We start from the raw sequence: 56,271 nt of genomic DNA on the forward strand, positions 1-56,271 counted from the left end.
TTTGCAGAATCAGGACATTCTAACTTTGCGGCTACATACAAAGATCGCATAAGATAGATTATGGAACACAAGCCTTCGTCAACCAGGCCAAAGGCTTGCGCCGCTCCGCCTTTGCGCTGCCCAGTCCGGCTCACCTCCGATCGCGTTGCGGGTCCAGCGCGATATTCAGGCCTACCTTCACTCTGTCCATCGCTACAAAACTGCGGAACCGCTTGACGTTCCTGTTGGCGAAGAACAGACGCCGGGTCATGGCTTCGTAGTCTCCCATGGTTCGGACGACGACGAGAAGAATGAAATCCACCTCGCCCGTCACGTAGTAGCACTGCTGGACTTCAGGAGCCTCGGCGAAGGATTTCTTCGTCGCGTCGTGCGTGGCGCCGGACTCGCTGTGCATCTCGACTTCGACAAAGACCGTGATCTCGTGCCGCACATGGGAAGGCTCGATCACCGCGACGTTGGCGGCGATCGTACCCGTCTCCTCCATCCGCTTGATCCGGCGCTGCACGGCTGGCGCCGACAGGCCGATGACGTCTGCGATCGAGCGCTGCGGTGTCTTGTTGTCCCGCTGAAGAATCTCGAGAATCGCCAGGTCGAAGCGGTCCAGCTCCACCATCTCCGCGGAAATCTTGTCGATCATGCATCGATCCCTTTTTGGCGACAAAGTGAGAAAACGCTCCGTTTTGGCGGCAGAAATGAGCGAATGTTGCATAATCGGCATCAAAATACAGCGCTTATTTCGATCGGAATGAAGTAATTATCAGGCATACGCATTTTCGAAAGGATGTCCGGATGCTCCTCCTGAACGAACACGCCGACTACCGCAAACCCCTTGAGGCCGTCGACGCCGAAATTCTGGGTGTCGAGGCCGCCAAGACCGTCGAACGTTTCCTGTATCGTCGCGAGGGCCACGGGCCCACTCCCTTGCTCTCGCTCGTAAATCTTGCGCGTGAGATCGGGATCGGTTCGATCCTGGTAAAGGATGAGGGCCATCGCCTCGGCCTCGGCAGCTTCAAGGCGCTCGGCGGTTCCTATGCCGTGATCCGGCTCGTTCTGGAGGAGGCGTCGAAGCGCCTTGGCCGCGAAGTGGACGTGGCAGAACTGCAGAACAACGATGTGAGAGCCATCGCCTCGAAAATGACGGTCGCCTGCGCAACCGACGGCAACCACGGACGCTCCGTCGCCATGGGCGCCCAGCTCGTCGGCGCCAAATGCTCGATCTTCGTTCATTCGGGCGTCAGCAAGGAGCGCATCGACGCAATTGCCCGCTATGGCGCAGATATGATCCGGGTCGACGGCAATTATGACGACTCCGTTCGCGAAGCGGCGCGCGTTGCCGAGGAGAAGAACTGGATCACGGTCTCCGACACGTCGTGGCCCGGCTACGAACGCATCCCAGGCTTCGTCATGCAGGGCTACACCGCATTGCTGACCGAGGCGCTCCGCCAGATGCCGGAGCCGCCAACCCATGTTTTCGTACAGGCGGGTGTGGGCGGCATCGCCGCTACGGTTGCGGGTCACTTCTCCGTCCTTTTTGGCGACGGGCGCCCCTTCTTCGTGGTCGTCGATCCCTCCCGTGCAGCCTGCATCGTCGAGACAGCGCGCGCCGGACGCCCGGTGAAAGTCGATCATGGTGAGGCCACCGTGATGGCGATGCTGGAGTGCTATGAGCCATCGCTGGTGGCGTGGCGGATCCTGTCGCATGCCGCGGACGCATTCATGACGGTCGACGACCCCGACGCGATCGACGCGATGAAACTGCTTGCGAGCCCTCGTGGGGCCGACCCGGCGGTCGTTGCCGGCGAAAGCGGCGGCGTAGGTCTCGCGGCCCTTCTGAAGGTTGCCGCCGATCCGGGACTGCGGACGAAGATCGGCCTTGATACGCAATCCCGCGTCTTCCTCATCAACACCGAGGGCGCGACCGACCCCGTTCTTTACGAGAAGTTTGTCGGCGCAACGCCGGCAGACATAGCAGCGAAAAACTCCGGCCAAGGCGGAGTTAAGGAAAAGGTGGCGTAATGAGCGAAATCTCCATCAATTCCGAACGGCTGCTCGGCCGAATCCTTGAACTCGGCGACATCGGTCGTGACGAAGACGGCCGGCTGATCCGTCTCGCGGCTTCGGATACGGAGAAGCTCGGACGTGACAAGTTCGTCTCGTGGATCGAGCAGGCCGGGTTGGAAGTTGCCGTCGACCGCATCGGCAACATATTCGGAATCTGGAGGCCCGCAGCCGTTTCCAACCAAGCACCGCTCATGCTCGGATCGCACATCGATACCGTGATCAACGCGGGCATTTATGACGGATGTTATGGCGTTCTGTCAGGCCTCGAGGTCATCGAGACGCTTGTCGCGGCGGGTTTCCAGCCGTCGCGTCCGATCGTGGTCGCCGCCTTCACCAACGAGGAAGGCGTGCGCTACGCCCCCGACATGATGGGATCGCTCGTCTATGCGGGCGGCCTCGATGTCGGCACCGCTCTTGCGACTGTGGGAACAGATGGCACGAAACTTGGCGAGGAACTGCGGCGCATCGGCTACGATGGAGAACATCAGCCGGGCTTCATCCGGCCGCATGCCTATATCGAGCTGCATATCGAACAGGGCCCGGTTCTCGAGCGCGAAGGCATCCAGATCGGCGCCGTGGAAAACCTGCAGGGCATCTCCTGGCAGCGGGTGACGATCAGCGGCGACGCCAACCATGCGGGAACCACACCCATCTCGATGCGTCGCGACGCCGGACATGCCGCCGCGCTCGTCATCACCTTCCTGCGCGAGCGCGCCAGGAACTCGAACACCGCGACAGTGGCGACGGTTGGCTGCATGAATTTCGAGCCGAACGCGATCAACGTCATCCCTTCCCGTGCAACCTTCACGGTGGATCTTCGCGATCCGGACGAGGATCGGCTGAGCCAAGAGGAGGCCGCTCTCGAAGCCTACCTTGCGCAGGTGGCGAAAGAGGAAGGCGTGTCCTTCGAGGTCGCACGCCTCGCCCGTTTTCAGCCGGTGGCGTTCGACGGCAAGATCGTCGAGCTGATCGAGAAAGCAGCGGCCAGGCGCGGACACACGGTCCGTCGCATGACCTCGGGTGCGGGCCATGACGCGCAAATGATCGCGCGGATCGCTCCTTCGGCGATGATCTTCGTGCCGAGCCTTGGCGGCATCAGCCATAATCCCAAGGAAAAGACCCCGGACGAGGATCTGCTCGCCGGTGCGAACATGCTTCTCGACGTTGTAAAGCAGATTGCGGGCGGAGGAGTTTGAAATGACGATCGATATCGATGCTCTGAAGAACGAAATGACAGCATGGCGGCGCGACCTGCACGCCCACCCCGAGTTCGGATTCGAGGAGAAGCGCACCTCAGCCTTCGTCGCGGCCAAGCTGCGCGAGTTCGGCCTCGACGACGTGGCGGAGGGTGTTGGAGGAACCGGTGTCGTCGGCACGCTCAAACGCGGATCCGGCAACCGCTCGATCGCGCTGCGCGCCGACATGGACGCGCTTCGCATTTCCGAGCAGGGAAATCTTCCCTACAGATCGTCGAACTCGGGCGTCATGCACGCCTGCGGCCACGACGGGCACACCACCATGCTTCTCGGAGCCGCCAAACTGCTCGCCGAGGAAGGTGGTTTCGACGGAACCGTCCGTTTCATTTTTCAGCCGGCGGAGGAATGGGGACGCGGCGCGCTTGCCATGCTCGCAGACGGATTGATGGAGCGCTATCCGTTCGAGGAGATCTACGGCATTCACAACATGCCCGGCCTCCCCGTCGGTACATTCGAAACCCGGCCGGGCGCGATCATGTCGGCCGAAGACAATTTCGAAATCAAGGTTACAGGTGTCGGCGGCCATGCTGCGCGCCCCCACTGGGGCAACGAGGTTCTCGTCGCCGCCTGCGCCCTTGTGACCAACCTGCAGACGATCGTCTCACGCCGCCTAAGTCCTGCCGACACCTCCGTTGTTTCGGTCACCGAACTCATCACCGACGGAACTCGAAACGCGCTGCCGGGAGAGGCAAGGATCCTGGGCGACGCACGAAGCTTCCGTTCGGAGGTCAGCGCCGAAATCGAGAAGCAGATGCGCATCATCGCGCAGGGAACTGCTCTCGCCTACAATGTCGCGGCCGAGGTGACCTACAGCAGAGAATTCGTTCCGCTCCTCAACGATCCCGATCTGGTCGAGGAGACTTTCGCCGCCGCCCACAGCATTCTCCCAGAGGAAAATGTTCTGGTGGCGCGGGAGCCGATGACGGGAAGCGAGGACTTCGCACACTTTCTGAAGCATGCGCCCGGCGTGTTCGTGTTCCTCGGCAACGGTGACTCGGCACCTCTGCACAATCCTCGCTATGACTTTTGCGACGACGGCCTGATCCATGGGACGAATTACCACACCGCGATCGTCCGCCGCCGGCTTCCCCTGCCCTGATCTGGTAGGCGCCCGCCATCCCCCAGCCCCTGAGAACGGCCAGGCCTGCAGGCGCACGCGCCTCGTTCGATCCGGAAGCATGCCGGATCGTTCACCACCGTCTGGTCTGCGAGACATGACCGGCAAATCCGGCCAGCAATACGCCGAACGGCAAGCCTCTGATCGCCCTCGCCGCGACGAAGGCTGCGCCGGTGGCGATGGCGAGTTTCAGCCACGGATAGTCGCCGAGCTGCACATGGGCACTCGCATCGACGGATGTTGCCTTGGCTTTCAGCGCTGCTTCCGCATCGTCACGCAGCAGGCCGATGCGGGCCTGAAGCAGCCGCAATTCCCGCTGCAGGTGGTGCAGACTTTGGTCGGCCTTGTCACGCGCGGACTCGGCGGCCGCATCGGCAAAAGGCAGTTCGCCTTCCGCGACCAGTTCATCGGGATCGGGCGGAAGAAAGCCGTCGCGGTTGATGGATGATTGCATCGACTTGTCCTCGAATAAGTGAGTGCAGCGAGGCTCGGCATTGCCGCCGGCCTCGCTGCACATCAATGATCGCGCCGGAAACTCTGGCTCTGCTGCGATCCGCCTTGCGTCTGCGACTGCGGTTGCGAATCGTTCGATGATGCGGAAGCGCCGGTGAATTTATAAGCACGAACCTTGGCGCTTCCATGCGCGGTGTCGCGCACTGCGACCGGCGCCTCGTCGGAAGCCGGCCCCTCGAATGCGCTTTCGGATACTGCCAGGTCGTCCGCGGCCTTGCCGCCATGGGCCGAGCCCGCAAAACCGGTATTCGACCCGCCTTGGCGTCCGCTTTCCGATAACCAGAGATCCGCCCGCTCGTCGATGTCGATGCTGCCCTCGTCGTCCAGGATATCATGAACGGTTTCGTAGAGCGCGTCATCGATATCGTTGACCTGAACGAGGAAGCCGCCTCGCCGCAGCCCTTCCGCGTACATCGCACGGTCCTCGTCCGGGAAGAAGAAGTCGGCCAGCGCGTCGAAGAAGCCGCTGCGGTCGTCTCTCATGACGCCGGCATTTTTTTCATCCGCCTCATATCCCGGCATCAATCTTATTCTCGCCACGGGGACGCCGGCGTCCTCGAGACGGGAAACCGCGGATTCGGCCTCCGACCGGCTGTCGAAAAATGCGGTAAGGCTGCCGCCGCCCACGGGGCCCGAAAACCCCGGATTGGTATCGTTGTGAATGTTGCTCACGGGAACTCTCCTCTCGATGTCGCGTTCCAGCCGCCGACCCGACGCCTGGTCCTGACTCGGAGAACCGGCAGCCGAGACGAATGTTCCACGGCAATGGCGACGGCTCGGAGGGGCTTGACCGTCAGTTCCATAATGCTGCCGCTTGTCGTTTCGGATGCATCGCGCGGTGAATTGCACCGGCTGTTGCATCCCTCAGCGGTTGACGTCAAACCGTGGAGACGCTAGCACGGCTTTTGACGCATTGGGGACATTTCATATGGACATCTTCACGGCAGCCGGTCTGACGGCTTTGCTGCAGGTCATTGCTATCGACCTTGTTCTCGCTGGCGACAACGCCGTGGTTATTGGTCTTGCCGCGGCCGGCCTTGAGGCCACGCAACGGCGCAAGGCGATCATCGTCGGCATTCTGGCCGCAACCATTCTGCGTATTCTCTTTGCCAGCGTCGCGGTCTATCTGCTGGCCATTGTCGGCCTGCTCCTGGCCGGCGGCCTGCTGTTGCTCTGGGTCTGCTGGAAGATGTGGCGCGAGCTTCGCAATGGCCATCGCGAGGAACACCTGGCGGAGACCGGCGAAGGCGCGCCGAGAAAGACCTTCTTCCAGGCGGCGACCCAGATCGTCATCGCCGACGTTTCGATGTCGCTCGATAACGTGCTCGCCGTTGCGGGAGCTGCGCGCGAACATCCGAGCGTGCTGGTCATCGGCCTCGGTCTGTCGATCGCGCTGATGGGCATCGCCGCACATCTGATCGCCCGGTTGCTCGGCCGCCATCGCTGGATCGCCTATGTCGGTCTGCTGATCATCCTCTACGTCTCGCTCGATATGATCTATCGCGGCGCCGTCGAGGTTCTGCCCTATATGCCGTGATCCTGCATCAGGGTCGGGGTTTTCGCCTCGACCCGCAGCGTCTTTTCAGACACGGAGCAGGCGGCTGCGGCGCCCAGAATTATGTGCTGACCTCAATCTCGAAGCTCATCTGGTCAAACGCCGGCACCACATGCTCGGGCGTTTCAGCCATCACCGCATCGTAATCCAGCGGCGTATGCATATGGGTTAGAATCGCCCGTTTCGGCTTGAGCCGGCTGATCCAGTCGAGCGACTGTTCCAGCGACAGATGGCTCGGATGATAGGTATACTGCAGGGCGTCGATGATCAGAACGTCGAGATTTTGCAGCTTATCGACGGTCTGCGGCGGGAAATCGCTGATATCGCTGCAATAAGCCACATCGCCGATGCGGAAGCCGAGCGAATGGATATCGCCATGCTGCTGGATATGCGGGTAAAAGTCGATCTTGCCGCCGGGACCGCGGATTTCGACGGGTTCGTCGATATTTTCGATGACAACAGGCAGCACGATCGGTGGATAATTGCTGCCGGGCGGCGTTTCCAGGCAATAGCGGAAGGCTTCACGCAGCCTGTCCATCGTATATTGGTCGGCAAAGATCGGCACCCGGCGGCGCGTATTGTGGAAATAGCCGCGCAGATCGTCGATACCGTGAATGTGGTCGGCATGCGGGTGGCTGTAGAGCACGGCATCGACATGGTCGGCCCCTGCCCTGATCATCTGCTCGCGAAAATCCGGCCCGGTGTCGACGACAACCGTCGTGACGCCCCCAGGGCCGAATTGCTGCACCATGAACGAGGCGCGCGTGCGCCGGTTTTTCGGATTGTCGGGATTGCAGGCACCCCAGTCGCCAGAAATGCGCGGCACGCCCGGTGACGACGAACAGCCGAGAATGGTGAAACGCCGCCGGTAGAGCACGCCGCTAGATCCTCGGCATTTTCGAGAGCAGGCGGAAAGCGTTCTCCGTCGTGATCCGTGCGATCTCCGCGTAGGAAAGGCCGATCGTCTCGGCGAGCACTTCGGCCGTGTTGACGACATAGGACGGCTCGTTGCGCTTGCCGCGCCAGCGCTTCGGCGCCAGATATGGCGCGTCCGTTTCCACCAGCAGCCGCTCATGCGGGATCGTCTTGGCGATCTCGCGCAGCTCTTCCGACTTCGGGAAGGTCAGGATGCCGGAAAAGGAGACATAGCCGCCGAGTTCGACGCCGGTTCGCGCCAGTTCCGGACCCGCCGAAAAGCAGTGCAGGATGAAGGGGAAAGCCCCCTTCCCCGTTTCCTCGGTCAGGATTGCTGCCATGTCCTCATCGGCGCTGCGGCTGTGGATGACGAGCGGAAGCTGCGTTTCCCGCGCGGCGGCAATATGCCGGCGAAAGCCGGTCTGCTGGTCCTCAGGCTTCTGCGTGTCGTAGAAATAATCGAGACCCGCCTCGCCGATCGCCACCACCTTCTCATGGGCGTTGGCCAGGCGCACCAACTCTTCCGTCTGGATATCCAGCTCTTCGTCGGCATTGTTCGGATGCGTACCGACCGAGCAGAACACCGAAGGATATTTCTCGGTGATCGCGAGCAGCCCGTCGAGCTTGCGCACGCGCGTCGAGATCGTCACCATCTGCTTGACACCAGCCCGATGCGCGCGCGCGACAATCTCGTCGCGCTCGGCCTCGAAGTCGGCGAAATCCAGATGGCAATGCGTATCGATCAGCACGGCCTCAAGCCTCCGGAGCCACGTAACGCGGGAAGACCGGCGTCGGCGCCTCGAGCGGCGTTCCGGCGATCAGGCGGCCGGCCTCGCCGAGGGCGGCAAAATCGCGCTTGTCGGCAGGCGCAGCCACGAGATCGAGCAGCTTGCCCGATGATTCCGGCATGAACGGCTGCAGCAGGATGGCGATCTGGCGCACGACTTCGGCGGTGACGTAAAGCACCGTACCCATGCGCGCCGGATCGGTCTTTTTCAGCGCCCACGGCGCCTGGCCGGCGAAATAGCGGTCGGTCTCGGAAACGACGGCTATGATCGAGGCAAGCGCTCGGTGGATCTGCTGCTTACCCATGTCTTCGCGCGTCGACGCGTGCAGCGCGTCGGCCTGCGCCAGCATCGCCTTGTCCTCGTCGGTCAGCGCACCGCATTCCGGGATTTTGCCGTCACAATTCTTGACGATCATCGACAGCGAGCGGCTGGCGAGATTGCCGATGCCGTTGGCGAGGTCGGAATTGATGCGCGTGCCGATCGCCTCTTCGCTGTAGCTGCCGTCCTGGCCGAAGGAAACTTCACGCAGGAAGAAGTAGCGCACCTGATCGAGACCGAAATGGTTCACCAGATTGACGGGATCGACGACATTGCCGAGCGACTTCGACATCTTCTCGCCCTTGTTGAGCAGGAAGCCATGGGCAAAGACCCGCTTCGGCAGCGGCAGTTTTGCCGACATCAGGAAGGCCGGCCAGTAGACGGCATGGAAGCGGATGATGTCCTTGCCGATGATGTGGACATCCGCCGGCCAGTATTTCGCCCTCGGGCCGTCCCTGTCCTCGATATAGCCGGTCGCGGTGATGTAGTTGGTCAGTGCGTCGACCCAGACATACATGACGTGGGATGGATCGTTCGGCACCTTGATGCCCCAGTCGAAGGTCGTGCGCGAGACCGACAGGTCCTTGAGCCCCGATTTGACGAAGGAGATCACCTCGTTGCGGCGCTCGGCCGGACCGATGAAATCGGGATTGGCCTCGTAATGCGCCAGCAGCTTCTCCTGGTATTCGGAGAGCTTGAAGAAATAGCTTGCCTCTTCCACCCATTCGACGGGCGTGCCCTGAGGGCCGTAGCGCACGCCGTCGGCGCGCAGCTCCGTCTCGTTTTCCTGGTAGTAGGCCTCGTCGCGCACCGAATACCAGCCGGCATAGCTGTCCTTGTAGATGTCGCCATTGTCGGCCATCAGCTTCCAGATGTTGCGCGACGTCTCGTGATGGCGCTCCTGCGTGGTGCGGATGAAATCATCGTTCGAGGCGTTGAGCAGCTTCGCCATCGCCTGGAATTCGCCGGAGTTGCGGTCAGCGAGCTCCTGGGCGGTAATCCCCTCGGCGCGCGCCGTCTGCTGCATCTTCTGGCCGTGTTCGTCGGTGCCGGTCAGGAAGAAGACATCCCTGCCGTCCAGGCGCTGGTAGCGCGCCATCGCATCCGTCGCGATCAGCTCATAGGCATGGCCGATATGCGGCTTGCCGTTGGGATAGGAAATCGCGGTGGTGATGTAGAAGGGTGTCTTGTCTGTCATGGCGGCCAATGTCCGGCTTACTCTATAAAAATGGTCAGCCGCTCTTAGCGCATGTCTCCGCCAAGCGAAACATCAAGTTTTGGCGCCGTCATGATTTCCGGGACACGGGGGTCGTGAACTTGACTCCGCTTCGCACCCAATTTACCGGTCGTCAGAAAGAGGGCGGGACAGAACGAAGTGTCAGTTTTCATCGATCCGGTTTGTTATGGCCGCGCGCCGTTGGGGGCGCTTGTTTGACATTCGAGCCGCTCTATTCGATTTCCGGCCTGTTTGTCGGCGCGCTTGTCGGCATCACCGGCGTTGGTGGCGGTTCGCTGATGACGCCGCTGCTGGTGCTGCTCTTCGGGGTCCATCCCGCAACCGCGGTCGGCACCGATCTCCTCTATGCGGCGATCACCAAGACGGCGGGCACTGCCGTTCACGGCATGCATGGACGGATCAACTGGAAGATCGTCGGCAGCCTCGCCGCCGGCAGTGTGCCGGCTGCCGTGCTGATGCTCTGGCTGTTGGCAGGCGTCGATCGTAAAAGCATCGGCGTGACCAACACCATTACGGTTGCGCTCGGCTGGCTGCTTGTCATGACCGCGATCATGCTGGTCTTCCGAGGCTCGATCCTCGAATTGGCGCGGCGCGCCATCGGCGATCGCACGCCGCCGCAGCCGGCAACCATCCTCATCCTCACCGTCATTCTCGGCTTCTGTCTTGGCATCCTCGTCACCCTGACCTCGGTCGGCGCCGGTGCGCTCGGTGTGACGATCCTGCTGGTCCTCTATCCCAGGCTTAACGTGCGCGAGATCGTCGGTTCCGATATCGTCCATGCGGTACCGCTGACCCTGATCGGCGGCATGGGCTATTGGCTGATCGGCGAGATCGACTGGGCGATGCTGTTTGCCCTGCTCGTCGGCTCGATTCCCGGCATCATCATCGGCAGCCTTCTGGCGCCGAAGCTGCACGAACGCACCATCCGCATCGTCCTGGCCGCCACGCTCGCCGTCGTCGCAGGCAAGCTCTTGACCGGCTGACCAGGCATCAGGCTTCTAATGCATGTCGCCCGGAAGTGTGCAGCGGTTCCGGGACAACGACATGCATAAAAACAAAGACCTAAAGCGCGTCGCATGAATCAAATTTGATGCGATGCGTTTTAGAGGCCCGGCTGCTTGATATCGGCGAGAATGCTGATGATCGTCTGCTTGCGGTCGAGATTATAGGCATCCGAAATGGTGAGCCGCTCGGTGATCTCGGAATAGAGCCGCGCCAGACGTTCGGCAGCAGCGATCTGCCCCTCACCCGCTGCCACACGCGCACGGTTCATGATGTCGTCGCCGACATGGCTGACGAAGAAATCGAAGATCGTGTCGCTTTCCTTGCCCGACAGCGCATCGGCCAGCCGGTGCATCGCCTTGCGGGCCGCCGGCCCTTCGGCGGAAAGCACCTCGTCATAGGCGGCGATGATCTCTCCGCCGCCATAGTTCAAGAGCTTCAACGCTTCGCCGACGCTGCCCTTGGCCGCCGAAAGCACCGCCCCGCCCTCTCCCGATATGCCGAGATGGGCAAGGGCGGCGACAAGCGCGTCGTCAGCAAGCGGGGCCAGTTTCAGCGGCAGGCAGCGCGAACGGATCGTCGGCAGCAGCCGACCCGGCGCATGCGACAGCACCAGAAACAGCGCCCGCTTCGGCGGCTCCTCGAGGATCTTCAGGATGGCGTTGGCCGCATTGCGGTTCATGTCGTCGGCCGGATCGATGATGACGATCCGCCAGTTGCCGGTCCCCGACGTCTGCGAGAAGAACTTGCCGGCGCGGCGCACCTCGTCGACTGTTATCGCCGATTTCACCTTGCCGGTCTTTTCGTCCACCGGCCGGGCAAGATGCAGGAGATTGTGCGAGGCGCCGGAGACAATCTGCCGGCTGACCGCCGAGGCGGGATCCGGATCGCCGATCGTCTCCGGCGCCGTCTCTGGATCGGGATGCGAAAGCACGTGGTTGGCGAAGCGGAAGGCGAGCGTCGCCTTGCCGATGCCCTCCGGCCCCTCGATCAGGATGGCGTGATGCCCCTTGCCGGATCGGTAGGATTGCGCGAGGAAGGCCTCCGCCTCCTCATGGCCAAATAATCTGGTGTTCTCGGCCGGCCAGATGGCGCCGTCGAGCAGTCCCGGCCTCTCCTCACTCATAATGGGCTTCACTCATGATGGGCCGCTTCCGGCAATCGGGCGCGGTCTGCGGGCGACTTGAGCTGCCTGACGATTGCCAGAATCTCGGCCGCGATCGCCTCCTCCGTCTGCATGGCGTTGACCACGTGGCAGCGCTCCGGCTCGCGCGCGGCGATATCGAGAAAGGCTTCGCGCCGTTTTTCGTGCGTTTCGAGCCGCTCCTTCTCGAAGCGGTCGGGCGCTTCGGCAGCGCTGCGCTTCTGCGCCCGCTCCAGGCCGACCTTTGCGGGAATGTCGAGTATCAAGGTGCAATCGGGCACGACGCCATTGATGGCGATGCGCTGCAGCGTCTCGATGAAATCGGGTTCGAGGTTGCCGGTGATACCCTGGTAGACACGGGAAGAATCCATGAAGCGGTCGCAGAGCACGATCTTGCCCGCGGCAAGGGCAGGCCGGATCACCTCTTCGACATGGTCGTTGCGCGCAGCGGCAAAAAGGATCGCTTCCATCCGTGTGCCGAACGCCTCGGCAGCCCCGGACAAGAGCACGTGGCGCACGGCCTCGGCGCCGGGCGACCCGCCCGGTTCCCGCGTCACCAGCACCTCGTGACCTTCGCCTTTCAGCGCCTCCGCGAGGCGGCGGATCTGCGTGGATTTCCCCGCGCCTTCCCCGCCTTCAAACGTAACGAACAATCCCGTACCGGACGACAATGACAGCTTCCCGCATTCCGGGCGCCGCACTCGCGCGCGCCCCGCCTCTTCTATCTATCCGAAGACATCGGGAAGGAAAACCTTTCGCCGCGGCGACATAATCACCTTCCCCGGCAAATTATATCAGAAGGCCCGGCGCTCAAGTCTTGAGCATGTGGCGCACGACAGTGCAGCCGCTTGGCGATACCGGCTTCAGCCGGGCGCGGACTTGTCCCAGAGCCAGGAGAAAAACAGCGATTCGCCGAGCTCCAGCATGGCATCGACGGCGCGGCTGCTGAGCGAGCCTTCACCCACCGCCTGCGCGGTATAGAGCGGGACTTCCCTGAGAAGCCGGCTGCCGGCGAATATCCTGAGCGTGCCGGCCTGATAATCCGGCTGCACCGGCGCTGTCAGCGGCCAGCGATAGACAATGCGCGCCGATAGCCGGTCGGGATTGCTGACCGGAATATAGACGCTGACCGGTGCTTTGGCGATCAGATCGACGGTGCGCGCCGTGCCGCCATAGACGCTGGCTGCGCCGATCACTTCATGCTCGGCGAAAATCTGCCGGTTCTCGAAAGCCGTCAGGCCCCATTCGAGCACACGCTTGGCCTCTTCGGTCCGCTCCTTGTCGGAGGCGATTCCGGCGAGCGCCAGAAACAGCCGCCGGCCGTCGCGCTGGACCGAGGCGACGATCGAATAACCCTCACCCTCGGTAAAGCCCGTGGCAAGTCCGTCAGCGCCGAGATCGAGCCCGAGCAGCGGGTTGCGGTTGCGTTGGAAGATCTTGTTCCACTCGAAATCGGCCTGGGCAAAATAGGGGTAAAGATTGGGATAGGATTGCTGAAGGGCGGCGGCAAGCGTCACCATCTCGCGCGCCGTCACCTTGCTCTTGCCATCAGGAAGGCCGGTGGAATTGCCGAACACCGCCTTCTCCATGCCGATTTCGCGGGCGCGGCGCGTCATCGATTCGGCGAATTGCTGCTCACTTCCGGCCATGCCCTCGGCGAGGATGATGCAGCTGTCATTGGCGCCCTGGATGGCGATGCCCTTGATCAGGTCTTCGACGCGCACGCGCGATTTCAGGGCGGCAAACATCGTCGCCGTCCTCGACGGGGCGCCGCCGGTGCGCCAGGCATATTCGGAAACGGGATATTCAGTGTCGAGGGTGATCTGGCCCTTGGTCACCGCCTCGAAAACGAGATCCATCGTCATCAGCTTGGCAAGCGAAGCCGGCGAAAAGCCCTGATCCTCGTTCTTGGCGAGAAGCACCGTGCCGGTCGATGCCTCGATCATATAGGCCTGCGCCGCCTTGGTGGCGAAACCGGCGCCGCCGCCATCGGCTGCCTGCGCGCCTGTGGCGAGCGGCATCAGGCATGCAAGAGCAAATGCGGCAAAAGTGCCGAGCGGTTTTGCCTCCGGAATTGCGGAAAAACAAAAGGCTAGAGCGGGTCTGCGCTTCGGTGAAAAGCGCAACCGCTCTAGAAGGCGAAGCACAGGCCTCAGCATCGCAAGTCCCATCGGTGAACGGCAGTTTTGAGAAGGTTAGAGCGCGGCGAAATCCGATGCAATCGCCATGCTCAGCGCGCCGCGGATTTTGCCTGCTGGCGCTTGGCCGAGGCAAGGATCGAGGCCTGCGTCAGCCCGTCATTGCGCACCATCACCGCGTCGAAGGCGAGGTCGACCGTCACCGTCTTCACGCCCTCGTTCTGATAGCCGAGCGCGAGGGAAGGCTGAGAGCCGCCATAGGGGCGTTCATAGGGCATGGGACCGATCTCCGGCAGCACGACCATCTGATCGAAGGCCGGCGCGGCGTTTGAAGACGGTGCCGTTGGCGCCACCAGAACATGGGCGCCCGGGGCAAGCGCAGGCGCCGCATTGTAGCGCGCGCTCGGCGTCGAGCCGGCATAGGAGGTCGCCGACATCGGCACCGGCACCTTGGCCGGCTGCGCCTCGTAATCTTCGGCGCTCTGCAGCTGATCGCGGGTGATCTTGCGGCTGTTGGAGGCAACCATTACGCCACTTGCAATCTGCCCTTCCGGATTGACGCCGGGAATGCGGCTGCCCTTCGGTACGTAGGAAGCCATCAGATAGGGCATGTCGTGGCCGTCCATACGAGCGCGGCCGACATATTGCACACGCACCTTGCCGGTGCCGCTGTGCTGCAGATCCAGCATGTTGGCAGTCTTGTTGGAAAGGTCGATGATGCGTCCTTCGTGATAGGGACCGCGATCGTTGACGCGCACGATGATCGATGAGCCGTTCTCGACATTGGTGACGCGAGCATAGCTCGGCAGCGGGAAAGTCGGATGCGCGGCGGAAAGATGCATCTGGTCGTAGACTTCGCCGTTCGCCGTCAGGCGTCCATGAAAGGCCGAACCATACCAGGAAGCGATGCCGACCTTGCTATAGGAGAAGTCTTCCTTCGGATAATACCATTTACCCTTCACCACATAAGGATTGCCGACAATGTAGCGGCCGCCGCCCTTCGGGATGTTGTTGCCGGTGGCGACGCGGGGGCTGGCCTTGACGCCATATTCGGATTCCGAGAAATACTCTTTGCCATGGGCTTTTTTCTTCGGCACGGCCTGTGTGGTGCCGCATGCCGCAACCGTCGCACACATCGCCGATATCGCCAGCCATCGCGCTGTCGTTGCGAAAGACGTCGCCCCGTATCCCAATGTCATATGTCCCACGCCGCTCAAACATCGTTATGGTTAAGGAACCTTGCCCCATCTTGGGCCAATAACGCCTTATGCCCACCCGCCTAACGAGACTTTAAATTTGCTAGGTTCGTGGCGAATTTACGAACGTTTTCGAGGCGATAGCGACAATTCTAATGATTATGGTTTACAGATCGCTAACGTGAAGCTGCCGCCCTGCCCTTTCCACGGCTGCAGTCAGAGCCGCAATCGGCGTGCCGATGCGGATCATTTGGCACTGCAAAGCCAGCTTTCGGAGCGCGAGATGCCCCGGAGCGAAACAGCTGCGACATGAAGATTAACGGCCACCGAGCGCCAGGAGGCCGCCAATCTCCGCTGGAGTTGGAGCTTTCACCTCAGGGTAGTAGAGCGGCTTGCTCTTCACGCTGTTGGGCGTGGCCTGCAGCGGTAACCGCGGCAGTCACTCCCTTGGGGCGTGTAGTTTGTTGCTTGACTCAAAGTGGAGTAGAAAGTTTATTTGCCGCGTTCGGGTCGTAGCCCGGCGTCCTTTCCACGCTCATCTTTAGGGAGACGAGCTATGGCAAATCACAAACCAGCAGTGCCTGACGTGTCGGTCCACGACTACGCACCAGCGGAAGCCATTGAAGGAAACCTTCTCGACAGCGCCTCAGATTCCGATGGTGACCTGCTTCAGGTTCAGTTCGTCAACGGAATAAGAATTCCCAACAAGGTGGGTGAAGCAGGATATCTGACCATCGAGGGTGAGCACGGAACGCTGACGATCTGGAGCAACGGCAGCTATAGTTACACGGTCAGTGATCCCGCAAGCCTTGAGTCCGGTGAAGTCTTCGCCGAGAGATTCTCCTTCAAGATCTCCGATGGAAAAGGCGGCACGGATGTCGCCAATCTCAACATCGGCGTGCATACGCCTCCGCAAGGGCTGTATTCCATCGATTTCGAGAATGCTCCGACGCAATATCCCGGGCAGCCGGATATCGCCTCGGGTTATGCCGGTTTCAAGTTTGGCGACAAGCTCGACGGCAATTTGTGGACGGTCGCTGAATCCGGCGGCAACGAATACGTCGTCACCAACCCCTACAATCCATTCTTCGATCGCGTTGACGGCAAACTCTTCACCGTGGAGGGTGTCGACGTCGCGACGGTTTTCGACCCGGCCTATCAAGGTGTCGATGCCCTTGTGACGTTCGAAGGCTATATCGGCGGCAACAAGGTGAGCGAGATGTCGCTGACGGTTTATGGCGACACCATTGCCGATGGCCAGCACATTTCGCTGGAAGCCTTGGGAGCCGTCGATTTCATCCGCTTCGATATTCAACCCGATGTAGAGCCGACGGGCTTTCCGCAGCTCGCATTTGACAACTTCACCGTCCTGGTCTGACGACGGCAGAGAGAAGCGGCTGTCAAAGCCGCTTCTCTGCAGAACAAGTTGACGCTGCGATCAAAGCTGCTAAAAAGCCGGCCTGTGAGTGAATGGGCAGCAAATCGGCAGAAACCACCGATGCACCAGAAATCCCGCAACGGAATTTCTTACAGCTTCTCAATTACTTGGAAGAGTGTCCGAGTGGTTTAAGGAACCGGTCTTGAAAACCGGCGTGCGGGAAACCGTACCGTGGGTTCGAATCCCACCTCTTCCGCCATTTCCATTTTATGTGCCGGCGTTCAGCCGCCCGATGCGGCGGTCTTGAGGCATGACCCTAAGAGACCGAATGCAGGCGGATGAAATCGCCAGCTGGTGAGGCGGGCGGTGCGATTGTCGTGGCAAAGTTACCCGGCAGGCTCCTCCCTCGCCTAGCCCTAAATCGGCACCTCCTACTCCTTGCATAAATTCACAAGGCGCATAGATTCAATCTATCCGATAGCCTCTGCTGGTGACCACGGATGTACTGGCACCGTGCTGATGCAATCAAAGAAAGGTCGGAGCGACCATTCGCGCCGACCTTTCTTTTTATCCAATACCGTGTGGCTACTGCCGATAATTCCCATCCATGCCCGACACCTTAATCTCCTGGCAGCGGAGTTGCTCAGACCCGGACAAGTATCGACGCAGGTTGCCCAACTGCATGATCTTATGACGTGGGCAGTTGCCCGCGGTCTTATGCGGCTTGCAAAGTCCGCACGCAGCTTTGCGAGGGCGCTTTCTTTTGTGATGCATGTTTATCTCCGAACGAAATCGGTGCGCCCAGACGGCGCACGCGTATGTGTCGGAGATTTGAAAGCGATAGCTTTGTCATGGAGCCGTTTTAGCATGAGTTCGCTACGCGGCGGCCGTTTATTCCAGAACGACGACGGCTTCGACCTCGAAGAGCATCGGGTCTATTGCAAGTTTGGGAACCGGGACAAGCGTCTGCGCCGGCAGCGCCGCGCCGAAGGTTTCCTTGACGTTTCTGGTCAGCACTTCGAGCTTGGACGTGTCGTGATCGACCACGAAGACCGTAAGCTTGACCACCTGATCCGGCCTTGCGCCGAGCCCATCGAGAGCGGCGCGCAGATTTGCGTAGGCCTGCTTAACCTGGGCGGCGAAGTCCGGCGACAAGGCGCCGCTGCTGTCCTGGCCACCCTGCCCGGAGATATAGGCCAACCGGGCGCCGCGCGGTGCGATCACCGCCGTGCTGTAGCCGTTCGGCGTCGGGTCGTAGAGGTTTTTCGGATTGACGATGGTTGGTTTGAGGTCGCCCGCATTCGCCGTCGTCGCAGTGGAAATTCCCGTGGTCATGATGATCAGTCCTCCGATAAGCAGATGTTTGATGGTGCGTGACATGATTTTCTCTTGGCCGTGCGGACTACGAGCAATGGCGCCCGCGGTCTCCGGTTGAATTCTCGTTCGATCGTCGCATACTTGATTCGTACAACGTACGATAAAATCGCATCGTACGTTGTACGAGTCAATCGGCCGGAGTCGACATTGGCGGCTTTGTCGGCTTAAAACGACCTTCAGATCATTTAGGAAGGACGCATGGCAGCCAAAGGCGGCGGCGCTCAGGGTAAACGGCCTCAACGGCAAGCCGGGTCGGTCCCGCCCATGCAGCAGGCGGGCAGTGAACGGGCGCTTTCGATCGAACGGATCGTGGCGACCGCGGTCGAACTGCTGGACGCCGAAGGTGTCGACGGATTGAAGATGCGCCGCCTGGCCGATCGCCTCGGCGCGGGCGCGATGAGCCTCTATTGGCACGTCGACAACAAAGAGGAAGTTTTTGATCTGGCGCTCGACTCGGCTCTCGAATATCGCGGGCCGCCGCAAGGGATCGAGGCTACCGACTGGCGCGGCGCAATCTTTCACATGCTCGAGGACTGGCGCGCCAGCATGCTGCGCCATCCCTGGTCGGCATCGCTGCTGCCGCGCCGGGCGCTCGGCCCGAACATCCTCAGCCGCCTGGAACTGCTGGGCAGGATCTTATCCGGAGCCGGCGTCGCCGAGGCAGATTTGAACGGCGCGATATGGTCGCTCTGGAACTATGTGATCGGGGCGACCATCACCCGTGCGAATTTCGACCTTTCCGACGACGACATGGCCGCCGCGCAGCAGCGCCTTGCTCATTTCAGCGAAAAATATCCGACGATCGAGCGTGCGCGTCTGTTGCTGGATAATGATTGGGACGGCGCTTTCAGGAAAGGTCTGGATTTCCTGCTTGACGGGCTCGTGCCAAGACAATGAACCGGGCTCAGCCTTCCAGTCGATCTGCGCTCTTGGTCAGGCGCTTTGACCATCATCCTGGTTTGATTGAGATTGTCCAGGACCGTCGCCGGCCATGACTTCGCTTCGCCCGACTACCCGATGTAATGATCGAGGACTTAAGGTGTGGGGCCTCCTCACGATAATAGCGAGTAGACCCAGACGCCGATAGAACCCCAGAAGATCACCGGCGTCAGTATCATTCCTACAACGATAAATTTCGTCACGGCTATAAAACTCCGCAATTCCGCCCCGCCGCGAAAACCTATTGCAGCAACCAAGCGTTTGGTATCGGCACGAAGTCCGGGTCGGATCGGACCTTGGTCTCAGTTTTGCCGAGGCGCCAATTGAGGCCGGCCAGAGGCGTGCATGGCCGACTCCTGGGCTTATGACGGCATCAGAGCTGCGAACGAAACATTCAGCCGTGCGATAAAGCGCTCTTTTCGGGCGTGGTTTTCGAGGATCGAATGCAGGCGGCGAGTGAAGTCGGCGGTATCGCCGTCCTCGTCAGCGATCGTTTTCAGGTCGACGAGAAGGCTGGTTGCTTTGTCGTAGCCGGAAGCGTTGCGGCGTTCGATCTCGACCTCGATCTCGCGCCAGACATGATCGCCCCGCTCTATGATGGTGTTCAGCCAGGCGCGGCGAGCGCGGGCCTCTTCCGCCTCCTTCCGTTTTCGCTCTGCCGCCAGCCGCTCGTCCTCCTTACGTTTGCGAGCATCGCGGATCACACCGGCACGGGTTTGCAGCTCCGCGACGGTTTGACTGCGACGGTCGCGGCGACAGAGAGGCTTCGGGCGCGTCGCCGCAATTCGTTTGCCATATCGGGATCGCCTTCGATCAGGCGGGCAAGCATCTCCGTCTTTTCATCCTCGGGCAATGCAGCCGAAAAGCGCCGGATAGCGTCCGATGCCATGGAGCGTTCCGATTCCGTCTCGGCCAAGCGTTCGGCGGCCGCGGCAACAAGGTCGGCATCGATGTTGAAAAAGCGTGCGAAAGCTTCAAGTTCGTCGGTCATCGGGCCGATACCAGGCAGGGGTGCCACCGCTTCCGGTCCGACAGTCTCCGCCTGCACAGCCATCAGCCACAGCAGATAAATGAGCCTGAGATCACCGCGCAGGACATCCGCACGCAATGGCGTCAAAGCCGCGAGCCAGCCCGATCCGTCCTCTTCTTCTTCGTCATATTCCGGTTCTTCCTCATATACGATGTCGAGGACAAGATTTTCACCTGTGGTGGTGAGTTCGGCGTAGCTGACCGCGCCGATAAATCCGCCGAGGCGTTGCTGATCGACCAGCCGCTTCGGAAAACGGATCATCAGCCGCCGCGTTCCCCAGTTCGCGAGATAGAGATGCATGTCGAACCAGCGTTCCATGAGCTCTGCCGGGTCACCTTTGAAGTCGCCCCACTCGTAGGAATTGGTGAAGCTGGTGGAAGTGATCCGCGCCCGCGTCGATAAACTGCGAAGGGCGCGCCGATCGGCGTCGCCGAGCGGGCGGTCGATCGCCTGGAACTCGTAATATTGATATTCGCTCATGGCCGTGGTTGCCGGGATTTCTTTATGGACAAAGGCAGTTCGGTCTGTGATCGCGTCCTGTCTTGATCAGACCGGATGCAACACCCCATCAGTTTCGAGGATTCGAAGCGCCTCGGCAAGCGTCACCCCGGAATGGAGCCGCGCCACCCCTTGCCTGTGTGTCGCATCCAATAGATGTCGTCGGCTGCAGCCACTTTTTCCCTTGGCGATACCCTGATCCATTATTTCTTACGCGCCATATCCTCGGCCCATATTCGTTGAGTATCGGATTGTGTCCCGTGAACCAGACGGGATAGAATAGCAAACCACGAAAGGCGAGCAGTGCGATGAAATTGGGCTGGCAACCACGGAAATGGCTCGAGAAAAAGACCAAGCGAGGTATCCGCAGCTATCCCGTCGGTACGATCGCTTACTATGGTCCCGACAATCGCCGCGCCACCAAGGTGGCCGTCAGTATCATCCCGGCGCCGCATTCGGAGCCGGCCGACCTGCGCCGATGGTTTGCTGAAACCGGTGATCTCAGGACGGACGAAACCGTTGTCGCCGAGATAGTGGCATTCCTGCGCGAGAATGACGTGAAATCGGTGGTGGCGATGGATGGAATCGTCGGCTGCCCTCACGAGGAGGGAATTGACTATCCGCTTGGCGAGGCCTGCCCGGATTGCTCATACTGGAAGGGGCGAAACCGCTGGACCGGCGAGCTTGAAGCAAGTTGAATCCCACCGGTTTGTGCTCGATAAATCCGTTCAGTGCGCTGCAGCAGACTCCGCGTGCTTTGCATTTGCCGCCCCTCGCAGCGGTTGACTATCTCCCGTCGCCATGATTTTGCGTCTCGCATCATCAAGCGAGGACATCATGGCCGACGACATTATCGTAAAGGACAGCAACGGAAGCCAGCTTCACGACGGCGATTCCGTGACTCTCATCAAAGACCTGAAGGTCAAGGGCACCTCGGAGACGCTGAAGCGCGGAACCCTGGTCAAGGGTATTCGCCTGACCGACAATCCCGGCGAGATCGAGTGCAACACCAAGCAGGTCAAGGGCCTGGTGCTGAAAACGGAATTCCTCAAGAAAGCATAGGATTTGCTCGCCCCCTGAGTGCCTATTCCGCCACTTCCTCGGTGATCACCTCGAAGCGGGAGAGTGTTGCCGGGCCGAACGCCGTCGACATGGCGACGTCGGTGGCGTCGCGGCCGGTCGCCATCAATATTCTGCCGATCCGCGGCGTGTTGTGGCGGGCATCGACCGTGTGCCAATGACCGCCGAGAAAGACTTCGAACCAGGCGCTGAAATCCATTGGATTGGGATCGGCTGGAACGCCGATATCGCCAAGATAGCCCGTGCAATATCTGGCAGGAATATTCATGCATCGGCAAAGCGCCATGGCGAGATGGGCGAAGTCGCGGCAGACGCCGCTCTTGTCGGTAAAGCCGCCATGCGCGGTTCTGAGAACGTCGGCCTTCTGATAGTCGAAGGTGATGTGGTTATGCACAAAGTCGCAGATCGCCTGCACGCGCGCCCAGCCGAGCGGCGTCGACGAGAAGGTTTTCCAGGCAAAATCGGAAAGCCTGTCGGTGTCGCAGTAACGGCTGCCAAGCAGGAAGACGAGCACCTCGTCGGGCAGGTCCTTGATCGCGTGTTGTACGGCCTCGGTGGGCACGACGTCGGGTTGCCCCGTATCGTAAATCTCGAATCTGGTCGAAATCGTCGTCAGCCCGGGCGGAGCGATGATCCGGCTGCAGGCGTTGCCGAAACTGTCGGTATATTCCCAGACTTCGATTGGCCGGTCGAATGTCAGGACCTGCTCGCTCAGAAGATCGGCGCGACGGGAGGGGTGAATGTTGAGCACCAGCAGCATTGGCGTCGGCTGGATGCATTCATAGCCCAGATGAAACCCGGCGCGTATCTTCATTGTGGCTTCCTCGTCCTCCTCTCCCCGCATGGGCGGAGGTGAGTATGGAACGCCGATTGCGCTGCCCGGTTCCAGCGGCCGCGCAACTGTCATCCAGCCGCGGCGATCCACCATTACCCCTCTTTTAACGCCGCCTGCTGCGTGGTCACGTTGACCTGCACCGTCATGCTGTCGAAATCCGACCCGTCGCCGTCATAGCTGCCGCTCAAAGGAACGGCCTGGCGCGGATCACGGGCAACGGCCACGCGAATGAGATCGCGGTTGCCGACGATGCCGTTGGTCGGATCGAACTCCGCCCACCCGGCCCCGGGAAGATAGATCTGGCACCATGCATGTGTGGAGCCGCCGCCGAGCACGGTGGAGCCGTCCCGATCGGGAACGTAAACATAGCCGCTGACGAATCGCGCTGCCAGGCCGAGCGTGCGTGCTGCCTCCATCATCAGAAGCGCGAAATCCCGGCACGTGCCGGAGCGAAGATGCAAGGTCTCAAGCGGTGCCTGCGTCCCATGTTCATGGCGCCGCGCATAAACGAAGCTTTCCCGAATGGCATAGCAGAGCGTCATCAGCAGGTGCCCCGTCTCAGTCGGGTGCCCCAGGCGCACAAACCGGCGCGCCCAGCGGCCGATCTCATCGCCCGGATCGGGATAGTGGCGCTGCATCGCCGGCGCGAGATCGGCGATTTCGTCCTTGTCGTAGGAGAAGGGATAGGTGAGCGCCGCCTCGTCGATTCGAATATCCGGGGCGAACTGGGGTGTGTGGTCGAGCGTAATCCAGGTTTCGAAACGAAGCTCGGACGACGGCCGCGAAAAATCGACCAGCGCCACGCAATTGCCGAAAACATCGTGGATCCAGCGCACATGGCTTTGCTCCGGATAGGTCGTCAGCGACGCCTCGATCAGCCGCTGGTCGAAACTGTCGCGCGGCCGGAACATCAGGCGATGCTCGCCGAAATCGACCTCTCTGCGGTAACGATAGGCCGTGATGTGGCGGACGGAGAAAATTGTCATGGCCGGCCACCGGCTGATCTGTTCACCTTACTGCTCCCAAGATGGCGACTCCGTCTCCTCATGAAGCGCCCTTCCCGCTTCCCCGCCTATCCCGATTTCTTGTCATATAAGCAGGTTTGAAAGATTGCTATTGTACCTTCACCGATTGACGGCAGAGCCGTCCAACCTGAGAGGATAACATGCATATCATCTGGGACGTTCTGACGCTTCTGCTGACCATCGGTTCGCTCTATGGCGGTCGCGAATATCGGATTATTCGCGCCCGTGCCCGCGCTCAGAATTGGGGCAATTTCTAAACCCGATCCTGGCGGTCGCGGCCGGAATCTGTCGGCCGCGTTACGTTCGAATGACGCAAGGCCATACGCTTAAGGAAATGCTGTATTAGTCGAGACGGTTTCCATCCGTCCATTCTCTCTGTTATGCCAAGCCCGCCTCACCCCAGGCGGGCTTTTTTCATGTAAGCTTGGCCGCCCGGTGATGGCTCGTTTCGCTGCTGCCGTTATTTCTTGGCGCCGGCCGAGAGCACCCGATGCGTCGCGTTGTCCATTGCGTGGCTGGCCTGCTGTCCATCCTTCTTCAGTCCGTAGGCGGTGTTGCCGCAAGCGGAAAGCGTCAGCAGGCAGAGGCAGGCAAAGGCGATCGCAGCTTTTGACATCGAGTTTTTCCCTGATAGAGCCGAACTCCAGGAAAAATGATGCAGTCTGCGCCAAAATCAATCCGTGCACCAAATCGGGGCATGTTCCTGCGCCCTATTCTCCTAATGGCCCAGGTTACGTCAGGTAAAAAATCCATGAGATGTTGAATTGTTTGCCTATGGACGGTGATGTTACCCGGAGACCGTGTATTTCATCGCCTGTGGCAGCGGACCATCCTACTACATTGGTGGTATTTCCAATTTTACTTAAATATCACTCTTAACTATCCGTTAATAATAATATTGCGTCGACCGCACTTAGGCTTATTCTTTACTCAAAGGGGGAGAGGAAAGAATGTTTAGCAAAAGCCTGATCATGCCTTTCGGCTTCGCGATGCTTGCTGTGGCTGGTCTGCTTTTCCAGCTGATTGCCTACCTGCTGGAGACGCCGGTCACCCTGTTGCAGCCATAATCGCCTAAGTTCCTCCAGGAGTGGAACTTTCTGTAGTTTCGTGCTTTCCTGCGAGTCGGTTTACCAGGAGGGATTACCATGGAAGGCGTGGGTTGGATTGCAGCCATCATCATCGGCGGTATCGCCGGCTGGCTGGCGGAAAAAGTTATGAGCAGCAGCATGGGCGTGCTCATGAATATATTGCTTGGCATCGTCGGCGCGATCGTCGCCAACTGGATTCTCGGTCTCTTGCACATTCAGCCGCTGGCCGGCTGGCTGGGTTACCTGATCACCGGCTTCATTGGAGCCTGCCTTCTGATTTTCATCGGCCGCGCCATTCGCCGCTGATATCCCAGACATAACTATCGGACATCACTCAAAGCCGGGCGCGCCTTGCGTCCGGCTTTTTTCTGTCCGGAATTCCGTATCAGCGGCGGCTCAGCAGGCCGAAAACATAGGCGATGCCCGCCGTCACCGCGAGCGCCATGATCGGTTCTTCGCGAACCTTGTCGCGCAGCCGTTCCGTCATCAGCGAAGCTTCGTCCGTAACCACCGACTTCGCCCCCTGCCCCAGCGCCCGCACACTGTCCGTCAGTCTGGACAGATCTTCACGGAGTGCCGTGACCTGCGCCGACAGATCGTCTGCTGCGATATCCGCCTTGACGCGCGCAGCGGTGGATTCGGCGGAAGCGGTTTTCAAATCTGCCATGGTCTGCTCCTGTTTCATGGGATGCCGCTTCAACGAAATGGCGGCCCGAAAGGTTCCGCCGAAGCCGATCTTTTGTTTGCCGTCAACGCCTTGCGTCGCCACCGCCGCTCTGCGCAGCTTTTCGCGTGACAACCCTTCATTTCCTGTCGGGTTTGTTCTAAGGAACGTCGAATGTCCGCCCGCGCGCGGGTCAATGAATACTGCGAGGTTTGCGTTTCCATGTTCCATTTTCTGAGAAGAGCTGCTCAGACCTGGGTTGCCAAGCTGCTCCTGCTTCTCTTGGTCGCCTCTTTCGGCGTCTGGGGCGTATCGCGCGAGCTGATATCAGGCGGCAACAGCACCACGGTCGTGACCGTCGGCGATCAGCGTGTGGGCGTCAACGAATTCCACCTCGCCTATCAGCGTCAGGTGGCAAGCCTCGGCCAGCAATTCGGCATGCGCCTTACGCCGGAACAGGCCCGTGCCTTCGGCGTCGAACAGCAGGTCCTCTCTCAGCTCATTGCGGGCGCTTCGCTCGACCAGCTCGCCGCAGACATGAATCTCGGCCTCTCCGAGGATCGCCTCGCCCAGCTGATCGGCGATGATCCGGCGTTTAAGGCCGTCAACGGCCAGTTCGATCGCGAGCTGTTCGTCTCGCGCCTGCGCAATGCCAACATTCACCAGGACGATTACATCAAGGAGCGCAGCAAGGTCGCCGTCCGCAGCCAGATCGTCGATGCGGTTTCCAACGGTTTCACCGCGCCGAAGACGCTGGTCGACGCAATGAAGCTTTATGGCGATGAAAGCCGCGCTGTCGACTACCTCTTGCTGACCAACGCCAATATCGAACCGATCAAGGCGCCGGCCGACGACGTGCTGGCCACCTGGTTCGAGGGCGTCAAGCAGCGTTACCGCGCGCCGGAATATCGCAAGATCGCCTATCTCAAGCTGCAGCCGGCCGACATCGCCGATGTCGCGTCCGTCACCGACGACCAGGTGCGCGAGGCTTTCGATAAGGGCAAGGATAGCTACCGTACGCCCGAAAGCCGCACCATCGAGCAGCTGACCTTCACCAGCAAGGATCTTGCCGCCGCCGCCGAAACCGCGCTGAAGAGCGGCACCAGCTTCGATCAGCTGGTCTCCGACCAGGGCAAGACGGCAAGCGACGTGCTGCTTGGCGAATTCACCAAGGACAAGGTTCCAGACCAGGCCGTCGCCGATGCCGCCTTCGCGGTTTCGAAGGATGGCGGCACGACGCCGGTTGTCGACGGCTCCTTCGGTCCTGTCATCCTGCGCATCACCAACATCAAGGCGGAAACGGTGAAGAATTTCGACGAGGTGAAGGAGGAGATCCGCAAGCAGCTGGCGCTTTCCAATGCCTCTCAGGAAGTGATCAACGTTCACGACCAGATCGAGGATCTGCGCGCTGGCGGCGCCGCGCTTGAAGATATTGCCGCCCAGCTGAAGCTCAAGGCCATGACCGTCGATGCGGTCGACGCGACCGGTGCCGACAAGGACGGCAAGGAGGTCAAGGATATCCCCGTCAAACAGCAGCTGCTCGGGGAAGCGTTCAAGACCGAGGTCGGCGTCGATGCGCCGCCGCTTCCGATCGGCAATGACGGCTATGTCTGGTTCAACGTCCGCGAAATCACGCCGGACCGCGACCGCCCGATCGCCGAGGTGCGCGAAAAAGCCGTCGAGGACTGGACGGCGGAGCAGCAGAAGGCCGAACTCGCCAAAAAGGCCGACGAATTGAAGGCCGAGGCGCAAAAGGGCACCGCCCTTGCCGACATTGCGGCGCCGCTCGGCATCGCCGTCGAAAGCAAGAGCAGCATCACCCGTTCCACCGACGATGCGGTTCTCGGCCGCGCCGGCGTCAAGGCCGCCTTCTCCGGCCCTGTCGACACGGTGGCGAGCGCGGTCGGCGCCGATCCCTCGACGCAGATCCTGATGAAGGTCACCGAGGTCAACAGCCAGCCGACCGGCGACGTGCTGAACAACCGCGATGCCCAGCTCACCGCCATGGCCAATGCCGCCGGCGATGATATTCTCGATCAGATGGTCAACCTGCTGCAGACGCAGTACGGCGCTGAGGTCAACCAGACGCTCGCCGAACAGACGGCGGCCCGGTAGAACAGGATGATTTTAGGCCCGGTCGGCCTAAAATCTGAATCCTGTTCTAAATTAAAGAGTTAGAGCATGATGTCATCCGAAAACCGCTCACACTTTTCGGCATCATGCTCTAGAACAGGATGATTTTAGGCGCGGTGGCCTAACTCTGAATCCTGTCGAGTTCAACAGTTAGAGCATGACGTCCCCGAACGCCGCTCCGGTGTCATGCTTTGGGAGGTTTTATGACCGATCTGAAGCCGTTCCTGGCCAAGGCCGCAAACCGCGAGCCGCTGACGCGTGACGAGGCGCGTGCCGCCTTCGACATCCTGATGTCGGGCCAGGCGACGCCTTCGCAGATCGGCGGCTTCCTGATGGCGCTGCGCGTGCGCGGCGAAAGCGTCGACGAGATCGTCGGCGCCGTCACCACCATGCGGTCGAAAATGCTGACCGTCGAGGCGCCGGCCGATGCCATCGACATCGTCGGCACCGGCGGCGATGCCAGCGGCACCTACAATATTTCGACGTTGGCGGCACTGATCGTCGCCGGCGCCGGTGTGCCGGTGGCAAAGCACGGCAACCGGGCGCTGAGCTCGAAATCCGGCGCGGCCGACAATCTGGCTGCACTCGGCGTCAATATCGATGTCGGTCCCGAGATCATTTCCCGCTGCATTGCGGAGGCCAGCGTCGGCTTCATGTTCGCGCAGCTTCATCATTCCGCCATGCGCCATGTCGGCCCGTCCCGCGTCGAACTCGGCACCCGCACCATCTTCAATCTTCTGGGGCCGCTCTCCAATCCGGCCGGTGTCCGCCGCCAGCTGCTGGGCGTCTTTTCGCCGCAATGGCTGGTGCCGCTGGCCGAAGTCATGCGCGATCTCGGTTCCGAATGCGTCTGGGTGGTCCATGGCGACGGTCTCGACGAGATCACCACAACCGGCATCACCAAGGTTGCTGCTCTCGAAGACGGCAAGATCCGCACCTTCGAGCTGTCACCCGCCGATTTCGGCGTCAGCCCCTGCGTGCTCGCCGATATCAAGGGTGGCGATGGTGTCGCCAATGCTGCGGCGCTTCGCGAGGTTCTCGGCGGCGCGAAAAACGCCTACCGCGATGTCTCGCTGGCCAATGCTGCCGCCTCGCTCGTCATCTCGGGCAAGGTCGAAACGATCCGCGACGGCATGACGCTTGCCGCGCATTCGCTCGATAGCGGCGCCACGGCGCTCGCTCTCGACAAACTCATCGCCGTTTCCAACGATATCGATTAGGATTGCCGGATGAGCGATATCCTGAAGAAGATCGAACTCTACAAGCGTGCGGAAATCGCCGCCGCCAAGGCGACGGTGTCGCTGGCCGACCTGAAGGCGATGCAGGCCGGGCAGTCCGCGCCGCGCGGTTTTTACCAGGCGCTTACGGCCACGCGTGAGGCTGGCCGTTTCGGCCTGATTGCCGAGATCAAGAAGGCAAGTCCCTCCAAGGGCCTCATTCGTCCGGATTTCGATCCGCCGGCGCTGGCAAAGGCCTACGAAGCCGGCGGCGCGGCCTGCCTTTCCGTGCTCACCGATACGCCAAGCTTTCAGGGGGCGCCGGAATTCCTGACGGCGGCGCGTGCCGCCTGCGCCCTGCCCGCTTTGCGTAAGGACTTCATGTTCGAAACCTATCAGGTCCATGAGGCCCGCGCCTGGGGCGCCGATTGCATTTTGCTGATCATGGCGTCGCTGACCGACGACGAGGCGGAGCGTCTGCAGGACGAAGCTTTTTCGCTTGGCATGGATGTGCTGGTCGAGGTTCACGACGCGCCGGAAATGGAACGCGCGCTGAAGCTCTCCTCGCCGCTTATCGGCATCAACAACCGCAACCTCAGGACTTTTGAAGTCAGCCTGACCGTCAGCGAGACGCTTGCCTCGATGGTTCCTGATGACCGGCTCCTCGTCGGCGAAAGCGGCATCTTCACCCATGCCGATTGCAAGCGCCTGCAGGCCGCCGGCATCAATACCTTCCTGGTCGGCGAAAGCCTGATGCGCAAGGACGACGTGACGGCCGCCACCCGCGCGCTGCTCATCGGCGAAGCGGCAATCGCGGCCGAATAAGATGAGCGGCGGAAAGCCCGGCCTCACCCATATCGACGCGTCAGGCGAAGCGCATATGGTCGATGTTTCCGACAAGGCCGAGACGGTGCGCGTCGCCACCGCCGAAGGCCATGTGAGAATGGCGCCGGAAACGCTCGTTCTCATCCGCCAAGGCAATGCCAAGAAGGGCGATGTCATCGGCACGGCCCGCCTTGCCGGCATCATGGCCGCCAAACAGACCGCCAATCTGATCCCGCTCTGCCACCCGCTGATGCTGACGAAGGTGACGGTCGAGATCGCGGAAGATGCGGCCCTGCCCGGCCTGCGCGTCACGGCAACCGCCAAGCTGACCGGCAAGACCGGTGTCGAGATGGAGGCGCTGACTGCCGTCTCCGTCGCGTGCCTGACGATCTACGACATGGCCAAGGCCGCCGACAAGGCAATGGAGATCGGCGGCATCCGGCTGCTCGAAAAAACCGGCGGCAAATCCGGCGATTTCCGTCATCCGGAGGCGAGATGAACCTGCTCCCGGTCACCGAGGCACAGAACCGCCTGCTCTCACGGGCAAAGCCGGTCGCAGCATCGCAGACGCTGCCGCTCGCCGAAGCAGAGGGCCGCGTCCTTGCCGTCGATCTCACGGCGGGCCTGACACAGCCACCCTTCAATGCATCGGCAATGGATGGCTATGCGCTGCGCCGCGAAGACGCGCCGGAGCCGGGCGCTGTGCTGAAGGTCATCGGCACCTCGGCCGCTGGCCACGGCTTCGAGGGAAACGTCGGCCGCGGAGAAGCCGTCCGCATCTTCACCGGCGCGCCGGTTCCGCCAGGCGCCGACAGCGTCCTGCTGCAGGAGGATGCTGAGAAGATCGAAGACGGTATCCGAACCAATTTCCCCGTCCGGCAGGGTCAGCATGTGCGTCCCCGCGGCCAGGATTTCGTCGAAGGCGAAGCTGTGCTGCCCGCCGGCACCGTGCTCGATTTCTCGCGGCTGACGGTCGCAGCCGGCATGAACCGACCCGATGTCGAAGTGCTCCGGCGCCCGCTGATCGCCATCCTTGCGACCGGCGACGAATTGCTGCCGCCCGGAAGCACACCCGGCCCTTCGCAGATCATCGCGTCCAATACTTTTGGCATTGCAGCCCTTGCCCGCAAAGCCGGCGCCGATGTGCTCGACCTCGGCATCGTCCCGGATGACAAGGCCAGGATCACCGCGGCAATCGACACGGCGCGGAACGCCGGGGCTGATGTCATCGTCACGCTCGGCGGCGCTTCGGTCGGCGATCATGATCTGGTCCAGGCGACGCTGATCGAGGCCGGCATGCAGCTCGATTTCTGGCGCCTCGCCATGCGTCCCGGCAAACCGCTGATGGTCGGCAGCTTCGGCGAGACCCATGTGCTCGGCCTGCCCGGCAATCCGGTCTCGAGCCTCGTCTGCTCCTTGCTCTTCCTGGAACCGCTGATCCGCAAGCTCGCCTCCTTGCCGCCGGTGCGACGCGAGGCGACGATGGAGGCGGCCGTCACGCTGCGCGCCAACGACCACCGGCAAGACTATATCAGGGCGAAACTGTCGAAGTCCGCCGCCGGAAACTGGCTGGCCGAGCCCTTCGCCAAGCAGGATTCCTCGATGATGAAAGTATTTGCGCAAGCCGATTGCCTCATCATCCGCCCACCGCATGCGCCGGAATTGCCGGCCGGAGCGCCCTGCCCGGTCATGCTGTTGCGGCCGGACCTCCTGGCTTAGTCGCGTCTTTAAGCATCGCAGAAAGCGAAAAAACGCCCGCCTGCACCGCCTTGGCCGCGGATCCCGCCCCGAAATCCGCAACCCCATGGGTTGCGATTCGCGTGAGTTCCCCATGCGGCAGGTAGGCGCGATGGGGATCGCCGATCAGCACCTCGATGCCGGCGGCCTGGCAACGCCGCAGGAAAGCCATCACCCGCAAGGCAAGCGCGGGATCGTAGAACAGGTCGCCGACAACGAGGATATCCGTCTCCTCCGGTGGCGGTGCCTCGATGATATCGGCGGTGACGACTAGGATGTTCACGCCGTTCACCGCCGCGTTGAGACCGATTGCGGCAATGGCGTTGGCATCGACATCGACCGCCGTGACCGCGGCAGCTCCGGCCTTGGCCGCCGCAATGGCGACAAGCCCGGAGCCGGCGCCGAGATCAACGACGCGGCGGCCGGCGACCACCTCTGGCCGGTCGAGCAGATGGCGGGCAAGCACGGCGCCGCCGGCCCAGGGGTAGGCCCAGTAGGGCGCTGGGTCGGCCTCTCCCCGGCCGGCAAGCCGCCAAAGCCCACTCGCGGGTCCTGCCGTATGCAGCAGGATTTCGGGAATGGCCGGGACGGGTGAAATCGGCAGGTTGGCCAGAATAAAGGCGGCCGGATCGGGACGCGGTGTGCTGGAGCGTTTCATCGTCGTCATGCTCCCTGTCCCGCATTAAAATCCAACGATTCAATAGTTCTTCATGGCGAAATGCCGCATACCGTCAGATAAAGCCCTCCGCCCGAACCGGCGAAGGGCTGCGGCAAAATCAGCCGGGCTTCTTCTTCGAAAACTTGTTCTTCGGCCCGGCACCGCCCTTGCCCTCGTATTTCGGGCGTTCGGATTTGGCGCCTTCGAATTTCGGCTTGTCATATCTGGGCTTGTCGGATTTCGGGCCATCGAAGCCAGGCTTGCCGGGTTTCTTGCTCCACGGCTTGCTATCCTGCTTCTCCCCGCCGGCATTCTCGGCCGCAGCATATCCGCCGCCCGAACCCTTGCCGAACTTCTTTTTCGGTCGCTCGTCGCGGAAGTTATCGCCCGGCCGTTCGTCACGCGACGACTTGCCGGCATAGGGCTTCTGTGCCGCCGCACGGCTGAAATCCGGCGTGCCGGAAAGCCGGGTCACGCGGATACCGCGTTCGAGCGTCTTGTTCGGTCCGAGCGCCTCCTGGAAGCTGTCGGCGCTTGCCGCGGCAATCTCGACAAAGGTTTCCTCGGGCTGCATCTTGATCGCGCCGATCTCGCGCTTCGTTACATTGCCGTTGCGGCAGAGCATCGGGATCAGCCAGCGCGGCTCGGCATTCTGCTTGCGTCCGACCGAGACGGAGAACCAGGCGCTGGGGCCGAAATCCTCGCGCGGTCCCTTCTGTGCCGGCGCGTATGGCTCGGCATTGTCGCGGCGCTTGCGGCTGCCCCCGTCCTGCACGGTGACCTCGATCAGATCCTCCGGCGCCGAATGATTGGTGCGGTAGAGACGCAGGAAGGCGGCGGCGAGCTTTTCGGCGCCGTGGCTCGCAAGAAGCTGCTGCATCAGTGCCTGTTCTTCTTCCTGCGGCGCCTCGCTGAAGATGGGATCGGCGAGCAGCCGTTCGTCGTCGCGCTCGTTCACCTCCTCGGCCGACGGCGGCCGCGCCCAGGCAGCCGAAATACCGGCATTCTCCAGCAGACGTTCGGCCTTGCGCCGCGCACTCAGCGGCACGATCATGGCGCTGATGCCTTTGCGCCCGGCCCGGCCGGTGCGGCCGCTGCGGTGCAGCAGCGTTTCCGGATTGGTCGGCAGGTCGGCATGGATGACGAGATCGAGGCCCGGCAGATCGATGCCGCGGGCAGCGACGTCGGTCGCGATGCAGACGCGGGCGCGGCCGTCGCGCATCGCCTGCAGCGCATGGCTGCGTTCGTTCTGCGTCAGCTCGCCGGAAAGCGCCACGACCGAAAAATTGCGATTGTTGAAGCGCGCGGTCAGGTGATTGACGGCGGCGCGCGTCGAACAGAAGACGATGGCGTTGGTCGCCTCGTAATAACGAAGCACGTTGATGATCGCGTTCTCGCGGTCGCTCGGAGCCACCATCAGCGCCCGATATTCGATATCGACATGCTGCTTTTCCTCGGCCGCGGTGCTGATGCGCACGGCGTCGCGCTGATAGCTCTTGGCAAGCTTGGCAATCGCCGCCGGCACGGTTGCCGAAAACATCAGCGTCCGGCGCTCGTCCGGCGCCGAGTCGAGAATGAATTCCAGATCTTCCCGGAATCCGAGATCGAGCATTTCGTCGGCCTCGTCGAGTACGGCGGCCTTCAGCTCCGACATGTCGAGCGCGTTACGGCGGATATGATCGCAGAGCCGGCCCGGCGTGCCGACGACGATATGGGCGCCGCGTTCGAGCGAACGGCGCTCGCTGCGGATGTCCATGCCGCCGACGCAGCTGGCGATCACCGCGCCGGTCATCTCATAGAGCCATTCGAGCTCGCGCTTCACCTGCAGGGCAAGCTCGCGGGTCGGGGCGATGACGAGGGCGAGCGGAGCACCGGCATTGCCGAAGCGTTCCCTGCCCTCAAGCAGCGTCGGCGCCAGCGCCAGCCCGAAGGCGACGGTCTTGCCGGAACCGGTCTGGGCGGAAACCAGAGCGTCGGATGCAGCAAGATCAGGATCGAGCATCGACTTCTGCACCGGGGTGAGTTCGGCGTAACCGCGCTTCTGCAACGCCTTGGCGATCGCCGGAACGACGCCGTTGAATTCTGTCATGAGTTCGATCTTTCGGAGCTGTCAGGCGCGAAATGCGCCATGGCCGGAGCCAGCCGGCGGGATATTTGCGCCGTTCCTAGCCGCTCCCGCAGCGATTGTCAAAGCGTGCGGCTGCGCCACAGCCAAGCGTCGATATGGCTTGCCCGGCCGCGCAGCTCCGTTTCCAACGGCCCCTCCATCCCGCCGGCCTGCAGCAGCGCGCTGTCAGGACCTGCAGCACGGACGATTTCGTCGCTCAGCGCTAGCTCGACGCCGTTGCGGGCGGCGACTTCCATCAGCCGGGCGCCGACATTCACGGTGTCGCCCGCCGCCGTGATCTGCTGCCGATCGCCGGTGCCGAGCCGTGAGGCGACGATCGGGCCGCAATGGGCGCCGACCTTGAAGCCGATCTTCTTCTCGGCAAAGCCCGCATGCGCGCCAAGCCAGGCCCGCGTACGCTCGCAGAGGCCGACCGCGCAGGCGACGGCGCGGGCGGCATCGTCATCGGCCGGCTGCGGCAGGCCGAACAGGATCATTGCCCCGTCGCCCATGAAGCTGGTGATGGCGCCGCCGTGAGAGCGGGCCTCCTCGTCGATGATTTCGAAGAAACCGCTCAGCACTTCGCTGACCTTGACCGGTCCGAGCTTTTCGCTGAGACCCGTGAAGCCCGAGAGATCGATGAAGACGACCGCAGCGTTCTGGCGCACCGGCGCAGCAAGGAAATTCGGATCGCGCGCCAACCATTCGCCCAGGCCGGGAGCCTCGATGCGTTGCAGGAGCGCGCTCTGCTCGGCGAAATGGCGGGCGCGGCCGCGGTCGAGCCAGAGTTCGGCCGCACCGAGCGCCACCGCCGGCGGCAGCGCCGCGGCGATCGGCAAAGCCGCACTCAGCCAATAGCCATGGGCAAAGGCCGACAGATTGAGCATGGCCCAGACCACCAGCACCAGCACCATGATGAGGTAACCCGCAGCACTCCGCCGCCAAGCCATCAGCGAAACGAGCAGGAGCGCCAGGCCGATGGCAATGCCGGCATCGATCAGCCTCATCCTGTGGTCGCGCACCATGCCGTCGCCGGTGACGAGATGGATGATTGCCGTCGACATCACCTCGACGCCGGGCATGACGGGATCGAACGGTGTCGGGAAAACGTCGCCGCCGCCGGTGACCGTCGAACCGATGACAACGATGCGGCCTGCCGCCGCCGCTGCCGGCAGCTTGCCGTCAAGCGCATCGGCGGCGCTGAAGGTGGCGATGCTGCCGCGCCCGCCATAGAAGGTCAGCGGCAGGCGTTGACCGATATCCGTGGGAATATGCAGCGCTCCGAGCATGACGGCATCACGTTCGATACTGGGATCGGCGCCGAGCGCCACCGAGGCGGCACGCAACGGAAAAGCCAGATCCAGTCGGTCGGCGGTGCGCGAAATCAGCGGAATGAAGCGCGGCGTGCCGGTCTGATCGGTTGCGACATTGACGATGCCGACCGCCGCTGCCTCGGCAAAGCGCGGGAGCGGCAGCAGAAGCTGGTTTGCCTCGGGGATGGCGGCCAATGGATCCTCGGCGGCATCGGTGACCCGCTGCCTGCTTTGCGCAAAGGTGGCCGCGCCCGCGATGACGGTTGGCCCCTGGCGCAAGGCGGCGGTCAGCGCCGCATCACCTTCCTCCGGCCCCGGATCGACGAGCAGAATGTCGAGCGCCAGGGCTTTCGGCTTGCCCGCATTGATCGCGCCGACAAGGCGGGCAAGCGTGGCCCGGTCGAGCGGATAGCCATGGGCGGCGGCGGTGCGGTCATCGATCGCGACGATCGAGACGACGGGCGGCGGCTCTCTTGCGCCGACGACGAGGCTGCGGATATCCGCAAGCGTCGCCTCCATCCGGTCGAGAAGGCCCACCTCGCCGTTGAGATTGAGATAACCGAGCGCCGCGCCCCAGAGACCGGCGAACAGCAGCGCGATCACGGTCAGCAGACGATGGCTCATGATAGTTATTGGCCGAGGCGGGCAAGAAGGGCCGCGACGCGCGGCGCCGGCCAGCGGCGCACGACAAGAGGTTCGGTTGAGCTGGACACATCGACGCCCTCGCCCGGCGACAGCACTACCGGCTCGCCGGCCGGCCGACGGACGGCAACGCTGCCCCTGACCACCAGCACCGAGGTCTTGCCGCCTGCGACGTCGACAGCCCATTGCGTGCCACGCACGGCAGCAATCGCCTGCGGCGTCACCACCTGGAAGCCACCTGTGTGCTGACTGCTGTCGACATCGACGAGAATGGCCTTGCGCCGCAGCGACGCCGAATCGGGACTGCCGTCACGGTTGCGGTCGGAGAGGCGGAAAGACGCGCCGGCTTCTGCCGTCACCTTGACGCCGCCGGGGCAGCTCAGCACCTGACGGGCGCCGGCGTCACGCGATATCGCGCAGCCCGCAGACTGCGCCAAGGCCGCCTCATGCGGAATGAGCCCGGCAGCCAGCGCGGCGACAAACAGGTTGCGAAGCGTCGTATGCATGGAAAGCCCCCGTGACCGTGCGGAGCAGCTTCTGCGAAAGCGCCCGCCAACCGTCTTCTTCCATATCGGCCATGATAGCCGAATTCCGATATTTCCCTAGGCGAAAAGTAGACCGGTGAGACCACCGGCGAATTCTCAGGGACCGCTTCTCATCTCCGGCGCCGGCCCGGCATAACGCGCGCGCGGCCGGATCAACTCCCCACTCTCGATCTGCTCCATCGCATGCGCGAGCCAGCCGGTGGAACGCGCAAGCGAAAAAATGATGATCGGCGCCTCTCGAGGCAGCCCGAAGGCGGCCGCCATGGCGGCAAGCGCGAAATCGACATTGACCTTCTCGCCGACCATTTCCTCGCCGGCTTCCCGAAGCGCGGCAAATTGCGGCGGCAGGGAAAAATGCGAAAGCAGTGCCAAAGCCCTGATGTCGCCATCGGGATAGAGCGGATGGCCGAAGGCCGAGAGGTGATTGCCCTGGACAAGCGAACGGCGGATCGCCTGTTCCGGCCCAAGCGCTGAAGATGACTCGATCAAGGCGTCGACGCCTTGCCAGGCGGCGCCGTGCAGTGGCCCCGTCAGCGTTGCCAGACCGGAAAGCACGGCGGCCGAAAGTGCCGCGCCCGCCGAGGCGGTGACCCGCGCCGCAAAGGCCGAGGCGTTGAGTTCGTGATCGGCAAGCAGCACCAGCGCCCGGCGCAGGCAATCGGCGGCATCCGGCCGTTCCCAACTTGCCGCCAGCCGCAGGTGCAGCGGCTGGGCCGCAGGCCCTGGCGCCAGCGCATCGGCGATGGTCGAGAGAACGCCGTGCGCCTCGCGCCGCAGGGCGGCCTGGGATCGGCCGACCGATGGCAGGTCCACCGTCACCCGCCCGGCCAGTGCCAGGAAAGCAGCCTGAAGCGACGGCGGGCCATTTCCGGCTGCTGCGCCCGAGAACAGCGTTTCCGCGCCGTTCCAGAGCAGTGCCGCCGTCTGCTCCAGCGTCGCCGCCTCGGCGAAATCGGCGGTATCCCGTCCGCGATAAAAAAGCCGTCCTGCGATGATGGTGGAGATCGCCGAGGCGAGAACCGGGTCACCCCATCGGATCGTCTCGGCAGCAACCGTTTCGGCCTTGCGGCGGCCGGCATGGCGTTCGGCCAGTCGCTGCACGTCGGCGGCCTGGTAGAGGCTGCGGCGCGGGTCGGCGGGATCGGGCTTGGCGCGGATGCGCCCGCGGCTGACATTGGCGTAAAGCGTCTGCGGCTTGGTCTTCAGCGCCTGCAGCGCCTCCTCGGCGGTCAGCCACGGCATCGGAGCCTCATATTGATCAATTGCATCAAGATTGACGTCAATGAGACTAGGTCGGATCATCCTTTGTCGTAAAGGAGAAACAATATGAAAAACGGCTTGGAAGACGTCATCGCCGCCGAAACGCAGCTCTCGGATGTCGATGGCGAAGCGGGGCGGCTGATCATCCGCGGCGTATCGCTGGATCATCTCGTCGCGGGCGGGACCTATGAGGGCGTTGCCGCCCTGTTGCTGGATGGCCTGATGGAGCGAAGCTTCGATGAAGCGGAATTGCGCGGTGGCTGGCGAACGCGCGAACGAAAGCCTTCGCCCATATCGAGGCCGCCGACGCCGCCCTGCTCGCACTGCCGCCGGTCGATGCGATGCGGGCGCTGATCGCCCGGCTGCCCGATGGCGAGGATTTGGATATAGCGCTCGGCCTTCTGGCAGCGCCCGCAGTGTTCCTGCCCGCGGTTCTTAGGCTGCAGCGCGGCCAAAAGCCGATTGCGCCCGATGCCGCACTGTCGCAGGCGGCCGATATCCTGCGCATGCTGACTGGAAAATTGCCGAGCAAGGAGCAAGTGGCGGCGCTCGATACCTATCTCGTCACGATCTCAGACCACGGCCTCAACGCCTCGACCTTCGCATCGCGGGTCATCGCCTCGACCCAGGCCGGCCTCACCTCTTCCGTGCTGGCGGCGCTGAGCGCGCTGAAGGGGCCGCTGCATGGCGGCGCGCCCGGGCCTGTCCTCGACATGCTGGATGCCGTGGGAACGGCGGAGAATGCCGGCCGTTGGCTCGGCGACGCGCTCGATCGCGGCGAAAGGCTGATGGGCTTCGGCCACCGCATCTATCGTGTGCGCGATCCGCGCGCCGATGCGCTGAAAGGCGCGCTGAAGCCGCTGATCGCGTCGGGACAGGTGGACAGCGCCCGCGGTGCGCTGGCGGAAGCCGTGGAGGCCGCCGCGTTGGCGATCCTGAAGGCGCGCAAGCCGGACCGGCCGCTCGACGTCAATGTCGAATTCTATACCGCGCTGCTGCTCGAAGCGCTCGGCTTCCCGCGGCAAGCCTTCACCGGCGTGTTCGCGATCGGCCGCACCGTCGGTTGGCTGGCGCATGCGCGCGAACAAGCGCTCGACGGCCGGCTGATTCGCCCGCGTTCGGTCTATATCGGGCCATTGCCGGCGGCTGCATGAAGGCTGATCCGGCAGGATATCCGGATCCAATCCAGATCGCGCGTAATCGCGCGATCTGGTGCCGCACTCGTCAGACGAGGCGGCTCTGCTCCGTTGCCGCTTCGATGAAGCTGGCAAACAGCGGATGTGGGTCGAGCGGGCGGCTCTTCAGTTCGGGGTGATACTGCACGCCGATGAACCAGGGGTGATCGGGATATTCGATCGTCTCCGGCAGAACGCCGTCCGGCGACATGCCGGAGAAGACGAGGCCGCAGCTCTCGAGCCGGTCCTTGTAGTCGATATTAACCTCATAGCGGTGGCGATGACGCTCGGAAATGTCGGTCGAACCGTAGATTTCCGAGATCTTCGTGCCCTTCTTCAGGGCCGCCTTGTAAGCTCCAAGGCGCATCGTGCCGCCGAGATCGCCGGCCGCGGTGCGCTTCTGCAGCTCGTTGCCCTTGACCCATTCGGTCATCAGGCCGACCACCGGTTCTTTCGTCGGGCCGAACTCGGTCGACGAAGCCGCCGGCACATCCGCGAGATTGCGTGCCGCCTCGATGACGGCCATCTGCATGCCGAAACAGATGCCGAAATACGGCACCTTGCGCTCGCGGGCAAAGCGGGCCGCATGGATCTTGCCTTCGGAGCCGCGCTCGCCGAAGCCGCCCGGCACGAGGATGCCATGCACCTTTTCCAGATAGGGTGCCGGATCTTCCTTCTCGAAGACCTCGGACTCGATCCATTCGAGCTTGACCTTGACGCGATTGGCAATGCCGCCGTGATGCAGCGCCTCGATCAGCGATTTATAGGCATCCTTGAGGCCGGTATATTTGCCGACGATCGCGATCGTCACTTCGCCTTCCGGCGTCCGGATGCGATTGCAGACCTCTTCCCACTGGTCAAGGCGCGGCTTCGGCGCCGGCTCGATGCCGAAGGCGGCGAGCACTTCGTCGTCGAGGCCTTCCTTGTGGTAGGCCATCGGCACGTCATAGATGTTGGCGACATCGAGTGCCTGGATGACGGCGGACGGACGCACGTTGCAGAACAGCGAGAGCTTGCGGCGCTCGGCTTCCGGGATTTCGCGATCGGCGCGCACCAGCAGGATATCGGGATGAATGCCGAGCGCCTGCAGTTCCTTCACCGAGTGCTGGGTCGGCTTGGTCTTCAGTTCGCCTGCCGCCGGAATATAGGGCATCAGCGTCAGATGCACGTAGACGGCGGTGCCGCGCGGCAGGTCGTTGCCGAGCTGGCGGATTGCCTCCATGAAGGGCATCGCCTCGATGTCGCCGACCGTGCCGCCGATCTCGCAGATGACGAAATCGTAGTCCTTGTTGCCCTCGGTGACGAAATCCTTGATCTCGTTGGTGACGTGCGGGATGACCTGCACCGTCGCGCCGAGATAGTCGCCGCGCCGTTCCTTGTCGATGATGTTCTTGTAGATGCGGCCGGTGGTGATGTTGTCGGTCTTGGTTGCCGAACGCCCCGTGAAGCGCTCGTAGTGGCCGAGATCGAGATCGGTTTCCGCACCGTCGTCGGTGACGAAGACTTCGCCATGCTGGGTCGGGCTCATCGTGCCCGGATCCACATTCAGATAGGGGTCGAGCTTGCGAAGCCGGACCCGATAACCACGAGCCTGCAGCAAGGCTCCGAGAGCCGCGGCCGCGATTCCTTTTCCGAGGGAGGAAACCACGCCGCCAGTGATGAATACGTATCGCGCCATGGGATTCACCGGATACCTTTTCAAAAACGATTCCACCAGCCCAAAAATTCTTTTCCAGAACTTTCGAAGCCTGAGGCGGGAATCTGAACAAAAGAAAACCGGCAGACCCGAGGGCCTGCCGGCGGTTTATGTCGAAGACCGGTTTACTGTCCCGTCGGGACGCCGGAGGGCTGAGCCGGCGCCGGCGCGGCCGGAGCTGCGGGCGTTGCCGGGGCAGTCGTTGCCGGAGCGGTTGCTGCCGGCGCATCCGTTGAAGGCACGCTGGCCGCGGGGGCCTGGGCTGCCGGAGCCTGCGGAGCGGGCGCGGCGGCGCCGCTGCTCGGAACGCCGTTGCCGGCCGGCTGGTTGGCCGGAGCCTGTGCGCCGCCGAGCGAATCGAGAATGCCGTTGCCCTGGCCGCTCGTGGCCGGGATGCGGTCGAGAATATCGCCCGGACGGCCCTCGTAACGCGTCAGTATGCCGAGGCCGAGCGACGTCAGGAAGAACAGCGTGGCAAGGATCGCGGTCGTGCGCGTCAGCGCATTGGCCGTGCCGCGGGCCGACATGAAGCCCGAACCGCCGCCGATGCCGAGGCCGCCGCCTTCCGAGCGCTGGATGAGCACGACGCCGACAAGCGCGAGCACGATCATGAGATGGATGACAATCAATACTGTCTGCATGGGTCCAGTCCTGCCCGCCGGAAGACGGACATAATTAAAAATTCTGGCGGCTCTTTACATGAGGCGTTCATCTATTCCAAGCCCTTCGGCCGAGAATACGCCCCGGATTGAACGAATAACCCGGGAATAAACAATGCCTCAGGCGAGCAGCGCCTCGTAGGCCCGGTAGATGGCGAGGAAGTCGGCGGCTTTCAAGCTCGCCCCGCCGATCAGCGCGCCGTCGACATTGGCAATGCCCATCAGTTCGCCGGCATTGGCCGGCTTGACCGAGCCGCCATAGAGAAGGCGCATCTTCCGGCCCTGGTCGCCGAAGCGCGCCGCCATTTCGGCGCGCATGAAGGCATGCGCCTTTTCCACGTCTCCCGATGTCGGCGTCACACCTGTACCGATCGCCCAGATCGGCTCATAGGCGATAACCGTATTTTCGGCGGTTGCGCCATCCGGAACGGAGGCCGAAAGCTGGCGCTTGATGATGTCGAGCGCCTGGCCGGCGCGGCGTTCGTCCGCCGTCTCGCCGATGCAGATGATCGCCGTCAGCCCGGCGGCAAAGGCGGCCTCCGCCTTGGCGCGCACCAGATGGTCCGTTTCGGCGTGGTCGGTGCGGCGCTCGGAATGGCCGACGATCACATAGGTGCCGAAACTGTCGGCGATCATTTCGGCCGAGATGTCGCCGGTATGCGCCCCGGACGCCTTCTGATGGCAGTCCTGCGCGCCGATCGAAAGCGGGCTGTCGGTGCAAAGCGCGGTCGCCACATAGAGCAGCGTCGCAGGCGGGCAGATCAACGCCTCAACCTTATCGGCGAGCGGCGGATGAACACCCTCGGCGATCGCCTTGATCTGATCCAGAGAGGCACGGGTGCCGTTCATTTTCCAATTTCCCGCCACGAGCGGGCGCACGTCAGGTGTCATGCCGGCCTTCCCTAAATCTGCTTATGCCTGCGGCCATATCAAAAGCTTGCGGCAAAGAAAAGCATCATGCCCCTGACGTAAGGGGAATCTCGGCAATCCCAGGCAAATTTTGCCGAAAAACCCGCGCTAAGCCGCAAGAAGCCAGTTCAACACCCTGCGCCAGTCGATCATCCGGATCGGCGTTCCGTGATTGCCGGTCTGAAACAGCGTGAAGCGCGTCGGATATTTTGCCTTGTGCAGTTTTTCGAACAGCGCCTGCTGGTCGCTGGCGGCATAGACCGGATCGCGGCTGCCATGCGCGAACCAGAGCGGCAGTTTTGCCCGGTAGAAGGCGCTTCTGGTGAAATCGGGATCGGTAACCCCGCTCATGACAAGCATGCCCTTCAGCCGCTTGACGCTGGCCTCGTCGCGGGCAATGCCCCAGCAGAGCTGACTGCCCATCGAGGCGCAGGACAGGATGACCGGCCGGCCAGGCGATTGGGCGCTGGCATAGCGGATGAGGCCGGCGATGGCGGCAACGCCGTTGCTGTCGAAGCTCTTGACCGTCGGCGAATAATAGACGCCGCCATTGCCGGCGGCGAGGTTCTTCAGCCGGTTGAAATTGCCGCCGAAGCTGTAGTCGTTGGCCCCGAGCCGGCGGTCGCCGTCGCGGCCGTGGATGAAGATCACGGTGAAGGCGGCATTTTTCGCCGGTCCCACCCTGGTGACATCGAGGTCGATGCCGTCGAGGGAGAGCGTTTCGTCCGCCTGGGCCTTGCGGATGCCGAGCGCCACATATTTCTGCTGCACCCGCTTCTGCGGGATCTGGTCGCGGCCGTTGATATCGCGCATCTCATCGTAGTCGATGACCTCGAAGGCACCGTCGTCGCCGGTCTGCAGGATGGTCTGCTTCGAGAACAGATCGTCCTTGAAAGGCCCCAGCGCGCCGGCCGCCTGCGCCGGCCCGCCTGATAACAGTACCACCGCGGACAGGAAAAACGCCGCAATTGCCGATATAACAGTGCAATCACTTGTGGACATTCGCATGCGGATGGTTTCCTGAAGCCTGCCGCCGCTTGCCATTCCGCGCCCGGCAACGCAAATCATGTGTCAAACTCCGCCAGAATTGGCGGTGTCGCGTATAGAGGTGCTTTCTGGCAGAATCTGCCTGATTCGCAAACGTGACATGAAATGCGGTGATTTTGGGTCGGCGGCGGATGCAAGCCCAAGACAGGATGAAGATCTGAACGGCTCCATGGACGACAGCAACGACCTTTTCTCCGGACTGCCCCTTTCTGAAAAACGCGAGGAGGCACAGAAGCCCGTAGCGCCGGCCGAGCGGCCAGCGGCCGCAGCGCCCATCGCCGCGACGCCGCCCTCCGCCTCTGCGCGCCCGGCGCCTGCCGGATCAAACTCGGACGACTACGGCGCTTCGTCGATCCGCGTCCTCGAGGGCCTCGAGCCGGTGCGCATGCGCCCGGGCATGTATATCGGCGGCACCGACGAAAAGGCGCTGCATCATCTCTTTGCCGAAGTCATCGACAATGCGATGGACGAGGCGGTCGCCGGACACGCCAATTTCATCGAAGTGCATCTCGATCTGCAGGGGTACCTCACCGTCACCGATAACGGCCGCGGCATCCCGGTCGAGAACCATCCGCAGGTTCCGGGCAAATCGACGCTCGAAGTCATCATGACCAAGCTGCATGCCGGCGGCAAATTCGACGGCAAGGCGTATGAGACATCGGGCGGCCTGCACGGCGTCGGTGTCTCGGTCGTCAACGCGCTGTCCGACGTCCTCGAGGTCGAGGTGGCGCGCAACCGCAAGCTCTACCGCCAGCGCTTCTCCCGCGGCCTGCCGCAGGGCGGGCTCGAGGAATTGGGCGACGTCCACAATCGCCGCGGCACCCGCGTGCGCTTCCATCCCGACGCCCAGATCTTCGGCGAGCATATGAAGTTCGACGCCGCCCGCGTCTTTCGCATGGCGCGCTCCAAGGCTTACCTCTTCGGTGGCGTCGAGATCCGCTGGAGCTGCGAGCCCGGCGTTCTGCCGGAAGGGTCCGAGGTGCCTGATAAGGCCACCTTCCATTTCCCCGGCGGCCTCAAGGACTATCTCCAGGCGACGATGGGCAAGGAGTTCACCGTCACCCGCGAGATCTTCGCCGGCAAGACCGAGAAGGCCAGCGGCCACGGCTCGATGGAATGGGCGATCACCTGGTATGGCGGCGATCCGCAGGTGCATTCCTATTGCAACACCATCCCGACCCCCGAAGGCGGCACGCACGAGGCAGGCCTGCGCATCGCGCTGACCAAGGGGCTGAAGGCCTATGCCGAGCTGACGCAGAACAAGCGCGCCGCGCAGATCACCACCGACGACGTGATGATCTCGGCCGTCGGCATGCTGTCGGTCTTCATCCGCGAGCCGGAATTCGTCGGCCAGACCAAGGACAAGCTGGCGACCGTCGAAGCCCAGCGCATCGTCGAAAACGCGCTGCGCGACCCGTTCGACCACTATCTCGCCGACAATCCGAACGAGGCGGCCAAGCTGCTCGACTGGGTGATCGAGCGCGCCGAGGAGCGCCTGCGCCGCCGCAAGGAAAAGGAAGTCAACCGCAAGACGGCGGTGCGCAAGCTGCGTCTGCCCGGCAAGCTCGCCGACTGCTCGCAGAATACCGCCGAAGGCGCCGAGCTCTTCATCGTCGAGGGCGATTCGGCAGGCGGTTCGGCCAAGCAGGCGCGCAACCGCGCCAATCAGGCGATCCTGCCGCTGCGCGGCAAGATCCTCAACGTCGCCAGCGCCGGCCGCGAGAAGTTCGGCGCCAACCAGCAGCTCGCCGATCTCATCCAGGCGCTCGGCTGCGGCACGCGCGCGAAATACCGCGACGAAGACCTGCGCTACGAGCGCATCATCGTCATGACCGATGCCGACGTCGACGGCGCCCACATCGCCTCGCTGCTCATCACCTTCTTCTATCAGGAGATGCCGGAGCTGGTGCGCGGCGGTCACCTCTTCCTTGCCGTTCCGCCGCTCTACAAGATCACGCAAGGGGCGAAATCCGCCTATGCCCGCGATGACAATCATCGGGCCGAACTGATGCAGACGGAATTCAAGGGCAAGGCCAAGGTCGAGATCAGCCGCTTCAAAGGTCTCGGCGAGATGATGCCCGCCCAGCTCAAGGAAACCACCATGGACCCGTCCAAGCGCACCCTGCTCCGGGTGCTGATCGACGAGGTGGATTTCGAAGGCACACGCAGCGCCGTCGACGATCTGATGGGCACCAAGCCCGAGGCCCGCTTCCGCTTCATTCAGGAGCGCGCCGCCTTCGCCGAAAACCTGGATATTTAAGCAGGCCTTAGGCGCGCCGCCCCCGACAGAGACTCTCGGCGCGCCCTCATTTTAGCATTTGCGATTTCACGGAACTGACGAAGAACCGTAACAACTCCGTCAAACAACCGGCGCATGAAGCGGTCGGCGCGCCCTCCCCGGGAGGAACGCCTGCGTCCGTTCGAACCTTTTCAACCCTGGCCGGATACTTGCCATGACCAAGCGTTTTCTCGCGACTGCCGCTTTCGTTCTCCTGTCCAGCACCGTGACTGCAAGGGCCACCGATATCGGCGCCACCGCCGAAACCGCCTGCCCCTTCGGCGATTGCGCCGCCGGCATTTCGCTCTCCTATCTCGGTGAATTCGTCATCCCGACCGGCCAGATGGAAAACGGCGTCGAATTCGGCGGCATCTCCGGCTTCGATTTCGATGCCGCCACCGGCCACTATCTCGCTATCAGCGACGATCGCTCGGATAAGGCGCCGGCCCGCTTCTATGAACTCGACATCGATGTCGACGCCTCCGGCCTCAAGGGTGTTTCCATCGTCAAGCATGTGACGCTGAAGGACAAGAACGGCGAGCCTTTCGCGGCAAAGACCGTCGATCCGGAATCGATCCGCCTGGGTAAGGACGGCATCTATTGGGGCAGCGAAGGCGACGCCAAGGTGCTGCTGCCGCCCTTCATCCGCGTCGCTGCGCCGGACGGTACTTTCCTGCGCGAATTCAAGCTGCCGGAAGGCTTTGCACCGACCCTCGACAAGTCGACCGGCATCCGTGACAATCTCGCCTTCGAGGATCTCGCCGTCGCACCCTCGGGCGACGTTTTCGTCGGCGTCGAAGCCGCCCTCTACCAGGACGGTCCGAAGCCGTCGCTGATCACGGGCAGCCTGTCGCGCATCATCCGTTACGACGGCGCGACCGGCGAGCCGAAGGCGCAATATGTCTACCCGGTCTCGCCGATTCCGCAGGCCGCCGCCAAGCCCGACGGCGGCAACGACAACGGCATGTCGGAAATGCTCGCTCTCGACGATCACCGCCTGCTCGCCGTCGAGCGAAGCTATGCCGAAGGCGTCGGCAACAACATCAAGATCATGATGGTCGATCTCGCCGACGCGACCGACATATCCGCCATTGCCTCACTCGCCAAGAACGACCAGCGCGTCGTCCCGGTTCGCAAGAGCCAGATCCTTGATCTCAGAGCAATCGGCCTTGTTCCCGACAATATCGAGGCGATGTCGTTCGGCAAGGCCAAGGATGGAACCGACGTCCTCATTCTCGGCTCGGACAATAATTTCTCGGCCGCGCAGAAGACGCAGTTCTACGCCTTCAAGATTTTGCGTCGTCCACAACAGTAAGACATCAGCTCTGATGGCTGAATAGCGACGCTTTGTATACGCTTTCACGGTGCGGACCTTGAAACCGCCGGGTTCATAGCCCATAACCAGAAGACAAGAATAAGAAGAGGCGCGCGTGGGTGTGTTTGACCGTCAGAGAAGCAATCATGAACCGCGATGGCTGGGCTCGTCGGCGCCGACACGCACGCCGCTGATACCCTCCATCTCCGCGGCGCGCTGGCTGCTGGTGCTGATCGTCGCCGCCGGCGTCTATTTCTTCTACGGCTTTCTAGTGCCGGTGCTGGCCGCCCTCGTCATCGGCTTCGCCAGCTGGCCGCTCTACCGCAAGCTTCTTGCCCGCGTCGGCGGCAATACGACGATCGCCGCGACCATCGCCATCATCATGATCGTCACCTTTCTGGTCATCCCGATCGGATTTGCGGCCACCTATACGACGGGCGAAGTGCGCACCTGGCTCGCCTGGGCGATCCACGCCAACCGTTCGGGGGCCTCGACACCTGGCTGGATCGCCGCATTGCCGTTTGCCGGCCCCTATCTCGATGAGCTTTGGACAAAATATATCGGCAGCCCGGGCGCGCTCGGCGAGCTCATCCAGGCGGTCAGCGGCGCCCATATCGGCAATATCTACCGTGCCGTCCTTGCGGCCGGCGGTGGCGCCTTCCATCTTCTCCTGACGCTGCTCTTCATGCTGATCGCGCTGTTCTTCGTCTATCGCGACGGCTTCTCATTCTCCAAGCAGATCGACATGCTGGGCGAGCGCATCCTGCCGAACCGCTGGGAACGCATTTCCCGCGTCGTTCCGGCGACAATCAGCTCCACCGTCATGGGCATGACACTGATTGCGATCGGCGAAGGCATCGTGCTCGGTCTTGCCTATTGGATCGCCGGCGTGCCGTCGCCGGTGACGCTTGGCGTGCTGACGGGTGTGATGGCGCTGATACCGGGCGGTGCGCCGCTCTCGTTCACGCTGGTCTCGATCTATCTCCTGGCGAGCGGCTCGCATGTCGCCGGCGTCGGTCTCTTCGTCTGGGGCACGGTCGAGCTCTTCATCGTCGACAAGACGCTGCGGCCGAAGCTCGTCGGCGGCCCGATCAAGCTGCCCTTCCTGCCGACCTTCTTCGGCCTTGTCGGCGGCGTCAAGACGATGGGCTTTCTCGGCCTCTTCATCGGCCCGGTGCTGATGGCGCTGATCGTCGCCATCTGGCGCGAATGGATCCACGAGGCCCGCAACGCCGACACCGGCGAGCGAGGGCCGCAGGTCGTCATCGACGAACAGGCCCCGCCGTCCAAGCCGATCCCCCGCGTCGCCGAAGGCTGAGACCCCTATCCCAGCCGTTTTTCCATGAACAGGCTGAGCGGGTCCGGCAGATAGGCGCCGAAGGCCTCGATCTCCCGATATCCGTATTTGCGATAGAGAGCGATCGCCTCGGGCTGATAGATGCCGGTTTCGAGCCGGATCGCCATCAACCGCTTTTCCCTTGCGACCGCCTCCAGAGCGTTCATCAGGCCGCTGGCGATCCTCAGTCCCCTCGCCTGCGGGTCGACGAACATGCGCTTGATCTCCGCCGTACCGTCGCCGGCCTCCACCAATGCGCAGCATCCGACGATTGCGCCATGGTTGCGCGCCACGAAGAAACTCACCGAAGGTTTTTCCAGGAGAGAAAGATCCACCAGATGGTTGCTCTCGGCCGGATAGAGCGACTGCGCATAGGCATCGGAAAGATCGAGAAGGCGGATGACGCCCTCCTGCCGCGGCGGCTCCTGGGCAATGGTAACGGACATGCTGGCTCCCGATGCTTGCGGGGCGCAATTTTTCGCTGAGATGACGAAGAGTTAATGCTCTTGCCTTCATTCGGTTGGAATTGCGCCGTCTAAGGCGATGTCAGGTTCAATAGCCAAGGAAGCAGAATATGCAAGCGGTGCTCATCGCGATGACCATTCTCGGTTGCGACGATTCCGTCACCCAGTGCAGCTATGTCGCGACAGTCGACAAGCGTTGGGAAACCGTTGCCGCCTGCGATGCCGAGGCCGAGCGCCGGCTGAAGGCCTATGCCAATGTCAGCTATCCCTCGGTGATCGCGGTCTGCGAGGCGCCGAAAGCGGTTGCCGCCGCCGAACCGCCAAAGCCGGCGCCGGCCGCCATTCCTGCGCCCGAGCCTCTCGAACAACCCGTCGGAAAGCTCGCCAGCTTCGCTGAAAATATCGCCGGCCAAGTCCGCGCACATCTTCCCTCGGGCCGGGACGTCAAGGAGACGCTCTCCAAGCCCGTGCACTTCGTATCCGCCAGCTATTCCTGGGTAGTGACACGGATCGCCGACTAAAGCATGTCGCGCAAAAGTGTGCGCGGTTTTGCGGCAACGATGCGTGAAAACCGAGAGCTAAAGCGCAAGGAGCGAATCTGAAAGATCGCGATGCGCTTTAGGCCGCTGCAAGCGCCGCATAAACGCGGGCTGATTGCCGCTGCTCGGCTACATGCAGCTTCTCCACCATGTCAAGCAGTTCTCCGACCGCGCCATGTGCGCCATCGTGATGGCGGAATTTTTCGAGAAGACGACCGCAGACGGTGCCGAGCACGCTGCCCGGCGCCTTCCGGGCCGCCTCGCGCCACAGAAGCGTCGCCTCCACGAAGATCACGCTGATATCCCTCGGCAGGCCGGCGGATTCATAGAGCGCGCGCACCGCATGCATGCGTCCCGTCGCCAGGATCGAGCGCACGCGGCGCTCGCCGCAGCCTGTCAGATCGACGATCGCTCCGGCGAAGAAGTCCACCTTGCCGCAGCAGAGGGCGTGCATCAGGAAGGACGGCGTCAGACGGCCGTTGAGACGCAAATGTTCGACGAGGTCAGGTATCTCCCGGGGCGCGATATCGCCGGCAATCGATACGATCGCCGCTTCCGTCGCCTCGCGGCTGATCCGCTGCAGCCGCTGCAGCCCGATCGCCGCCTGAACAAGCGGCAGACCGACCAGCGCATTGCTGACATGCTGGGTCAGCAGCTGGCGGGCATCGGCCGGAAGATCGCTGCGTTCGAGAAGCAGATTGCGGATATCGCAGCAGTCGCCGAGCCGTTCGGCGATGCGCTTCAACGAAAGGCTGGAAATGACAGCGCCCTCGTTCTCGAGCAGGCAGAGCAGCTCCTCTTCATCGCCGACTTCCGCAAGGGCGGCTGAAACCGGCCGCGTCACACGCGCCCTCGCCGCGATCAGCATCCGGGTTGCGCCATTGCCGCGTGCCGCGAGATCGACGAGGTCGGCATCGGAAAGAAGCGGTGAACAGGTGACGGCGTGGCAGGCGATCTCAGGCTGATCGGCGGCAAGCGAAAGGACCAGGCTGCGCGGCGCGTCGGGCGACCAGGCGATCGCCTCGGCAAGGGCAAGCCGCACGCGCGGCGACGGATCGTCGAGCAAAAAGGTCATTGCCATCTCGGCCGCCGCCCGCTCCTCCGCGTTCATCTGAGACTGCAGATAGGCTCGACCGAGTGCGTTCGCGGCCCGGGCCCGATCACCGGTCTTGGCCGTTTCGATCCAACGAAGGAAAGATTCTACGATCACGCGACGCCCCAGCACTTGAACGCGATTCCCTCGCGTTCCTTTCATTGCTGCGACCGTAGCGGCAAAAGGTTTAAGATTCGTTCACCATATTTCTTAAGCCCTTGTATGCCTTCGCGTCAGCCCTCGACCTGGGGCCGGAGCATCTCGAACACATCGCTGCCCTCGCTGTAATCCATGTACCCCATGCGGGCCACAGGCCGGGCGATCGACATGTCGAGGCGGCCGTCCCTGACGATCGCCTCGTCGATGCGGATGCCGATGACCTCGCCGAAGACGATGACGTTTTCGGACGGCGTACCCGACAGCGTCTTCGGCTCGATGATCTCGGTGACCCTGCATTCGAGCACCGCGAAAGCCTCGCCGACATAGGGGGCGTCGATAAGTTCGGCCTGCTTCGGCGTCAGTCCGGCGAAGCCGAATTCGCTCTCGCCATAGGGCAGTGCGGCCGAGGAAAGGTTCATCTTTTCGGCGAGATCGCGGCTGACGAAATTGCAGGTGAAGACGCCGGTCTCGGCGGCGTTGCGCTGGCTGTGCTTGCGGCCCGCCGAAGAGAACATCACCAGCTTCGGCCGGTCGGCGACGGCGTTGAAGAAGGAATAGGGCGCAAGATTGATCGAGCCGTCCCTGCCCTTGCTGCCGATCCAGCCGATCGGCCGCGGCGAGACGATCGCCTTGAAGGGATCATGCGCCAGCCCATGGCGGTTGCTGTCGGTGGTGTAGAACATCAATCCTCTCCACCGATCCAGGTGACGGTGTCGGCAAGCTCCGGCCGCGGCCGCTCGATTGCCGGAAATGTCGTCGAGCCGATATGGATGAAGCCCGCCACCTTTTCATCGGAACCGACGCCGAGCAGCGGATAGGCGCGCTCATCATAGGCGAACCACTCCGTCAGCCAGTTGGCAACGTAGCCATGGGCATTGGCAGACAGGATGACGTTGAGGCAGAGGGCGCCGGCCGACATCAGCTGCTCCCATTCCGGGATCTTGATGTGCGGCCCCGCCTTGCTGACGACGGCCACGACCACAGGCGCGCGGGTGAAGCGGGTGCGTTCGACCTGGATCATCTCTTCGGAAAGGTCAGGTTTCGTCTCGAGCGCCAGCGTCAGCAGCGCCTCGCCGAGGCGGACGCGCTCCTGTCCGCGATAGACGATGAAGCGCCAGGGCGCGATCTTGCCGTGATCGGGAACACGCGAGGCAAGACGCAGGATTTCCTCGATTTCGGCCTTCTCGGGGCCTGGTTCGCACATCTGAAAAGCGGGGATGGAGCGGCGCACGGCAAGGTAGTCGATCAGCTTGATATCGGATTTCATGCGGGAGAAACTTTCATTTTTATGCTGCTGCGAAGCGTGGGTCTTGAATTTGCCATCGCGTTGGTCTTGAAGTGGCCTTTGCGATTTCAGAAGTCAATCGGTTCACGAAACAGATGTTTGGCATTTCGCCTTTTGCACGCCTCGGCCTCGCCATCGCCCTGATGGTAGTGACGCCCCTCGGCGCCGGCGCGCAGGACGCTTTCAAGGACTTCAAGCAGATCGAATCCACGCCGAAGATGCCGAAGCTCAACGCTTTCATCGCGCCTGGCACCGCCCCCGAAGCCGCCAAGCTGCGCGACGTCGCGATGGAAGCCAAGCTGACGGCCGACGGCACGCCTGTCGAGGATGGTCTGTCCTGGTACGTCTTCAGCCCGATCGCCGGAACCGACGGCAAGCTGCCGCTGATCGCCAGCGCTAAGGGCGGACCCGCCGCCTTTCAGCTCGCTCCGGGCGATTATTTCGTCAATGTCTCCTTCGGCCGCGCCGGCGTCACCAAGAAGCTGACGGTGCCGGCCGACGGCCAGGTCGACAAGCAGGTGATGGTGCTTGATGCCGGCGGCCTGCTGCTCAATGCCGTCTCCGGCACCGATGCCCGCATCCGCCCCGATCAGTTGAGCTTCTCGATCTATTCCTCGGAAGTCCGGGACGACGGCGAGCGCGGCCTCGTCGTGGCCGACGTCTCCCCGAACACGGTCGTGCGCCTTAATGCCGGCACCTATCACATCGTTTCCGAATATGGCAGCGTCAATGCAGTCATCCGCGCCGACATCCAGGTCGAGGCCGGCAAACTGACCGAAGCGACGATCCAGCACCGCGCCGCCCAGATCACCTTCAAGCTGGTCTCCGAAGCCGGGGGCGAAGCGATCGCCGATACGGCCTGGTCGATCCTGACGGCAGCCGGCGACAGCGTCGGCGAAAGCGTCAGCGCCTTTCCAACCATGGTGCTTGCCGAAGGCGAATATTCCGCCGTCGCCCGCAACAAGGACAAGATCTACCAGCGGGATTTCAAAGTGGTCGCCGGCAGGAACACCGATGTCGAAGTTCTGATGAAGGACCAGCAGCCGCAGCAGCCGGAGAGTGCGGCGCGCACGGTGCAGCAGGTGCCGGCCGGCACGCCGCCGCCGCCGGGTGTCCAGCCGGCTCCGGAAGCGCCGCTGCCCTCCTATGAACAGCTCGTGCCGCAGGGCGGCGACGGCGCCAGCCTCGATTGACCTTACCGCAAGCGGTGCCGTCTCGGCCGCTTCGAGGGCGGCGCCATCGAAAAGACGGCCTCATGGAGGCGGGCGAGCAGATCTTTGCGGTCGCTACCCTCGCTCAATGACTCCCAGCTCAGCATCTCGCCGACATGGGCCGTGATCGTACGGCCGGACAGCCGGCGGAACTCGCGGATCAGCAGCGACAGACGCAGCGTCATCGATGTCAGGCTCGCCAGGTGGAACAGCCGGCCATTCTGGCCCTCGAAATAGACCGGCAGCACGCTTGCCCGCGCCGCCTGGACGAGTTTTGCCGGAAACAGCTTCCACGGCAGGTCTTCGGCGCGGCCGAACCCCCTTCTCGCGGTGGCAACGCCGCCAGCCGGAAAGACGATGATGGTCGTGCCTTCCTTGAGCAGCCGCACCGCCTCGTTCCGGCTCTTCATGTTCATCGCCAGGGCCTCCCGGGTCTCTTCAAAGGAGATCGGCAACGAATAGGATGCCATCTCCGGCACCTTCAGCAGGTCGTTATGAATGAGTATCTTGAAGGGACGACCGAGTTGTTCGGCAAGCGCCAGGACAGCGATGCCGTCGCCGATGCCAAAAGGGTGGTTGGCGACGATGACGATCGGTTCAGTGGGAACGGGTTCGAGCGGCCAGTGGCCCTTGACGTCGATCGCGACGTCGATGAGATCGAGCGTCCTGGCGAAGACGCGATCGCTTTTGCCGATGATATCGCGGCGCCAGATTTCGTAGAGGCCGACATAGTGATCGCGGCCCGAAAGCCCTTCGATCGAGCGGATCAGCCACCGCTTCAGCCGCGGGTCTGCGTCATTGGCATAGGATAGTTCTTTGAAGCGCACGCCGGCCCCGGGATGATCCGCTCCCCGTTCGCGACGACAATATTGCGGTTTCATATCAGATTTCCGACAGCGCCGGATGGCGCTGCCGGATAAGGGCGTTTCAGGCAGCCTTAGCTTTTTTTGCTTCGGCCTTGCGGCGGATATCAGGCGGTGTCGCCTCGAGCGTCAGGCTCTCGACTGCAGCATCGAGCCCCATCGAAACCTGGTCCTGGCTGCCGAGGCGGCGGATGTTGACCGTGCGCTCCTCGGCTTCCTTCCTGCCGCAGACGATGATGACAGGAACCTTGGTGACCGAATGCTCGCGGATCTTGTAGTTGATCTTCTCGTTGCGGAAGTCGGTCTCGACGTTGAGACCGGCCTCGCGCAGCGCCTCGGCCACTTCAAGCCCGTAGGCATCGGCCTCCGAGGTGATCGTCGCGACCACTACCTGCAGCGGCGATACCCAGAGCGGCATATGGCCGGCGAAGTTCTCGATCAGGATACCCAGGAAGCGTTCCATCGAGCCGCAGATGGCGCGGTGGATCATCACCGGCTGCGTCTTTTCGGAATTGCTGTCGATATAGAAGGCGCCGAAGCGTTCCGGCAGGTTGAAGTCGACCTGCGTCGTACCGCACTGCCATTCGCGGCCGATCGCATCCTTCAGCGTATACTCGAACTTCGGACCGTAGAAGGCTCCCTCGCCCGGCAGGATGCCGGTCTTGATGCGGCCCTCGGACTGCGCCTCGATCGTCTTCAAGACGTCGGTCATCACGGCTTCGGCGCGATCCCAGAGTGCGTCGGAACCGACGCGTTTTTCCGGCCGGGTCGAAAGCTTGACGACGATTTCCTTGAAGCCGAAGTCCTCGTAGACCGACAGGATCAGATCGTTGATCTTCAGGCATTCGGCGGCCATCTGCTCGTCGGTGCAGAAGATATGCGCGTCGTCCTGCGTAAAGCCGCGCACGCGCATCAGCCCATGCAGCGCGCCCGACGGCTCGTAGCGATGCACCAGGCCGAATTCCGCAAGCCGGATCGGCAGCTCGCGATAGGATTTCAGGCCATGCTTGAAGATCTGCACGTGCCCCGGGCAGTTCATCGGCTTCAGCGCGAAGACGCGGTTGTCGGCTTCCTTGTCTTCCGGATGCGTCATCGCATGCGCCGATTTCACGGCGAACATGTTTTCCTGATACCAGCCCCAGTGACCCGAGGTTTCCCAGAGCGACGTGTCGAGCACCTGCGGCGCGTTGACTTCCTGGTAGTCGGCCGCCAGCCGGCGCCGCATGTAGGCGACGAGCGTCTGGAAGATGCGCCAGCCCTTGCCGTGCCAGAAGACGACGCCCGGACCTTCTTCCTGGAAATGGAACAGATCCATCTCGCGGCCGAGCTTGCGGTGATCGCGCTTCTCGGCTTCGGCCAACATATGCAGGTAATTGTCGAGATCGGCCTGGTCGGCCCATGCCGTGCCGTAGATGCGCGACAGCATGGCGTTGTTGCTGTCGCCGCGCCAATAGGCGCCGGCAACCTTCATCAGCTTGAAGGCGGTGCCGACCTGGCCGGTGGAGGCCATGTGCGGGCCGCGGCAGAGATCGAACCAGTCGCCCTGATGGTAGATCTTCAGATCCTGCCCTTCGGGAATCGCATCGACGAGCTCGACCTTGTACTGCTCGCCCTTGGCGGCAAAGACTTCCTTGGCCTTGTCGCGCGACCAGACCTGCTTGGTGAAGGGCGCGTTGCGGGCGATGATCTCCTTCATCTTCTTTTCGATCTTCGGCAGATCGTCGGGCGTAAACGGCTCGTTCTTGGCGAAGTCGTAATAGAAGCCGTTCTCGATGACCGGGCCGATCGTCACCTGGGTGCCGGGCCAGAGTTCCTGCACGGCCTCAGCCATCACGTGCGCGGCGTCATGCCGGATAAGTTCCAGCGCGCGCGCGTCCTTGCGAGTGATGATTTCGATCTTGCCGTCCGTGACGGCGTCGGAAAGGTCACGCACGGCGCCGTCGATCGCAATGGCGACGGCGCTCTTGGCGAGCGACTTGGAAATGGATTCGGCGACATCCTTGCCGGTTGCGTCAGCCGGGAAGCTGCGCACGGAACCATCGGGAAATGTCAGGGAAACGGATTGGGACATTGAAATTCTCCTTGTCCAGTCCCGCCAACGAATGCGGGTGGTTGCAACGACAGCGCCTCCGTCCTTGGATGCGCTGCCGCCTGATACTCAGATTTCCCTCGGGAGTAAAGAAGGAGCGGCCTACATGATCATTTGCGCGAGGCCGCAGACCGTATTCCAGTTGCGCATCGTGCCGATGCCTATCCGCTTGGTCGTCAGTGCCGAAAGCAGCTTGGATTGGCTCGGCTTGCCGGCGAAATCGATCCAGAGGTCGCCGCCGACGATGGCGATGCGCTGTCCCTCCGTCATCAGCGGCTTCAAAGCCTCGACCTTCTTCGGGTCGACCGGCAGGCGCATCACCCGGACGATCACCTGGTCGCCGCTGCCGTCCCTGAACGGATTGGTGCTGCAGAGCGCCATCCAGGTGCAGTCGCTGCGCACGATGATATCGACATGTTTGCCGAACTTCTCTTCGAAGCCCTCTTCCAGCGCGACCTCGAGTTCATGCGGGCGCATTTCGTCGGCCTCGAAAACGAGATTGCCGGTCGAAACCAGCGTGCGCGGCTCGCGATAGCCAAGCTCTTTGGCAAGCGCACGCAGG

The 56,271-nt window shown here is 62.4% G+C and carries 51 protein-coding genes, 1 tRNA gene and 2 pseudogenes (1 of these 54 only partly in view); 22 read left to right on the plus strand and 32 right to left on the minus strand.

Going from position 1 to position 56,271, the window contains the following annotated elements; genetic code table 11:
* Positions 1-130 precede the first annotated feature (130 nt).
* Complete coding sequence (locus tag CO655_RS25775; RefSeq protein ID WP_097667322.1) at positions 131-637, minus strand: Lrp/AsnC family transcriptional regulator; 507 nt, start codon at positions 635-637, stop codon at positions 131-133.
* Positions 638-789: 152 nt separating this feature from the next.
* Here CO655_RS25775 and CO655_RS25780 point away from each other — a divergent pair, with 152 nt between their 5' ends.
* The 3 genes from CO655_RS25780 to CO655_RS25790 are packed head-to-tail and all read left to right on the plus strand — an operon-like array spanning position 790 to position 4,416.
* A complete protein-coding gene (locus CO655_RS25780) occupies positions 790-2,016 on the plus strand; it encodes a diaminopropionate ammonia-lyase (RefSeq protein WP_097667323.1) in 1,227 nt (408 codons plus the stop codon).
* Entirely contained in the window at positions 2,016-3,257 is a 1,242-nt protein-coding gene (locus CO655_RS25785; protein ID WP_097667324.1) for a Zn-dependent hydrolase, read from the plus strand. The genes CO655_RS25780 and CO655_RS25785 overlap by 1 nt, the downstream gene beginning before the upstream one ends.
* Position 3,258: 1 nt before the next feature.
* A complete protein-coding gene (locus CO655_RS25790; protein ID WP_097667325.1) occupies positions 3,259-4,416 on the plus strand; it encodes a M20 aminoacylase family protein in 1,158 nt (385 codons plus the stop codon).
* A gap of 91 nt (positions 4,417-4,507) precedes the next feature.
* Here the strand turns inward: CO655_RS25790 and CO655_RS25795 are convergent, their stop codons facing one another.
* Positions 4,508-4,888 carry a hypothetical protein gene (locus tag CO655_RS25795; RefSeq protein WP_097608034.1) on the minus strand — a complete coding sequence of 127 codons (381 nt, stop codon included), beginning with the start codon at positions 4,886-4,888 and terminating at the stop codon, positions 4,508-4,510.
* Between the two features lie 62 nt (positions 4,889-4,950).
* Complete coding sequence (locus tag CO655_RS25800) at positions 4,951-5,619, minus strand: hypothetical protein (RefSeq protein WP_097667326.1); 669 nt, start codon at positions 5,617-5,619, stop codon at positions 4,951-4,953.
* Positions 5,620-5,875: 256 nt separating this feature from the next.
* On the opposite strand from CO655_RS25800, the gene CO655_RS25805 reads away from it, so the two are divergent.
* Positions 5,876-6,484: a TerC family protein gene (locus CO655_RS25805; protein WP_097607952.1), complete on the plus strand. Its 609-nt coding sequence runs from the start codon at positions 5,876-5,878 to the stop codon at positions 6,482-6,484.
* Between the two features lie 79 nt (positions 6,485-6,563).
* Here CO655_RS25805 and CO655_RS25810 read toward each other — a convergent pair whose 3' ends face one another.
* Genes CO655_RS25810 through metG form a run of 3 tightly spaced genes read right to left on the minus strand, consistent with a single transcriptional unit; the run spans position 6,564 to position 9,721 of the window.
* Complete coding sequence (locus CO655_RS25810) at positions 6,564-7,379, minus strand: MBL fold metallo-hydrolase (protein ID WP_097667327.1); 816 nt, start codon at positions 7,377-7,379, stop codon at positions 6,564-6,566.
* 4 nt (positions 7,380-7,383) lie between these two features.
* On the minus strand, positions 7,384-8,166 hold the full coding sequence (locus CO655_RS25815; RefSeq protein ID WP_097667328.1) for a TatD family hydrolase: 783 nt from the start codon (positions 8,164-8,166) through the stop codon (positions 7,384-7,386).
* A gap of 4 nt (positions 8,167-8,170) precedes the next feature.
* Positions 8,171-9,721 carry a methionine--tRNA ligase gene (metG, locus tag CO655_RS25820; RefSeq protein WP_097607949.1) on the minus strand — a complete coding sequence of 517 codons (1,551 nt, stop codon included), beginning with the start codon at positions 9,719-9,721 and terminating at the stop codon, positions 8,171-8,173.
* A 233-nt stretch (positions 9,722-9,954) separates the two neighbouring features.
* Here metG and CO655_RS25825 point away from each other — a divergent pair, with 233 nt between their 5' ends.
* Positions 9,955-10,743 carry a sulfite exporter TauE/SafE family protein gene (locus tag CO655_RS25825; protein ID WP_010032467.1) on the plus strand — a complete coding sequence of 263 codons (789 nt, stop codon included), beginning with the start codon at positions 9,955-9,957 and terminating at the stop codon, positions 10,741-10,743.
* 119 nt (positions 10,744-10,862) lie between these two features.
* On the opposite strand, the gene CO655_RS25830 is transcribed toward CO655_RS25825, so the two are convergent.
* The 4 genes from CO655_RS25830 to CO655_RS25845 form a co-directional block, all read right to left on the minus strand.
* Complete coding sequence (locus CO655_RS25830; RefSeq protein WP_097667329.1) at positions 10,863-11,888, minus strand: DNA polymerase III subunit delta'; 1,026 nt, start codon at positions 11,886-11,888, stop codon at positions 10,863-10,865.
* An 8-nt stretch (positions 11,889-11,896) separates the two neighbouring features.
* Positions 11,897-12,577, minus strand: coding sequence for a dTMP kinase (gene tmk, locus CO655_RS25835; RefSeq protein ID WP_097607947.1), 681 nt, complete (start codon positions 12,575-12,577; stop codon positions 11,897-11,899).
* A 192-nt stretch (positions 12,578-12,769) separates the two neighbouring features.
* Entirely contained in the window at positions 12,770-13,927 is a 1,158-nt protein-coding gene (locus CO655_RS25840; RefSeq protein ID WP_097667330.1) for a D-alanyl-D-alanine carboxypeptidase family protein, read from the minus strand.
* 209 nt (positions 13,928-14,136) lie between these two features.
* Positions 14,137-15,243 carry a septal ring lytic transglycosylase RlpA family protein gene (locus tag CO655_RS25845; RefSeq protein WP_097667331.1) on the minus strand — a complete coding sequence of 369 codons (1,107 nt, stop codon included), beginning with the start codon at positions 15,241-15,243 and terminating at the stop codon, positions 14,137-14,139.
* Between the two features lie 553 nt (positions 15,244-15,796).
* Here CO655_RS25845 and CO655_RS25850 point away from each other — a divergent pair.
* The gene (locus tag CO655_RS25850) at positions 15,797-16,618 is read left to right on the plus strand and encodes an Ig-like domain-containing protein (protein WP_097667332.1); all 822 of its coding nucleotides are present in this window, start codon (positions 15,797-15,799) and stop codon (positions 16,616-16,618) included.
* Positions 16,619-16,787: 169 nt separating this feature from the next.
* Positions 16,788-16,877 (plus strand) — tRNA-Ser (locus tag CO655_RS25855).
* Positions 16,878-17,509: 632 nt separating this feature from the next.
* Here the strand turns inward: CO655_RS25855 and CO655_RS25860 are convergent.
* Positions 17,510-17,998: a RidA family protein gene (locus CO655_RS25860; protein ID WP_010030013.1), complete on the minus strand. Its 489-nt coding sequence runs from the start codon at positions 17,996-17,998 to the stop codon at positions 17,510-17,512.
* Between the two features lie 195 nt (positions 17,999-18,193).
* On the opposite strand from CO655_RS25860, the gene CO655_RS25865 reads away from it, so the two are divergent.
* The gene (locus CO655_RS25865) at positions 18,194-18,892 is read left to right on the plus strand and encodes a TetR/AcrR family transcriptional regulator C-terminal domain-containing protein (RefSeq protein ID WP_097667333.1); all 699 of its coding nucleotides are present in this window, start codon (positions 18,194-18,196) and stop codon (positions 18,890-18,892) included.
* Positions 18,893-19,296: 404 nt separating this feature from the next.
* On the opposite strand, the pseudogene CO655_RS25875 reads toward CO655_RS25865, so the two are convergent.
* Positions 19,297-20,444: pseudogene (locus tag CO655_RS25875) on the minus strand (hypothetical protein).
* A 326-nt stretch (positions 20,445-20,770) separates the two neighbouring features.
* On the opposite strand from CO655_RS25875, the gene CO655_RS25885 reads away from it, so the two are divergent.
* Both CO655_RS25885 and CO655_RS25890 read left to right on the plus strand, forming a co-directional pair.
* On the plus strand, positions 20,771-21,160 hold the full coding sequence (locus CO655_RS25885) for a hypothetical protein (protein ID WP_010035081.1): 390 nt from the start codon (positions 20,771-20,773) through the stop codon (positions 21,158-21,160).
* Between the two features lie 139 nt (positions 21,161-21,299).
* Positions 21,300-21,524, plus strand: coding sequence for an alkylphosphonate utilization protein (locus CO655_RS25890; RefSeq protein ID WP_010035073.1), 225 nt, complete (start codon positions 21,300-21,302; stop codon positions 21,522-21,524).
* 22 nt (positions 21,525-21,546) lie between these two features.
* Here CO655_RS25890 and CO655_RS25895 read toward each other — a convergent pair whose 3' ends face one another.
* The 3 genes from CO655_RS25895 to CO655_RS25905 form a co-directional block, all read right to left on the minus strand.
* On the minus strand, positions 21,547-22,356 hold the full coding sequence (locus tag CO655_RS25895) for a transglutaminase family protein (protein WP_097667334.1): 810 nt from the start codon (positions 22,354-22,356) through the stop codon (positions 21,547-21,549).
* Between the two features lie 113 nt (positions 22,357-22,469).
* Positions 22,470-23,363 (minus strand): transglutaminase family protein, encoded by an 894-nt coding sequence (locus CO655_RS25900; protein WP_097667335.1) that lies wholly within the window; start codon positions 23,361-23,363, stop codon positions 22,470-22,472.
* Positions 23,364-23,862: 499 nt separating this feature from the next.
* Entirely contained in the window at positions 23,863-24,018 is a 156-nt protein-coding gene (locus tag CO655_RS25905) for an entericidin (RefSeq protein WP_097607939.1), read from the minus strand.
* 529 nt (positions 24,019-24,547) lie between these two features.
* Between CO655_RS25905 and CO655_RS25910 the strand changes: the two genes are divergently transcribed.
* Positions 24,548-24,796, plus strand: a complete 249-nt coding sequence (locus CO655_RS25910; RefSeq protein ID WP_010035063.1) for a GlsB/YeaQ/YmgE family stress response membrane protein — start codon at positions 24,548-24,550, stop codon at positions 24,794-24,796.
* Between the two features lie 79 nt (positions 24,797-24,875).
* Here the strand turns inward: CO655_RS25910 and CO655_RS25915 are convergent, their stop codons facing one another.
* Positions 24,876-25,157, minus strand: coding sequence for a hypothetical protein (locus tag CO655_RS25915; RefSeq protein ID WP_004672489.1), 282 nt, complete (start codon positions 25,155-25,157; stop codon positions 24,876-24,878).
* A 219-nt stretch (positions 25,158-25,376) separates the two neighbouring features.
* Here CO655_RS25915 and CO655_RS25920 point away from each other — a divergent pair, with 219 nt between their 5' ends.
* The 5 genes from CO655_RS25920 to glp all read left to right on the plus strand — a co-directional run bounded on the left by CO655_RS25920 (position 25,377) and on the right by glp (position 31,048).
* Positions 25,377-27,269 carry a peptidylprolyl isomerase gene (locus CO655_RS25920; RefSeq protein ID WP_097667359.1) on the plus strand — a complete coding sequence of 631 codons (1,893 nt, stop codon included), beginning with the start codon at positions 25,377-25,379 and terminating at the stop codon, positions 27,267-27,269.
* Between the two features lie 221 nt (positions 27,270-27,490).
* The gene (trpD, locus tag CO655_RS25925) at positions 27,491-28,507 is read left to right on the plus strand and encodes an anthranilate phosphoribosyltransferase (protein WP_010031891.1); all 1,017 of its coding nucleotides are present in this window, start codon (positions 27,491-27,493) and stop codon (positions 28,505-28,507) included.
* Positions 28,508-28,516: 9 nt separating this feature from the next.
* Positions 28,517-29,329 (plus strand): indole-3-glycerol phosphate synthase TrpC, encoded by an 813-nt coding sequence (gene trpC, locus CO655_RS25930; protein WP_097607938.1) that lies wholly within the window; start codon positions 28,517-28,519, stop codon positions 29,327-29,329.
* 1 nt (position 29,330) lies between these two features.
* A complete protein-coding gene (gene moaC / locus CO655_RS25935; RefSeq protein ID WP_097667336.1) occupies positions 29,331-29,828 on the plus strand; it encodes a cyclic pyranopterin monophosphate synthase MoaC in 498 nt (165 codons plus the stop codon).
* Positions 29,825-31,048, plus strand: a complete 1,224-nt coding sequence (gene glp, locus CO655_RS25940; RefSeq protein ID WP_097667337.1) for a gephyrin-like molybdotransferase Glp — start codon at positions 29,825-29,827, stop codon at positions 31,046-31,048. The genes moaC and glp overlap by 4 nt, the downstream gene beginning before the upstream one ends.
* On the opposite strand, the gene CO655_RS25945 is transcribed toward glp, so the two are convergent.
* The 5 genes from CO655_RS25945 to CO655_RS25965 form a co-directional block, all read right to left on the minus strand.
* The gene (locus CO655_RS25945) at positions 31,017-31,724 is read right to left on the minus strand and encodes a 50S ribosomal protein L11 methyltransferase (protein ID WP_097667338.1); all 708 of its coding nucleotides are present in this window, start codon (positions 31,722-31,724) and stop codon (positions 31,017-31,019) included. The two genes, glp and CO655_RS25945, sit on opposite strands and share 32 nt — an antisense overlap.
* Before the next feature lie 118 nt (positions 31,725-31,842).
* Positions 31,843-33,813 carry a DEAD/DEAH box helicase gene (locus tag CO655_RS25950; RefSeq protein WP_097667339.1) on the minus strand — a complete coding sequence of 657 codons (1,971 nt, stop codon included), beginning with the start codon at positions 33,811-33,813 and terminating at the stop codon, positions 31,843-31,845.
* A 98-nt stretch (positions 33,814-33,911) separates the two neighbouring features.
* Positions 33,912-35,768 carry an adenylate/guanylate cyclase domain-containing protein gene (locus tag CO655_RS25955; protein WP_097667340.1) on the minus strand — a complete coding sequence of 619 codons (1,857 nt, stop codon included), beginning with the start codon at positions 35,766-35,768 and terminating at the stop codon, positions 33,912-33,914.
* Positions 35,769-35,773: 5 nt separating this feature from the next.
* Positions 35,774-36,292 (minus strand): FecR domain-containing protein, encoded by a 519-nt coding sequence (locus CO655_RS25960; RefSeq protein ID WP_097667341.1) that lies wholly within the window; start codon positions 36,290-36,292, stop codon positions 35,774-35,776.
* A 135-nt stretch (positions 36,293-36,427) separates the two neighbouring features.
* Positions 36,428-37,573 (minus strand): citrate synthase, encoded by a 1,146-nt coding sequence (locus CO655_RS25965; RefSeq protein ID WP_176539305.1) that lies wholly within the window; start codon positions 37,571-37,573, stop codon positions 36,428-36,430.
* Between the two features lie 84 nt (positions 37,574-37,657).
* Between CO655_RS25965 and CO655_RS25970 the strand changes: the two are divergent.
* Positions 37,658-38,745 (plus strand): annotated as a pseudogene (locus tag CO655_RS25970) (citrate synthase/methylcitrate synthase).
* Between the two features lie 70 nt (positions 38,746-38,815).
* On the opposite strand, the gene CO655_RS25975 reads toward CO655_RS25970, so the two are convergent.
* The 4 genes from CO655_RS25975 to CO655_RS25990 form a co-directional block, all read right to left on the minus strand.
* Complete coding sequence (locus CO655_RS25975) at positions 38,816-40,444, minus strand: CTP synthase (RefSeq protein WP_097607930.1); 1,629 nt, start codon at positions 40,442-40,444, stop codon at positions 38,816-38,818.
* Between the two features lie 143 nt (positions 40,445-40,587).
* The gene (secG, locus tag CO655_RS25980; protein ID WP_097667343.1) at positions 40,588-41,103 is read right to left on the minus strand and encodes a preprotein translocase subunit SecG; all 516 of its coding nucleotides are present in this window, start codon (positions 41,101-41,103) and stop codon (positions 40,588-40,590) included.
* A 138-nt stretch (positions 41,104-41,241) separates the two neighbouring features.
* A complete protein-coding gene (gene tpiA / locus CO655_RS25985; RefSeq protein ID WP_097667344.1) occupies positions 41,242-42,012 on the minus strand; it encodes a triose-phosphate isomerase in 771 nt (256 codons plus the stop codon).
* Between the two features lie 126 nt (positions 42,013-42,138).
* Positions 42,139-43,038 carry a phospholipase gene (locus CO655_RS25990; RefSeq protein WP_097667360.1) on the minus strand — a complete coding sequence of 300 codons (900 nt, stop codon included), beginning with the start codon at positions 43,036-43,038 and terminating at the stop codon, positions 42,139-42,141.
* A gap of 208 nt (positions 43,039-43,246) precedes the next feature.
* On the opposite strand from CO655_RS25990, the gene parE reads away from it, so the two are divergent.
* From parE to CO655_RS26005, 3 genes are all read left to right on the plus strand, one after another.
* A complete protein-coding gene (parE, locus tag CO655_RS25995; protein WP_097667361.1) occupies positions 43,247-45,337 on the plus strand; it encodes a DNA topoisomerase IV subunit B in 2,091 nt (696 codons plus the stop codon).
* A 193-nt stretch (positions 45,338-45,530) separates the two neighbouring features.
* Positions 45,531-46,670, plus strand: a complete 1,140-nt coding sequence (locus CO655_RS26000; RefSeq protein ID WP_097667345.1) for an esterase-like activity of phytase family protein — start codon at positions 45,531-45,533, stop codon at positions 46,668-46,670.
* Positions 46,671-46,785: 115 nt separating this feature from the next.
* The gene (locus CO655_RS26005; protein ID WP_097667346.1) at positions 46,786-47,988 is read left to right on the plus strand and encodes an AI-2E family transporter; all 1,203 of its coding nucleotides are present in this window, start codon (positions 46,786-46,788) and stop codon (positions 47,986-47,988) included.
* 5 nt (positions 47,989-47,993) lie between these two features.
* On the opposite strand, the gene CO655_RS26010 is transcribed toward CO655_RS26005, so the two are convergent.
* Positions 47,994-48,452, minus strand: coding sequence for a GNAT family N-acetyltransferase (locus CO655_RS26010; protein WP_097667347.1), 459 nt, complete (start codon positions 48,450-48,452; stop codon positions 47,994-47,996).
* 128 nt (positions 48,453-48,580) lie between these two features.
* Here CO655_RS26010 and CO655_RS26015 point away from each other — a divergent pair, with 128 nt between their 5' ends.
* Entirely contained in the window at positions 48,581-48,991 is a 411-nt protein-coding gene (locus CO655_RS26015) for a hypothetical protein (RefSeq protein WP_097667348.1), read from the plus strand.
* Positions 48,992-49,088: 97 nt separating this feature from the next.
* Here the strand turns inward: CO655_RS26015 and CO655_RS26020 are convergent, their stop codons facing one another.
* The 3 genes from CO655_RS26020 to CO655_RS26030 all read right to left on the minus strand — a co-directional run bounded on the left by CO655_RS26020 (position 49,089) and on the right by CO655_RS26030 (position 51,528).
* A complete protein-coding gene (locus CO655_RS26020; RefSeq protein ID WP_097667349.1) occupies positions 49,089-50,234 on the minus strand; it encodes a DUF2336 domain-containing protein in 1,146 nt (381 codons plus the stop codon).
* Positions 50,235-50,335: 101 nt separating this feature from the next.
* Entirely contained in the window at positions 50,336-50,944 is a 609-nt protein-coding gene (locus CO655_RS26025; protein WP_097607923.1) for a flavin reductase family protein, read from the minus strand.
* Positions 50,944-51,528 (minus strand): nitroreductase, encoded by a 585-nt coding sequence (locus CO655_RS26030; RefSeq protein WP_097607922.1) that lies wholly within the window; start codon positions 51,526-51,528, stop codon positions 50,944-50,946. Before CO655_RS26030 ends, CO655_RS26025 begins: the two co-directional genes overlap by 1 nt.
* A 113-nt stretch (positions 51,529-51,641) precedes the next feature.
* On the opposite strand from CO655_RS26030, the gene CO655_RS26035 reads away from it, so the two are divergent.
* Positions 51,642-52,739: a hypothetical protein gene (locus CO655_RS26035; protein ID WP_097667350.1), complete on the plus strand. Its 1,098-nt coding sequence runs from the start codon at positions 51,642-51,644 to the stop codon at positions 52,737-52,739.
* 2 nt (positions 52,740-52,741) lie between these two features.
* Here the strand turns inward: CO655_RS26035 and CO655_RS26040 are convergent, their stop codons facing one another.
* The 3 genes from CO655_RS26040 to CO655_RS26050 form a co-directional block, all read right to left on the minus strand.
* Entirely contained in the window at positions 52,742-53,584 is an 843-nt protein-coding gene (locus CO655_RS26040) for a lysophospholipid acyltransferase family protein (RefSeq protein WP_097667362.1), read from the minus strand.
* A gap of 100 nt (positions 53,585-53,684) precedes the next feature.
* Positions 53,685-55,691: a threonine--tRNA ligase gene (thrS, locus tag CO655_RS26045; RefSeq protein ID WP_097667351.1), complete on the minus strand. Its 2,007-nt coding sequence runs from the start codon at positions 55,689-55,691 to the stop codon at positions 53,685-53,687.
* 120 nt (positions 55,692-55,811) lie between these two features.
* Positions 55,812-56,271, minus strand: partial view of a DUF1697 domain-containing protein gene (locus CO655_RS26050; protein WP_004680208.1) — the 3' portion only. The gene runs 68 nt beyond the window's last position; the window shows 460 of its 528 coding nt (coding positions 69-528); its start codon lies beyond the right edge, outside the window — the gene reads right to left on this strand; the stop codon is at positions 55,812-55,814.

The organism is Rhizobium sp. M1 (genome assembly GCF_002531805.1).
Classification (GTDB): domain Bacteria; phylum Pseudomonadota; class Alphaproteobacteria; order Rhizobiales; family Rhizobiaceae; genus Rhizobium; species Rhizobium etli_C.

Bases quoted from the DNA above. Each gene is read 5' to 3' on its own strand.
- CO655_RS25775 (WP_097667322.1), bottom strand. From the start codon at position 637: ATGATCGACAAGATTTCCGCGGAGATGGTGGAGCTGGACCGCTTCGAC.
- CO655_RS25780 (WP_097667323.1), top strand. From the start codon at position 790: ATGCTCCTCCTGAACGAACACGCCGACTACCGCAAACCCCTTGAGGCC.
- CO655_RS25785 (WP_097667324.1), top strand. From the start codon at position 2,016: ATGAGCGAAATCTCCATCAATTCCGAACGGCTGCTCGGCCGAATCCTT.
- CO655_RS25790 (WP_097667325.1), top strand. From the start codon at position 3,259: ATGACGATCGATATCGATGCTCTGAAGAACGAAATGACAGCATGGCGG.
- CO655_RS25795 (WP_097608034.1), bottom strand. From the start codon at position 4,888: ATGCAATCATCCATCAACCGCGACGGCTTTCTTCCGCCCGATCCCGAT.
- CO655_RS25805 (WP_097607952.1), top strand. From the start codon at position 5,876: ATGGACATCTTCACGGCAGCCGGTCTGACGGCTTTGCTGCAGGTCATT.
- metG (WP_097607949.1), bottom strand. From the start codon at position 9,721: ATGACAGACAAGACACCCTTCTACATCACCACCGCGATTTCCTATCCC.
- CO655_RS25830 (WP_097667329.1), bottom strand. From the start codon at position 11,888: ATGAGTGAGGAGAGGCCGGGACTGCTCGACGGCGCCATCTGGCCGGCC.
- CO655_RS25840 (WP_097667330.1), bottom strand. From the start codon at position 13,927: ATGCCGCTCGCCACAGGCGCGCAGGCAGCCGATGGCGGCGGCGCCGGT.
- CO655_RS25845 (WP_097667331.1), bottom strand. From the start codon at position 15,243: ATGACATTGGGATACGGGGCGACGTCTTTCGCAACGACAGCGCGATGG.
- CO655_RS25850 (WP_097667332.1), top strand. From the start codon at position 15,797: ATGGCAAATCACAAACCAGCAGTGCCTGACGTGTCGGTCCACGACTAC.
- CO655_RS25860 (WP_010030013.1), bottom strand. From the start codon at position 17,998: ATGTCACGCACCATCAAACATCTGCTTATCGGAGGACTGATCATCATG.
- CO655_RS25865 (WP_097667333.1), top strand. From the start codon at position 18,194: ATGGCAGCCAAAGGCGGCGGCGCTCAGGGTAAACGGCCTCAACGGCAA.
- CO655_RS25885 (WP_010035081.1), top strand. From the start codon at position 20,771: ATGAAATTGGGCTGGCAACCACGGAAATGGCTCGAGAAAAAGACCAAG.
- CO655_RS25890 (WP_010035073.1), top strand. From the start codon at position 21,300: ATGGCCGACGACATTATCGTAAAGGACAGCAACGGAAGCCAGCTTCAC.
- CO655_RS25895 (WP_097667334.1), bottom strand. From the start codon at position 22,356: ATGAAGATACGCGCCGGGTTTCATCTGGGCTATGAATGCATCCAGCCG.
- CO655_RS25900 (WP_097667335.1), bottom strand. From the start codon at position 23,363: ATGACAATTTTCTCCGTCCGCCACATCACGGCCTATCGTTACCGCAGA.
- CO655_RS25905 (WP_097607939.1), bottom strand. From the start codon at position 24,018: ATGTCAAAAGCTGCGATCGCCTTTGCCTGCCTCTGCCTGCTGACGCTT.
- CO655_RS25910 (WP_010035063.1), top strand. From the start codon at position 24,548: ATGGAAGGCGTGGGTTGGATTGCAGCCATCATCATCGGCGGTATCGCC.
- CO655_RS25915 (WP_004672489.1), bottom strand. From the start codon at position 25,157: ATGGCAGATTTGAAAACCGCTTCCGCCGAATCCACCGCTGCGCGCGTC.
- CO655_RS25920 (WP_097667359.1), top strand. From the start codon at position 25,377: ATGTTCCATTTTCTGAGAAGAGCTGCTCAGACCTGGGTTGCCAAGCTG.
- trpD (WP_010031891.1), top strand. From the start codon at position 27,491: ATGACCGATCTGAAGCCGTTCCTGGCCAAGGCCGCAAACCGCGAGCCG.
- trpC (WP_097607938.1), top strand. From the start codon at position 28,517: ATGAGCGATATCCTGAAGAAGATCGAACTCTACAAGCGTGCGGAAATC.
- moaC (WP_097667336.1), top strand. From the start codon at position 29,331: ATGAGCGGCGGAAAGCCCGGCCTCACCCATATCGACGCGTCAGGCGAA.
- glp (WP_097667337.1), top strand. From the start codon at position 29,825: ATGAACCTGCTCCCGGTCACCGAGGCACAGAACCGCCTGCTCTCACGG.
- CO655_RS25945 (WP_097667338.1), bottom strand. From the start codon at position 31,724: ATGAAACGCTCCAGCACACCGCGTCCCGATCCGGCCGCCTTTATTCTG.
- CO655_RS25950 (WP_097667339.1), bottom strand. From the start codon at position 33,813: ATGACAGAATTCAACGGCGTCGTTCCGGCGATCGCCAAGGCGTTGCAG.
- CO655_RS25955 (WP_097667340.1), bottom strand. From the start codon at position 35,768: ATGAGCCATCGTCTGCTGACCGTGATCGCGCTGCTGTTCGCCGGTCTC.
- CO655_RS25960 (WP_097667341.1), bottom strand. From the start codon at position 36,292: ATGCATACGACGCTTCGCAACCTGTTTGTCGCCGCGCTGGCTGCCGGG.
- CO655_RS25965 (WP_176539305.1), bottom strand. From the start codon at position 37,573: ATGCCGTGGCTGACCGCCGAGGAGGCGCTGCAGGCGCTGAAGACCAAG.
- CO655_RS25975 (WP_097607930.1), bottom strand. From the start codon at position 40,444: ATGGCGCGATACGTATTCATCACTGGCGGCGTGGTTTCCTCCCTCGGA.
- secG (WP_097667343.1), bottom strand. From the start codon at position 41,103: ATGCAGACAGTATTGATTGTCATCCATCTCATGATCGTGCTCGCGCTT.
- tpiA (WP_097667344.1), bottom strand. From the start codon at position 42,012: ATGACACCTGACGTGCGCCCGCTCGTGGCGGGAAATTGGAAAATGAAC.
- CO655_RS25990 (WP_097667360.1), bottom strand. From the start codon at position 43,038: ATGCGAATGTCCACAAGTGATTGCACTGTTATATCGGCAATTGCGGCG.
- parE (WP_097667361.1), top strand. From the start codon at position 43,247: ATGGACGACAGCAACGACCTTTTCTCCGGACTGCCCCTTTCTGAAAAA.
- CO655_RS26000 (WP_097667345.1), top strand. From the start codon at position 45,531: ATGACCAAGCGTTTTCTCGCGACTGCCGCTTTCGTTCTCCTGTCCAGC.
- CO655_RS26010 (WP_097667347.1), bottom strand. From the start codon at position 48,452: ATGTCCGTTACCATTGCCCAGGAGCCGCCGCGGCAGGAGGGCGTCATC.
- CO655_RS26015 (WP_097667348.1), top strand. From the start codon at position 48,581: ATGCAAGCGGTGCTCATCGCGATGACCATTCTCGGTTGCGACGATTCC.
- CO655_RS26025 (WP_097607923.1), bottom strand. From the start codon at position 50,944: ATGTTCTACACCACCGACAGCAACCGCCATGGGCTGGCGCATGATCCC.
- CO655_RS26030 (WP_097607922.1), bottom strand. From the start codon at position 51,528: ATGAAATCCGATATCAAGCTGATCGACTACCTTGCCGTGCGCCGCTCC.
- CO655_RS26035 (WP_097667350.1), top strand. From the start codon at position 51,642: ATGTTTGGCATTTCGCCTTTTGCACGCCTCGGCCTCGCCATCGCCCTG.
- thrS (WP_097667351.1), bottom strand. From the start codon at position 55,691: ATGTCCCAATCCGTTTCCCTGACATTTCCCGATGGTTCCGTGCGCAGC.